General features: G+C 57.3%; 41 protein-coding genes and 1 tRNA gene (1 of these 42 running past the window's edge). 20 read left to right on the plus strand and 22 right to left on the minus strand.

Translation table 11 applies throughout. The features are described 5' to 3' along the window. From EH31_RS11990 to EH31_RS12000, 3 genes are all read left to right on the plus strand, one after another. A protein-coding gene (locus EH31_RS11990) for an efflux RND transporter periplasmic adaptor subunit (RefSeq protein ID WP_034960647.1) crosses the window boundary here: on the plus strand, positions 1–173 show its final stretch. It extends 1,021 nt beyond the left edge of the window; 173 of the gene's 1,194 nt are visible here — the last part of the coding sequence; its start codon lies beyond the left edge, outside the window; it ends in the stop codon at positions 171–173. A gap of 83 nt (positions 174–256) precedes the next feature. Next, positions 257–3,760, plus strand: coding sequence for an efflux RND transporter permease subunit (locus EH31_RS11995; RefSeq protein WP_034960648.1), 3,504 nt, complete (start codon positions 257–259; stop codon positions 3,758–3,760). 77 nt (positions 3,761–3,837) lie between these two features. Next, positions 3,838–5,130 (plus strand): DUF445 domain-containing protein, encoded by a 1,293-nt coding sequence (locus EH31_RS12000; RefSeq protein WP_081853385.1) that lies wholly within the window; start codon positions 3,838–3,840, stop codon positions 5,128–5,130. 19 nt (positions 5,131–5,149) lie between these two features. Here the strand turns inward: EH31_RS12000 and EH31_RS12005 are convergent, their stop codons facing one another. From EH31_RS12005 to EH31_RS12015, 3 genes are all read right to left on the minus strand, one after another. Continuing rightward, positions 5,150–5,311 carry a hypothetical protein gene (locus tag EH31_RS12005; RefSeq protein WP_206742031.1) on the minus strand — a complete coding sequence of 54 codons (162 nt, stop codon included), beginning with the start codon at positions 5,309–5,311 and terminating at the stop codon, positions 5,150–5,152. A gap of 112 nt (positions 5,312–5,423) precedes the next feature. Further along, the gene (locus EH31_RS12010; RefSeq protein ID WP_034960650.1) at positions 5,424–6,353 is read right to left on the minus strand and encodes an electron transfer flavoprotein subunit alpha/FixB family protein; all 930 of its coding nucleotides are present in this window, start codon (positions 6,351–6,353) and stop codon (positions 5,424–5,426) included. Between the two features lie 33 nt (positions 6,354–6,386). Beyond that, positions 6,387–7,133 carry an electron transfer flavoprotein subunit beta/FixA family protein gene (locus EH31_RS12015; protein ID WP_034960651.1) on the minus strand — a complete coding sequence of 249 codons (747 nt, stop codon included), beginning with the start codon at positions 7,131–7,133 and terminating at the stop codon, positions 6,387–6,389. A 201-nt stretch (positions 7,134–7,334) separates the two neighbouring features. Between EH31_RS12015 and EH31_RS12020 the strand changes: the two genes are divergently transcribed. Further along, positions 7,335–7,871, plus strand: a complete 537-nt coding sequence (locus EH31_RS12020; protein WP_034960652.1) for a DUF6265 family protein — start codon at positions 7,335–7,337, stop codon at positions 7,869–7,871. A 364-nt stretch (positions 7,872–8,235) separates the two neighbouring features. Here EH31_RS12020 and sucC read toward each other — a convergent pair whose 3' ends face one another. After that, the gene (gene sucC / locus EH31_RS12030) at positions 8,236–9,450 is read right to left on the minus strand and encodes an ADP-forming succinate--CoA ligase subunit beta (protein WP_034960655.1); all 1,215 of its coding nucleotides are present in this window, start codon (positions 9,448–9,450) and stop codon (positions 8,236–8,238) included. Positions 9,451–9,592: 142 nt separating this feature from the next. Here sucC and EH31_RS12035 point away from each other — a divergent pair, with 142 nt between their 5' ends. Next, positions 9,593–10,378, plus strand: coding sequence for a 3'(2'),5'-bisphosphate nucleotidase CysQ (locus tag EH31_RS12035; RefSeq protein WP_034960656.1), 786 nt, complete (start codon positions 9,593–9,595; stop codon positions 10,376–10,378). A gap of 45 nt (positions 10,379–10,423) precedes the next feature. Here the strand turns inward: EH31_RS12035 and EH31_RS12040 are convergent, their stop codons facing one another. After that, positions 10,424–11,119: a YiaD family glycine zipper/OmpA-like lipoprotein gene (locus tag EH31_RS12040; RefSeq protein WP_034960657.1), complete on the minus strand. Its 696-nt coding sequence runs from the start codon at positions 11,117–11,119 to the stop codon at positions 10,424–10,426. A gap of 216 nt (positions 11,120–11,335) precedes the next feature. Here EH31_RS12040 and EH31_RS12045 point away from each other — a divergent pair, with 216 nt between their 5' ends. Then, the gene (locus EH31_RS12045) at positions 11,336–12,640 is read left to right on the plus strand and encodes a hemolysin family protein (RefSeq protein ID WP_034960658.1); all 1,305 of its coding nucleotides are present in this window, start codon (positions 11,336–11,338) and stop codon (positions 12,638–12,640) included. A 114-nt stretch (positions 12,641–12,754) separates the two neighbouring features. Here EH31_RS12045 and EH31_RS12050 read toward each other — a convergent pair whose 3' ends face one another. The 9 genes from EH31_RS12050 to EH31_RS17730 form a co-directional block, all read right to left on the minus strand. Beyond that, positions 12,755–13,165, minus strand: a complete 411-nt coding sequence (locus tag EH31_RS12050; RefSeq protein WP_034960659.1) for a DUF3035 domain-containing protein — start codon at positions 13,163–13,165, stop codon at positions 12,755–12,757. Further along, positions 13,165–13,695, minus strand: coding sequence for a signal peptidase II (gene lspA, locus EH31_RS12055; protein ID WP_034960660.1), 531 nt, complete (start codon positions 13,693–13,695; stop codon positions 13,165–13,167). The genes EH31_RS12050 and lspA overlap by 1 nt, the downstream gene beginning before the upstream one ends. Next, complete coding sequence (ileS, locus tag EH31_RS12060) at positions 13,692–16,661, minus strand: isoleucine--tRNA ligase (RefSeq protein ID WP_034960662.1); 2,970 nt, start codon at positions 16,659–16,661, stop codon at positions 13,692–13,694. The genes lspA and ileS overlap by 4 nt, the downstream gene beginning before the upstream one ends. Continuing rightward, positions 16,658–17,593 (minus strand): bifunctional riboflavin kinase/FAD synthetase, encoded by a 936-nt coding sequence (locus EH31_RS12065; protein WP_034960663.1) that lies wholly within the window; start codon positions 17,591–17,593, stop codon positions 16,658–16,660. The genes ileS and EH31_RS12065 overlap by 4 nt, the downstream gene beginning before the upstream one ends. Further along, positions 17,593–18,102, minus strand: coding sequence for a dihydrofolate reductase (locus tag EH31_RS12070; protein WP_034960664.1), 510 nt, complete (start codon positions 18,100–18,102; stop codon positions 17,593–17,595). The genes EH31_RS12065 and EH31_RS12070 overlap by 1 nt, the downstream gene beginning before the upstream one ends. A 6-nt stretch (positions 18,103–18,108) precedes the next feature. Further along, complete coding sequence (locus EH31_RS12075; RefSeq protein ID WP_034960665.1) at positions 18,109–19,179, minus strand: 5-(carboxyamino)imidazole ribonucleotide synthase; 1,071 nt, start codon at positions 19,177–19,179, stop codon at positions 18,109–18,111. Between the two features lie 90 nt (positions 19,180–19,269). Further along, a complete protein-coding gene (purE, locus tag EH31_RS12080; RefSeq protein ID WP_034960666.1) occupies positions 19,270–19,749 on the minus strand; it encodes a 5-(carboxyamino)imidazole ribonucleotide mutase in 480 nt (159 codons plus the stop codon). After that, positions 19,749–20,435, minus strand: a complete 687-nt coding sequence (gpmA, locus tag EH31_RS12085; protein WP_034960667.1) for a 2,3-diphosphoglycerate-dependent phosphoglycerate mutase — start codon at positions 20,433–20,435, stop codon at positions 19,749–19,751. Before gpmA ends, purE begins: the two co-directional genes overlap by 1 nt. A gap of 44 nt (positions 20,436–20,479) precedes the next feature. Further along, positions 20,480–20,638 (minus strand): hypothetical protein, encoded by a 159-nt coding sequence (locus tag EH31_RS17730; protein WP_169738772.1) that lies wholly within the window; start codon positions 20,636–20,638, stop codon positions 20,480–20,482. A gap of 118 nt (positions 20,639–20,756) precedes the next feature. Between EH31_RS17730 and EH31_RS12090 the strand changes: the two genes are divergently transcribed. The 4 genes from EH31_RS12090 (at position 20,757) to EH31_RS12105 (ending at position 24,605) form a co-directional block, all read left to right on the plus strand. Then, positions 20,757–20,831, plus strand: a tRNA-Thr gene (locus tag EH31_RS12090). Between the two features lie 206 nt (positions 20,832–21,037). Then, positions 21,038–22,177 carry an acyl-CoA dehydrogenase family protein gene (locus tag EH31_RS12095; protein ID WP_241765915.1) on the plus strand — a complete coding sequence of 380 codons (1,140 nt, stop codon included), beginning with the start codon at positions 21,038–21,040 and terminating at the stop codon, positions 22,175–22,177. Between the two features lie 86 nt (positions 22,178–22,263). Then, positions 22,264–23,067: a PH domain-containing protein gene (locus EH31_RS12100; protein WP_241765916.1), complete on the plus strand. Its 804-nt coding sequence runs from the start codon at positions 22,264–22,266 to the stop codon at positions 23,065–23,067. Then, a complete protein-coding gene (locus EH31_RS12105) occupies positions 23,064–24,605 on the plus strand; it encodes a PH domain-containing protein (protein WP_034960668.1) in 1,542 nt (513 codons plus the stop codon). The genes EH31_RS12100 and EH31_RS12105 overlap by 4 nt, the downstream gene beginning before the upstream one ends. Here the strand turns inward: EH31_RS12105 and EH31_RS12110 are convergent. Further along, positions 24,602–24,919: a GNAT family N-acetyltransferase gene (locus EH31_RS12110; protein ID WP_199797036.1), complete on the minus strand. Its 318-nt coding sequence runs from the start codon at positions 24,917–24,919 to the stop codon at positions 24,602–24,604. The genes EH31_RS12105 and EH31_RS12110 overlap by 4 nt on opposite strands. A gap of 51 nt (positions 24,920–24,970) precedes the next feature. On the opposite strand from EH31_RS12110, the gene EH31_RS12115 reads away from it, so the two are divergent. Together EH31_RS12115 and EH31_RS17370 are read left to right on the plus strand one after the other, a co-directional pair. Beyond that, positions 24,971–25,990: a threonine aldolase family protein gene (locus EH31_RS12115; protein WP_034960669.1), complete on the plus strand. Its 1,020-nt coding sequence runs from the start codon at positions 24,971–24,973 to the stop codon at positions 25,988–25,990. 10 nt (positions 25,991–26,000) lie between these two features. Further along, positions 26,001–26,921 carry a DMT family transporter gene (locus tag EH31_RS17370; RefSeq protein ID WP_034960670.1) on the plus strand — a complete coding sequence of 307 codons (921 nt, stop codon included), beginning with the start codon at positions 26,001–26,003 and terminating at the stop codon, positions 26,919–26,921. Here the strand turns inward: EH31_RS17370 and EH31_RS12125 are convergent. After that, positions 26,898–27,716, minus strand: a complete 819-nt coding sequence (locus tag EH31_RS12125; RefSeq protein ID WP_034960671.1) for a Rossmann-fold NAD(P)-binding domain-containing protein — start codon at positions 27,714–27,716, stop codon at positions 26,898–26,900. The two genes, EH31_RS17370 and EH31_RS12125, sit on opposite strands and share 24 nt — an antisense overlap. A gap of 52 nt (positions 27,717–27,768) precedes the next feature. Between EH31_RS12125 and pepN the strand changes: the two genes are divergently transcribed. The 8 genes from pepN (at position 27,769) to EH31_RS12165 (ending at position 37,377) form a co-directional block, all read left to right on the plus strand. Continuing rightward, positions 27,769–30,423, plus strand: coding sequence for an aminopeptidase N (gene pepN, locus EH31_RS12130; RefSeq protein WP_034960738.1), 2,655 nt, complete (start codon positions 27,769–27,771; stop codon positions 30,421–30,423). Then, the gene (gene pgeF / locus EH31_RS12135; protein ID WP_034960672.1) at positions 30,416–31,204 is read left to right on the plus strand and encodes a peptidoglycan editing factor PgeF; all 789 of its coding nucleotides are present in this window, start codon (positions 30,416–30,418) and stop codon (positions 31,202–31,204) included. The genes pepN and pgeF overlap by 8 nt, the downstream gene beginning before the upstream one ends. Positions 31,205–31,418: 214 nt before the next feature. Continuing rightward, a complete protein-coding gene (gene petA, locus EH31_RS12140; RefSeq protein ID WP_034960673.1) occupies positions 31,419–31,973 on the plus strand; it encodes a ubiquinol-cytochrome c reductase iron-sulfur subunit in 555 nt (184 codons plus the stop codon). Between the two features lie 58 nt (positions 31,974–32,031). Continuing rightward, entirely contained in the window at positions 32,032–33,372 is a 1,341-nt protein-coding gene (locus EH31_RS12145; RefSeq protein ID WP_051699221.1) for a cytochrome b, read from the plus strand. A 51-nt stretch (positions 33,373–33,423) separates the two neighbouring features. Further along, the gene (locus tag EH31_RS12150; protein ID WP_034960674.1) at positions 33,424–34,287 is read left to right on the plus strand and encodes a cytochrome c1; all 864 of its coding nucleotides are present in this window, start codon (positions 33,424–33,426) and stop codon (positions 34,285–34,287) included. A 103-nt stretch (positions 34,288–34,390) separates the two neighbouring features. Next, complete coding sequence (locus EH31_RS12155) at positions 34,391–34,942, plus strand: adenine phosphoribosyltransferase (RefSeq protein ID WP_034960675.1); 552 nt, start codon at positions 34,391–34,393, stop codon at positions 34,940–34,942. Between the two features lie 24 nt (positions 34,943–34,966). After that, the gene (locus EH31_RS12160; RefSeq protein ID WP_034960676.1) at positions 34,967–36,790 is read left to right on the plus strand and encodes a cation:proton antiporter; all 1,824 of its coding nucleotides are present in this window, start codon (positions 34,967–34,969) and stop codon (positions 36,788–36,790) included. After that, positions 36,787–37,377 carry an OmpA family protein gene (locus tag EH31_RS12165; protein ID WP_051699222.1) on the plus strand — a complete coding sequence of 197 codons (591 nt, stop codon included), beginning with the start codon at positions 36,787–36,789 and terminating at the stop codon, positions 37,375–37,377. Before EH31_RS12160 ends, EH31_RS12165 begins: the two co-directional genes overlap by 4 nt. Here the strand turns inward: EH31_RS12165 and EH31_RS12170 are convergent. The 6 genes from EH31_RS12170 to EH31_RS12190 all read right to left on the minus strand — a co-directional run. Then, positions 37,360–38,121, minus strand: a complete 762-nt coding sequence (locus tag EH31_RS12170) for a 3'(2'),5'-bisphosphate nucleotidase CysQ (RefSeq protein ID WP_422110927.1) — start codon at positions 38,119–38,121, stop codon at positions 37,360–37,362. The two genes, EH31_RS12165 and EH31_RS12170, sit on opposite strands and share 18 nt — an antisense overlap. Then, complete coding sequence (gene cysN / locus EH31_RS12175; protein ID WP_034960678.1) at positions 38,118–40,034, minus strand: sulfate adenylyltransferase subunit CysN; 1,917 nt, start codon at positions 40,032–40,034, stop codon at positions 38,118–38,120. The genes EH31_RS12170 and cysN overlap by 4 nt, the downstream gene beginning before the upstream one ends. Beyond that, the gene (cysD, locus tag EH31_RS12180; protein ID WP_034960679.1) at positions 40,034–40,945 is read right to left on the minus strand and encodes a sulfate adenylyltransferase subunit CysD; all 912 of its coding nucleotides are present in this window, start codon (positions 40,943–40,945) and stop codon (positions 40,034–40,036) included. Before cysD ends, cysN begins: the two co-directional genes overlap by 1 nt. 17 nt (positions 40,946–40,962) lie before the next feature. Then, positions 40,963–41,319, minus strand: a complete 357-nt coding sequence (locus EH31_RS12185; RefSeq protein WP_034960680.1) for a hypothetical protein — start codon at positions 41,317–41,319, stop codon at positions 40,963–40,965. Between the two features lie 304 nt (positions 41,320–41,623). Beyond that, positions 41,624–41,827, minus strand: coding sequence for a hypothetical protein (locus EH31_RS17570; protein WP_152553559.1), 204 nt, complete (start codon positions 41,825–41,827; stop codon positions 41,624–41,626). Between the two features lie 110 nt (positions 41,828–41,937). Beyond that, positions 41,938–42,624: recombinase family protein (locus tag EH31_RS12190; protein WP_241765918.1), on the minus strand; the 687-nt coding region annotated here is incomplete at its 5' end.

The following is a 42,624-nucleotide window of genomic DNA, read 5'->3' on the forward strand; positions in this document are numbered from 1 at the left end:
ATGTCGTCAACAAGGAAAACAAAGCAATCCGGACACCGGTCCAAACCGGCATGGTGACGCCTGATGGCATTGCTATCACTGGTGGGATTACCGGGACCGAATCCATCGTTTTGCGCGCAGGCGGCTTCCTCAATCCGGGCGAAACCGTCAGCCCAAGGCGTGAAGAGAATTGAGCGGCATCTGATCCGGCACAAGTTGCGTAATTTGTTCCAAGCGTCAGACTATCGCCGAAAGAGATAAAGGCAGGCAAAACTCCATGAACTTCCGTAATCTCTCAGCCTGGTCGATCCGCAACCCTGTGATCCCGCTCGTCATGTTCACCGCCCTTCTTTTTGCAGGGCTGGTGAGTTTCCGAAATATGGACATCACCAACAACCCGGATATTGAATTTCCGGCGGTGACTGTCGGCATCTCGCAGCCAGGTGCTGCGCCTAGCGAAATTGAAAACCAGATCACTCAGCAGGTCGAAAGCGCGGTGCGCTCGATCAACGGGGTGAAACAGATTTCCTCCACTGCGAGCGAGGGGTTCTCCAATACCTTTGTCGAATTTGAAATCGGTACCGATCCCAATGTGGTGGTATCCGAGGTCAAGAACGCGGTTGACAGGATCCGGGGCAGCCTTCCCGACGGCATCCAGGAACCGCGCGTCAACAAGGTTGAGGCGGCTGGCGGCTTCCTCGGCATTTACGCGGTGCAAGCCGATGATATGACCATCGAGCAATTGAGCTGGTTTATTGATGATACTGTCACGAAACGGCTGTTAGATATCACCGGTATGGCCGAAGTGGGCCGGTTTGGCGGCGTGGACCGCGCAATTGAGGTCGTTCTTGACCCTGCCAAGATGCAGGCCTTTGGCGTGACCGCCGGGCAAATCAACAACGTCCTTCGCCAAACCAATGTGAACGCGGCAGGCGGCCTTGCAGAGGTCGGCGGCACCCGCCAATCCTTGCGCGTCCTTGGCAATAACGAAACCGCATTTGAGCTGTCACAACGCCAGCTTCAATTGGGCGGTGGCCGCACGGTACGCCTCGCCGATGTGGCAACCGTGCGCGATGGCTTTTCCGAACGCACCTCAATCAGCGAAGTTGGCGACCGAGAAGTCGTGAATTTCTACATGAGCCGCGCCAAAGGTGCCTCGGATGTGACGGTGTTCGAGAATGCTCAGGCGATGATCGCCGATCTTCAGGCCGAGAACCCGGATTTGAAGTTCATCCCTCTGTTCAACACTGTCAAATACACCAAAAGCCAATATGCAAGTTCGATGCAGGCCCTGATTGAGGGCGCTGTGCTTGCGGTTGTCGTGGTGTTCCTGTTCCTGCGCGATTGGCGGGCAACCTTCATCAGCGCAGTCGCCATTCCGTTGTCTGCTATCCCGACATTCTTCTTTATGGACCTGCTCGGGTTCAACCTGAACTTCTTGTCCCTGCTCGCCCTTGGCCTTGTGGCCGGTGTCCTGGTCGATGACGCGATCGTGGAGATCGAGAACATAGTCAGACACATGCGGATGGGCAAAACTGCCTACCAGGCAAGTATCGATGCAGCCGATGAAATCGGCCTTCCGGTGGTTGCGACGAGTTTCTGTATCGTTGCGGTCTTCCTGCCGGTCGGTTTGATGCCGGGTATCTCGGGGCAATTCTTCCAGAACTTTGGCCTCACCGTTGTGATCGCTGTGCTGATGTCACTCGCGGTTGCACGGATGATTACGCCTTTGATGGCGGCCTATTTCCTCTCTGCCAAAGGCCACGCCGAGCACGGCGAGGGCAAGTGGATGGACCGCTATTTGCGGGTGCTCCAATGGACCCTTGATAGCAGCACGATGTACAAACTTCGCGAAGGCATCGAAGGACCGCGTTCGCGTTGGCTTTACACACTTGCTTTGCTGGTCGTGTCGGTGCTCTTGCTTGCAGTTCCAGCGGCTGTGGTTTTCTCCTTGTGGGGCCTTGTCGGTGAAGTGAACCTGCATGGCCAAGTCGCCGCGCTATTCACAGACGACCAATATGGCTTTGTTTACAAGAGCATTTCGAAGGTTTTCGAAGTCGCACAGTTGTTGACCGTGACATTTGTCGCAGGCGTTGCGACATGGCTTGCGCTTAAACTGCTTGAGCTGTTTGCTGGTACGGGCTCACGCCTGCGTCAATCTATGCGCTACCTCACCGCGCGCTTCCGCGATCACCGTGTGTGGATGCTGGGGATGGGGTGGATGTCGCTTCTGGTGACTGTTGTGCTCCTCACGACGGTTCCCGGCCAGTTCCAGCCAGACATCGACGATTCCAACAGTGAAATTGCCATCGAAATGGTGCCCGGCACCACACTTGAAGGCACGAAACGCGTGGTTGATCAGGTCACCGATCTCCTCATGCAAGAGCAGGAAGTTGAGCTCACACTTGAACGTATTCGTGTGGGCGAAGCGACCATTTACGTGACCCTCAAAGAAGATCGCGAACGCTCCTCTATCGTCTTCCAGCGTGAAATGGCTCCGATCCTCAACACCGTGGCCGATGCGCGCGTTCGCTTCGTTGCGGAAAGTTTTGGCGGCGCAGGCTCGGGCCGCGATATGACCGTAATGCTCGCAGGCTCTGACCCCGTCCTGTTAAATGACACCGCCACCAAGCTCGTTGAAGAGATGAAGGGTCTCGACAGCCTCGTGGCTCCGCGCATTGGCGCTGACCTTCGTCGGCCTGAGATTATCATCACCCCCAACGAACAATTGGCCGCAGAGCTTGGCGTTTCGACGCTCGCTTTGAGTCAGGCGATCCGCATTGCCACCCTCGGCGAGATCGAACAGAACGCGGCAAAATTCTCACTTTCTGACCGTCAGATCCCGATCAATGTGAAGCTTGGTGAAGATGCCCGCGGGAAGATGACCACCATCGAAAACCTGCCGGTGCAAACATCGGCGGGCGGCACTGTCCCATTGTCACGCGTGGCGACCATCGAATTTGGCTCAGGCCCGACCACGATCCAACGCTACAATCAGAACCGCCGTGTTTTCATCGGCGCTGACCTTGCAAGCGGCGTTTTGAGGGGCAATGCCCAGGCAGAGATCGACGCGCTGCCTACACTGCAAGACCTGCCCCAAGGCGTCATCCGTGACGCCGTAGGCCAAGATGAAATCCAGCAAGAATTGCTTGGCAATTTGAGCATTGCAATCGTCTCAGGCGTGTTGCTTGTGTTTGCCTGCCTCGTGCTTCTCTACAAGCGCTTGATGAGCCCGCTTGTAAATATGACCTCGCTCGCGCTCGCGCCATTGGGCGGAATCATGCTGATCTGGCTGGTGGGTATGCCGCAGTCGATGCCGGTTTATATCGGAATGCTGCTCTTGCTAGGGATTGTCTCCAAGAACTCGATCCTCCTAATCGACTTTGCGATTGAGGAAATGGAGCGGGGCACAGACAAGCTTAGTGCAATCATGGACGCAGGTCACAAGCGCGCACAGCCGATTGTCATGACCACCGTTGCCATGGTTGCAGGCATGGTTCCCGTGTCCCTCTCGCTGACCGGCGATGGGGCCTGGCGTCAGCCGATGGGCATTGTGGTGATTGGCGGTTTGATGTTGTCGACACTGCTCACCTTGCTGATTGTGCCAGCTGGCTTTAGCCTTGCCGACGGGGTTGAGAAGCGGGTTGGGCCATGGCTGCGCAAGAGCTTGCTCACCTATCAGCCCGGCGACGATGGCCAGCCCGTGCTCGAAGCGCCTCTTCCGCCTCGTGCGCAAACAAAGCCACAAATCCCGCCTCCGGGGGCCGAGCCTGCCGAGTAAGCCTTTCTTTTTGCCTCGTGCCGCTTGCGCCTTTGGTCTTTTCAAATGGCGTCAGCTTGGGCACAGAGCGCTCTTGAATGGCTGAAACGCGAAACTCCATCCCTCTGAAGTTCGGCGGAGAACCGCTCACCCCCGACCGTGCCCGGCGTATGCGCTGGACGGCGACAGGCCTATTGCTTGCGATGGGCGTATTGTTCTTCACAACCCATGGGCTGGTGCCGGCACACCCTGCATGGGGCTACGTCAACGCCTTTGCCGAAGCGGCCATGGTTGGCGGTCTTGCCGATTGGTTTGCGGTGACGGCTCTTTTCCGCCACCCGCTCGGGCTCCCGATCCCGCACACGGCGATCATCCCGTCCAATAAAGACCGTATCGCCGATACGATGGCGCAATTCCTTCAGGAAAACTTCCTGACGCCTGCCGTCGTCGCAAGGCGCATGTCGGGCATGAATGTGGCGCGGGCCATTGGCGACTTTTTGGTGGTCAGCCCGGATGATCAGGGGGCGGACAATCGCTCACGCATTACCGGCGGCGCAGCAGAATTGCTTGCCGAAGTGCTGGAATCGCTTGATCCGGACCGGCTCGGCAATCAGGTTCGCGCGGGGCTTGGCAGGCAGCTTGGCAAAATCGATGTGTCGCCCCTTGCGGGCCGTATGCTTGAAAACACGATGGCTGATCAACGCCATTTGCCTCTCATCAACGGATTTGTCCGCTGGGCTGGGCTCACCCTTGAAGACAATGAAGAGACCGTGCGCTCTATCATCCACGAGAGGGTGAACGGGGTCTTGCGCTGGGCGGGGCTTGATAAGACGATTTCGTCTAACGTGCTGGATGGTCTCTATAAATTGCTTGCCGAAGTGCTGGTTGATCCAGAGCATCCCATTCGCGGCAAGATTGAAGAAGGGCTCAAAAAGCTCGCCTTTGATCTGCAAAACGATCCCGAAACACGCGCGCGGGTGGAGGATATGAAGAGCGATCTTCTTGAGAACCCGGCCGTTGCTGAATGGTGGATGGGCGTGTGGGAGCGTATTCGCCAATCGCTGATCCGCCGCGCGCGCGACCCCAATAGCGAATTGGGTAACGATATGCGGGTCGGCCTGTCGGATCTTGGCGAGGCGCTTAAACAGGACCCACGCCTTCAGACCCAGATCAACCGTTTCGCGCGCCGTACAGCGGTTGGCATCGCGACCCGTTATGGCAGCGAAATCGTGACGCTTGTGTCAGAGACGGTGAAACGCTGGGATGCCACCACCATTACAGGCCGCATTGAGAGCGCGGTGGGCCGCGACCTTCAGTTTATCCGTGTGAACGGCACCATTGTCGGCGGCCTTGTGGGCATGACGCTGCACTTTATTGTGAGCTTTCTCTAACGCGCGAGGCCGGTGGCGCTTATCTGCTGCGATAGCTCACGTTCGTGGTCCAGAGCCCGAAGCGCGGCTCCCCCTCAGTGCCAATTTCAACCACGACGAACTCGCCCTGTTTGGCATCCTCAGGGACAGGCGCAAGAACCGTTCGTTCGCGCGCTTCGGCGAGCTGGGCAATGACTGCCAAGCCAATGGCCAAAGACCCTGCAAGAATTACGCGGCACCTGAACATAGAAAACCTCCGCCGCGCAAATTAGCGTGGCGGAGGTCTTTGAAAGTTTGGACTTGTGGACGTTCGTTTAAAGCGCTCCGGTCATTTCCGGAACTGCATTAAACAGGTCGGCAACAAGGCCGATGTCTGCGACTTGGAAGATCGGTGCGTCTTCGTCTTTGTTGATCGCGATGATGACTTTGGAGTCTTTCATGCCTGCCAAGTGTTGGATCGCACCGGAGATACCGATTGCGATGTACACTTCTGGTGCGACGATCTTACCGGTCTGGCCGACTTGATAGTCGTTGGGAACATAGCCTGCGTCAACCGCTGCACGCGATGCGCCGATGGCTGCGCCCAGCTTGTCAGCGAGCGGGTTGATGATGCTCTCGAAGGTCTCACCGTCTTTAAGAGCGCGGCCACCTGAAACGATGACCTTGGCGCTGGTGAGCTCAGGGCGCTCGCTCTTGGCGACTTCGCGGCTGACGAAGCTGGAGATGCCCGCATCGCCTGCACCGCTTGCATCTTCGACAGAAGCCGAACCGCCTTCGGTCGCTGCCTTTTCAAAGGCCGTACCGCGAACTGTGATGACGAGTTTTGCATCCGAGCTTTCGACGGTTGCAATCGCGTTGCCAGCATAGATCGGGCGGGTGAAGGTCTTGGGCCCTTCAACCGAAAGAATGTCCGAGATTTGCATCACGTCGAGCATGGCAGCAACGCGAGGCGCGATGTTCTTACCCGACGTTGTTGCAGGCGCGAGCAGAGCGTCATAGTCAGCCATAATGCCAGCCACGAGTGGCGCGACGTTTTCGGCGAGGCCTTCGCCGTAAGCTGCATCGTCCGCTTTCAAAACTTTTGAAACGCCAGCGATTTTTGCTGCCGCGTCAGCCGCGCCGCCGCAGTTTGAGCCTGCGACAAGAGCGGTAACTTCGCCCAATTTCGCAGCCGCTGTGACCACTGCGAGCGTTGCATCATTGACCGATGCGTTGTCGTGTTCGACCAGAACCAGAGTGTTCATGAGTGTCTGTCCTTTTCCTTTGTGCTGGGCCGCTTAAGCGATCCCCAGCTCCTTGATCTTGGCCACGAGAGCGGCAACGTCCTCAACCTTTTCACCAGCCTGGCGAACGGGTGGTTCGGCCACATTGGTGGTGGTGAGACGGGGCGTAATGTCCACGCCAAAGTCAGCCGGTGTCTTCGCATCCAAAGGCTTCTTCTTTGCCTTCATAATGTTGGGAAGCGACGCATAACGCGGCTCGTTCAAGCGAAGGTCGGTTGTGACGATCGCGGGCATGGTGAGCTTGACCGTTTCAAGGCCGCCGTCGACTTCGCGCTTGACGATAACCGCATCGCCGTCGACTTCGACGGTGTTGGCAAAGGTGCCTTGGGGGCGGTTCATCAGAGCGGCCAGCATTTGGCCGGTTTGGTTTGAATCGTCTGAAATCGATTGCTTGCCAAGGAGCACAAGGCCGGGCTGCTCTTCGTCAGCAATTGCTTTTAGGATTTTGGCAACGGCAAGAGGCTCAACCTCTTCGTCCGTTTCCACGAGGATTGCGCGGTCTGCGCCCATCGCAAGGGCTGTACGCAGCGTTTCTTGCGCCTTTGCAGGACCTACAGAAACCGCGATGATTTCTTCTGCCTTGCCCGCTTCCTTGATTCGGATCGCTTCTTCGACAGCGATTTCATCGAACGGGTTCATGCTCATCTTGACGTTTGCAAGATCAACGCCTGTGCCATCGGCTTTAACCCGTGGCTTGACGTTGTAATCGATCACCCGTTTGACGGGGACGAGGATTTTCATGGCGGTTCCTTTCCCAATGACGCGCGCCTCGGACAAGGCCGGACGCGCGTGAAACTGTGTGGCAGCGCCCTAGCTTGCGTTTACGTAAACGTCAAGTCTGACTTGCCATGACCAAAGCTGCGCGCAGCAGCCCCGATCACTTACCGCCTTGCCAAGTTCGCGTGCCCTCGTCCATCATCTTTCGTGCAAGGGAGGTTTGTTATGTTTCAATTGATCCGGCGTCTCGCATCGGGTGTGTGGGCGGCGGTTTGCCTGTGCCTTTTGCCAAGCTCGCTAAGCGCTCAAGAGACGCGCTTGGCTGAACAAGGTGCTGAGCCTCCCGCAGCAAGTCTTGCCGATATGGATTGGCTAGTGGGGCAATGGGTGGGTGACGGTATTGGCGGAGCGCCTGCGATGGAGAGCTGGCTCCCGCCAACTGGCACCGTCATGGTCGGAACCTTCGTTCAGCAGACTGGCGATGGCGGCATCATGTTTACCGAGCACCTCTATCTAATGGAAGAAGAAGGGACGCTGGTCCTGCGGCTTAAGCACTTCAACGCCGATCTGACCGGATGGGAGGAGAAGGATGACATACTCAACTTCCGCCTTGTGGCGATGGAGGCATGCGCGGCCTATTTCAATGCGCTGACTTTGCGGTGTAGAGACGCTGATAAACCGGGAGAGGGCCTTGTCGCGGCAGTTCGGATGCAATCGGGAGCGGAGCTACTCTTCAATTTCAAGGCAATGCTAAGGAATTAGCCGCAGCCCGAGAAGCTTCGCTCTAATGAACTTACCTTGTGGGGCTCAGCAAAGGTGACGCCAAAATCACGCAAGCGTGCGTCTAAACGCCTCTGTGAGATTCCCTGCTCGACATCGTTGGACCGCAAATCAATTATAAAATAGCTCGCGCCATCCTTGGAGCCCCATGCAATGGTTTCCTTGCATATGATCGCGGTAACCCTTGGCCCCACGAGCATATCGCTGTTTTCGTCGGTTAGTGCCCAGGTCGAGCCATGCAGCTGGATCAGCTTGACATCATCTGAGACGGTAACACTATTGCTCCAACACCCAGCCGGGAGGACGGCGCAAGGAAGAACCAAGAGCGCCGCCCAACCTTTTGACATTAAGCCGCCTTTTTCACCTCAGCGACGATCTTCCTGGCTGCATCGCCAAGATCATCAGCAGGCACAATGGCAAGGCCAGAATTGGCAAGGATTTCCTTGCCCGCCTCAACATTGGTGCCCTCAAGACGCACGACCAGCGGAACCTGAAGGTTCACGTCTTTGGCAGCTTGAACAACGCCATTGGCGATGATGTCGCATTTCATGATGCCGCCAAATATGTTGACGAGAATACCTTCGACCGCAGGGTCTTTGAGAATGATCTTGAACGCCGCAGTCACCTTCTCGGTGGTCGCGCCGCCGCCTACGTCGAGGAAGTTTGCCGGGAATGCGCCGTTCAGCTTGATGATGTCCATCGTCGCCATCGCAAGGCCAGCGCCGTTCACCATGCAGCCGATGTTTCCATCAAGCTTGATGTAGGCAAGGTCATATTCCGACGCTTCGACCTCTGCAGGATCTTCCTCTGTCTCATCGCGCATCGCCTCGATCGCAGGGTGGCGATAAAGGGCGTTGGAATCAAAGCTCATCTTGGTGTCGAGCACCAGCAGCGAGGCGTTCCCGTCTGCGTCTGGCTTAGTCTCAACCAGCGGGTTAATTTCCAGCATGTCGCAATCGCTTGCCGTGAACGCGTCGTAGAGTTGCTTGGCGAGCTTCTGGCACTGCTTGTTCAGGTCACCAGAAAGGCCGAGCGCAAAAGCGACCGAGCGCGCGTGGTGCGGCATAAAGCCTTGAGCAGGGTCAATTGTGATCGTTGTGATCTTCTCAGGCGTTTCATGGGCGACATCTTCGATGTCCATCCCGCCTTCGGTCGATGCCACCATGGCAACGCGGCCTGTCGCACGGTCCACCAGCATGGCGAGGTAGTATTCGCTCTCAATATCGACCCCGTCGGTGACATAGAGGCGGTTGACCTGCTTGCCCGCGTCGCCCGTCTGGATCGTCACGAGAGTGTTGCCGAGCATTTCCTTTGCGTGAGATTCGACTTCATCGAGAGAAAAAGCGAGGCGCACGCCGCCTTTTGCATCTTCGGGAAGCTCTTTGAACTTGCCCTTGCCGCGGCCGCCTGCGTGAATTTGCGCTTTCACAACATAGAGCGGTCCGGGGAGCTTCTTCGCGCCTTCAACCGCTTCTTCGACAGTGAGTGCTGCGTGACCAGCGGGAATCGCAATCCCGTGTTCCTTGAGCAGTTCCTTGGCCTGATATTCATGGACGTTCATGAGAGGATGATCCCTTTGGTGTTGATCCCGTAACAAAAGCTTCTTTGATAAAAGCTGTTTGCCGGTGCCCTAAGCACGGATTGGCCCCCTTGAAAAGTGTCCAAAGGTCGCACACGAGTGATGGGCTAAGGAAATTCGCTCCATGATCGACCAGAACCAGTTTCAAGAGATAGTCCGTGAAGCGGGACGCATGGCCTATGCGCGTTGGCCTGGTGCTGGTCATACGCTTGATTCTTGGGAAAAAACGCCCGGTGATCCGGTGAGCGAAGCCGATCTGGCTGTCGACAAATTCCTTCGCCGCGAGCTTGCCCGACTTTTGCCTGCTGCTGCGTGGCTTTCAGAAGAATCGACCGATGACCATGTGCGTGTGGGACAGGATTTGATCTGGTTGGTCGATCCGATTGATGGAACGCGCGATTTTGTTCGGGGGAGGACCGGTTGGGCGGTGTCGGTTGCGCTGGTGAGCGCGGGCAAGCCGTTGATTGGAATGCTGAGTGCGCCTGCTCGCGATGAAGAGTGGTTTTCGGTCGCTGGACGCGGAGCGACGCTTAATGGGGAAATGCTCACCGCCAGCAGTCGCAAGCAGTTTTCGGGCGCGCGCGTCCCTGTGGATCAGCTGCCATCCGCAGATTCGGATCTGGTGATTGTGGAGAAACCCAATTCGATTGCTCTCAGGATCGCAATGGTCGCCAACGATCAGGCCGATCTTGTTGCGACCCTTCGCTGGGGTTTTGAATGGGACATTGGTGCAGCAACATTGATTGCGCGTGAGGCAGGCGCCCGCGTGACTGATGCGTTTGGAAAGCCGCTCGCCTACAACAAACGCGATCCGCGTGATTTTGGCGTGTTGGTCAGCGCACCTGCCATTCACGCCGATGCAGTCGCACGCATCGCCGAGCGGGCTGAGGCGCTCAAGAAGATAAAATAAGTGCAGGTAGCGAAGGGCCGCGCCTGAACGCGGCCCTTGCCCATATTATTGCGCCCGCGCTTGTTCGACTTGCTCTTGGCTGATCGGAATAATCTTAATTTCGACCCGGCGGTTCAATGGCTCATCCACACCATCGGCAGTTTTCACCCGCAAGAAGTCATAGCTTTCACCATATCCACGGGTTGCAAAGCGGCTGCGGGCAACGCCGCGTGCCGCCAGATAATTGGCAACCGCCTCAGCGCGTTGCTCTGACAGACGTTGGTTTAGCGCATCAGACCCAGTCGTGTCGGTAAAGCCGTACACGTCGATCAAGCTGTTGGGATATTGAACCATGCTGTTCGCAATGGCGTCCAGCGAGCTGTAAAAGCCAGGATTGATATCGGCAGAACCGCGCGCAAAGGTTACGCCGTCTGGAAGACGCACGAGGATCGCATCCTGGTCGCCCACTTCCTCAACGTCGACGCCGGTCCCTTCGAGCTCTTCATCAAGCTCGCGGATTTGATCGTCGAATTGTTTGCCGATTACCGCGCCAGCAGAACCGCCGATCCCAGCGCCAATGATCCGGCCGGTATCGCCGCCGATGACGCCGCCAAGAATAGTCCCAAGAACACCGCCAGCCACAGCGCCAATTCCGGTGCGGGAAGCTTTTTGCTCGCCCGTATTCGGGTCAGTGACACATGCGCTTGTTCCCAACAAGGCAACCGCTGCTGTGCCTGAAAGCATAATCCGAGATAGTTTCATACCGTCCTCCATTTGTGACTGTGCCATTTGCCATACTCCTTGAGTAGCCATGCGCCAATCGGTGTTTCGTGAGTTTACATTGGTGCTTACACGATGGTTCGCCCATGGTTCCAATTCGATTGCAATTGCCTGAACATGAACTGCGCGCCGAAATAGAACCGGCAATAGACGAAGTGACAACTGGCAAATTGCGCGGGATGTGCTAGCGCACTGCGCGTGACACCGTTTCCCTGGACCGAACTCTTCATCATCTTTGGGCTGATTTTGCTCAATGGCGTTTTCGCCATGTCCGAGCTCGCAATCGTCTCTGCCAAGACCAGCCGCCTCAAAACCAAGGCGGAAGGGGGCTCTGCTGGTGCGCGGGTCGCTTTGCGATTGGCTGCGGAGCCTGGCAAATTTCTCTCAACCGTCCAAATCGGCATTACTCTCATTGCGATCATGACCGGTGCTTTTTCCGGAGCGAGCCTGGAAGGACCCGTTGGCGAACGGTTGGCGTTTTTGGGAGTGCCCGCCGACATGTCGGGCGAGGTGGCGTTTGTCACTGTGATTGCTCTCACCACCTATTTCAGCGTGGTCGTGGGCGAGCTGGTGCCCAAACAACTGGCCTTGCGCGCAGCGGTGCCGATGGCGGTTGTTATGGCGCGGCCAATGGCGATTTTGGCAACGATTGCAGCGCCCCTTGTGTGGCTGCTTGACCGGTCATCAGCAGGGCTCATTCGCTTGTTTGGCATCCGATCTGGCGGAGGGTCTTCGGTCACGGCAGAAGAGCTGCAAATGATCTTTGCCGATGCGACCCGTTCAGGCGTTATCGAGCATGACCAGCACCAAATCCTGACAGGTGTTGTGCGTCTCGCAGAGCGTCCGGTACGCGAACTTATGACCCCGCGCACAGAGCTTGATTGGCTAGATGCAGACGCTGACATCTCCGCAATCCGTCAGGGAATAGAGGACAGCCCGCATTCGCTTCTACCGGTGGCTGAGGGTTCGCCTGACAGCATTCTTGGCGTGGTAAAAGTGCGTGAGCTTTTGGCCGCAATGGTCGCTGGCGACCCTGTCAACGTGCGTGATATGATGCACAAGGCCGAGGTTGTGCCCGATCAATTGGACGCGATGGACGCTTTGCGCGTGCTGCAATCCGCGGAAATTGCGATGGCGCTGGTCCATGATGAATATGGGCATTTCGAAGGCGTCGTGACCCCGGTCGATCTGCTGACTGCGATTGCTGGCACATTTGTGAGTGACCAGGACGAAGGTGACACGCCCGAGGTTGTCGAATGCTCAGATGGTTCGCTACTGATTTCTGGAACGCTGTCGGCCAATGGCCTGTCTGATCGATTGGGCCTCACATATGGCGAGGACCGCGAGTTTGGGACGGCGGCAGGTTACGTGCTTTATGTGCTGAAGCGACTTCCGATGGCGGGCGACAAATTCACCGACCAGGGCTGGGAGTTTACGGTCACCGAAATGGACAACCGCCGGATCGACAAGATTTTGGTGCGCAAGCGCGAAAACGTGGAATAATCGCTCAGCCAGCGGCGAATACATCGCCTGCAAGACCGTGCGCCCGTACCCGCCCTTGATCGAAAGCGTAAAAGAACAGCGCCAAGGAGCGCACCCGGAGGGGCGAATGCGGACTTAGGAAGGTATTACCGTGCTTGCGTTTTGGCCGTCGCCTTCAGGCGCTGCGATAATATCGCGGGTAACGCGGCCCTTGGCGACGGTGTTGGTGTCTTCATCGCCAATTTGCGAACGAATGCTGGGAGCGGCTGCTCCTGCACGGTCGAGCGCACTGGTTTCAATTTCGCTGCGCGGGGCAGGTCCGCCAAAAAGTGCATCGAGCGCTTGTTGCTGAGCGGTGCCCTCTGCCTCACGCGGCGCACCGGGGGCTGGCGGTGACAGGGTAAAGTCTGGTGGGATCACGAGCGGCGCCTGACGCTGCACTGCAAATTCATCCGGGCGATCACGGTTGAAAATCCCGCTGCCCCCGCAAGCGGCGAGCATGGCGCTGCCTGACACAAGAAGAATGGCGGTTTTAACGTTACGCATCAGGAATTCTCCGCTGGGACGGCATCACCGTCCGAATTTTCGTCCTTTTCGCGCACAAACAGGCTGCGCGCAAGGATGATCACAACGCCAATGGTGATAGCCGCATCGGCGATATTGAAAATAAGAAAGGGTCGAAAGGTGCCAATATGCAGGTCGGCATAGTCGATCACATAACCGAACACATACCGGTCATAGATATTGCCAATCGCCCCGCCAAGGATGAGGGAAAGCCCCAGAATATCGCCCAAAATCTTCTCGCGCATCATCCAGACCAGCACGACCAGAGCGATAAGCGCTGTCATCCCGACCAAGAGCCACCGCATCTCCATATTGGTCGCCTGAAGCATGCCCAGTGAGATGCCGCGATTCTCGGTGTAGGTGAGATCAAAGAAGGGCAGCAGCTCAATATTGCGCACATTGCGCAAGTTAAGCGGCCCTGTGATATACCACTTCAGCAGCTGATCCATCGCAGCGATGAACACTGCAAAACCAAGGCCGATCAGGCGGTTACGAGTGAAAAGCGTGCTCATGCCGCATCCAGCTCGCTTACTGCATCATCGCAGCGCCCGCACAGATCGCCATCTTCCGAAACATCGGGAAGAAGGCGCCAGCAACGGCCGCATTTGTGGTCGGTGGATTTGGTCACGGTCACATCGTCCGTCTGCCCGCGCGTGACTGTCCCGGTGATGAACAATTCGGCCAGCTGTTCGTCGGTGACGCCTTCGGGCACAGCCGATGCAGGGACGGTGACGGTCGCCTCATTGCTGGAGCGGATCACTTTTTCGCGGCGCAGCGGCTCAATCGCTTCGTTTACACGCTCGCGAAGCGCGCGCAATTGGTCCCATTTGGCGCGGTTGGCTGGCACTTGGGGCACGCTTGGCCATTCGAGGAGGTGAACGCTGCCTTCCTGTTCGCCGTCTTGAGGGTAGCGGGTTTGCCACACTTCCTCAGCCGTAAAGACCAGAACCGGCGCAGCATAGCGCACCAGCGCGTGGAACAAGAGGTCCAGCACCGTGCGATAGGCGTTGCGAGTGGCCGAGCTTGGCCCGTCGCAATAAAGCGTGTCCTTGCGAATATCGAAGAAGAAGGCGGAGAGATCTTCGTTGCAGAAGTCCACCAACAGGCGTGTGTAGGTGTTGAAGTCGTATTCGGTCGCAGCCTTTTTGAGCTTGCCGTCCAGCTCCGAAAGAAGCGAGAGGACATAGAGTTCAAGCTCAGGAATCTCGCCTGCATCGGACATATCGCCGACAAAGCCGTTAAGCGCGCCCAGCAGATAGCGGAAGGTGTTGCGAAGACGCCGGTATTGATCGCCGACGCCTTTGAGGATTTCTTCGCCGATGCGGTGATCTTCGGTGAAATCGACGGAGAGCGCCCACAGGCGGATGATGTCCGCGCCCGTCTGCTCCATCACCTGCAAAGGCGAGACTGTGTTGCCGAGCGACTTCGACATCTTCTTGCCCTTGGCATCCATGGTGAAGCCGTGGGTGAGAACCTGATCGTAAGGCGCGCGGCCCCGCGTGGCGCAGCTTTGCAGAAGCGAGGATTGGAACCAGCCGCGGTGTTGGTCTGACCCTTCGAGATAGAGGTTGGCAGGCCATTGCAGGTCCGGCCAGCGCCCGCTTTCGAGCACGAATGCGTGGGTACAGCCCGAATCGAACCAGACATCGAGGATGTCGGTGACCATCTCGAACTCGTCCGGATTGTGGCTGTTACCAAGGAATTCAGCCTTGCGGCTTTCATCCCAGGCATCGACGCCTTCTTCGGCCACGCTCGCGACAATGCGTGCGTTGACTTCGGGGTCTTGCAGATAGGTACCGTCGGGGCGGACAAAGAGCGTAATCGGAACGCCCCATGCGCGTTGGCGTGAGAGCACCCAATCGGGGCGTCCTTCGACCATAGAGCCGAGGCGGTTTTCGCCTTTGGGCGGGATGAATTCCACCCGGTCAATCTCGGACATGGCTCGGGTTCGCAAAGTATCCCGTTCGCCCTGAGCCTGTCGAAGGGTCCCATCATCGTTCGCTGCCGCCTCGATATCCTCAAGGCTCATTTCATGCAGTGCGGAAGCCTTGGCACCAGGAACAGGCTCCAGTTCCTTGTCCATCGGCACAAACCATTGCGGCGTGCAGCGGTAGATGACCTTGGCTTTGGAGCGCCATGAGTGCGGGTAGGAGTGCTGGTAATCCGCACTCGCGCTGAGCAGCGCACCGACTTCGCGTAGGTCTGAACAGATCGGGCCTTCGGGCGCGTTGAAGGGCTTGTTGATGACCGAGCGGCGGCGTTCTTTGCCGTCCTCGTCCTTGTCATCTGCGCCCAGCCACAACCAATCGTCGCGGTAACGGCCATCGTCCATCACCGCGAAAGCGGGGTTGAGGCCGTTCGCTTTGCAAAGGTCAAAGTCGTCCTCGCCGTGGTCAGGCGACATATGGACGAGGCCGGTGCCTGAATCGGTCGTGACAAAATCACCTTCGAGGAAGGGACGCGGGGTGGCGTAGAACCCGCCGAGATGGTGCATCGGGTGGTGGGCTTTGGTTCCGGCTAAGTCGGAGCCTTTTATAAGTTTGTCGGCCTGCCAAACAAGAAGACCATTGCCATCATCAGGCATTCCCGGTTCGTCGACCAACCTCAAGTTTGTGCGAGTCAGAAACTCACCCACTAGATCGAACGCAACCAAATAACGCTTGCCATCGTTGGTTGTGAGAAGGTCATACTGGACCTCAGCCCCATAGGCCAAAGCCTGATTCACCGGGATCGTCCAAGGCGTCGTCGTCCAGATCACCGCATGAGCGCCTTCAAGCTCAGGCACGTTCGGACACTCGGTGATCTCAAACGCCACGTCGATCTGCGGGCTGTCGGTCAGGTCTTCATACTCAACCTCAGCCTCGGCCAGCGCGGTCTTCTCGACCGGCGACCACATGATCGGCTTTGACCCGCGATAGAGATTGCCGCTTTCCGCAAACTTGCAAAGCTCGGCAACAATCGTCGCCTCTGCCTGAAAATCCATGGTGAGGTAGGGATTGTCCCAATCGCCCAATATGCCAAGCCGCTTCAGCTGCTCGCGCTGGGTATCGACCCATTTTTGAGCATAGGCGCGGCATTCGGCGCGAAATTCCTTGGCCGGAACCTCGTCCTTGTTCTTCTTTTTCTTGCGATATTGCTCTTCGACCTTCCATTCGATCGGAAGGCCGTGGCAATCCCAGCCGGGCACATAGGGCGCGTCTTTGCCCATCAGGTTCTGCGTGCGGCAGACCATGTCCTTGAGGATATGGTTCAGCGCATGGCCGATATGCATATCGCCGTTTGCATAGGGAGGCCCATCATGAAGGATGAACTTCTCGCGTCCAGCGCGAGCCTCGCGGAGCTTGCGGTACAGATCAATCTCGCGCCAACGCGCCTCAATGCCCGGTTCCTTCTGCGGAAGGCCGGCTTTCATCGGGAAGGGCGTCTTCGGCAGGAAGACGGTGTCCTTATAGTCGCGCTTGGTGCTGTCGTCTGTCATTGTGGGAGCGCGCTTAATAGGCGGCGGGCCTCGGCGCAATCCTTCTCCATCTGTACCATCAAATCATCGAGGCTATCGAACTTCGCTTCACCGCGCAGGAAGTGGTGGAAAGCGACCTCGATTTCCTGACCATACAGGTCACCGGAGAAGTCAAAAAAGTACGGCTCAAGCAGCTCTTTAGGCGGCTCAAACTGCGGGCGGATGCCGATATTGGCCGCGCCTTTGAGTGTCTCGCCGGTCGAAAGGATTGTGCCCGTGACCGCATAGACCCCGTATTTGGGGCGCAAGTAAGTGTCGATCGCAAGGTTCGCGGTGGGATAGCCGAGCTTACGGCCGTTTTTGTCGCCATGTTCGACGATCCCCCGGATCGCAAAAGGCCGGGTGAGGAGTGAGGCTGCAAGCTGAGGATCGCCATTACGCAAGGCATCGCGGATGCGGCTGGAGGAGATGACCCCCTCTTCCTCCACGGCTTCAACCACGCGTGATTTGAGTCCGTGCCCCCCGCCAAAACCTTGAAGCAGCTCGACATTGCCGAGCGCTTTTTTGCCGAAGCTGAAATCGCCGCCTGTGACCACGCCGTGCGCGCCAAAGCGTTTGATCAGGATTTCGGTGATGAAGTCTTCTGCGCTTGTCCCGGAAAGCTCTGCGTCAAAGTGGAAGACCAGCATCGCTGTGGCCCCTGCCTCGAGGTAGAGTTCCTGACGCTGTTCCAGAGTGGTGAGCCGGAAGGGCGGCACGTCGGGCTTGAAAAAGCGGACAGGATGCGGGTCGAACGTGGCGATGATCGAGGGGCGGCCCTCTTCGTGCGCCCAGCGAATCGCTTCGCCGGCGACCGCTTGGTGCCCTCTATGAAAGCCGTCAAAATTGCCCAGCGCAATGATCGCACCGCGCAGCGCCTCGGTCACATCCTCGCGGTGATCAAGCCAGCGCATCAGGCCTCACCTTCAGCGCGGGAGTAGGTGACGAAGGAGAAGGCTGGCTTTTCGCCCTCGGCCTCGTGGTCTTCGCGTGTCACCTCGACCCATTCAGGCCCCAATGGCTTCATAAAGACATCGCCCTCAAAATCCGCGTGAATCTCGGTGACTTCGATGCGAGCGGCCAAGGGGCGAAATACATCATAAATTGCCGAGCCACCGACCACCGCGATTTCGCCTGTGTCATTGTCGCTGTGTGCTGCATCAAGCGCTTCGTCAACCGAGTGCACGACCTCTGCGCCCTCGCTTCCCCAATCGTCATGCCGTGTGAGCACAATGTGCCGGCGACCGGGAAGAAGGCCGGGCAAGCTTTCAAAGGTCTTGCGCCCCATCACCATCGGCTTGCCCATGGTCATCGCTTTGAAGCGCTTGAAATCTTTGGGGATGTGCCAAGGCAGGCGGTTCTCAAACCCGATCGTGCCATTGGCCGCGCGAGCGTAAATCAGGAAAATTTCGTGAGATGACATCAGGCTTCAAGCGACCTTGTTCGAGACCCGCGTTACATGGCCCATCTTGCGGCCCTCGCGCGCCTCTTTCTTGCCATAGAGGTGCAAGTGCGGCTCACCCTCTTCGGCAAGGATCTTGTGCGCGGTAAGGGCGTCTTTGCCCACGATATTGCGCATCTCAATAGCTGCAAATCGTGTCTCTGTCCCGCCCAGGGGAAGGCCGCAGACCGCTCGGATGTGGTTTTCAAACTGGCTGGTGGCAGCGCCTTCGATGGTCCAGTGGCCAGAATTGTGCACCCGCGGGGCCATTTCGTTGAAAACGGGCCCCTGATTGGTGGCAAAAAACTCCAGCGTCAAAACGCCAATATAGCCAAGCGCATCGGCGGTTTGTCGGGCAATATCGCGCGCTTTTTGGACCTGAGCTTCGATCAGATCGCCTGCAGGCAAGGCTGAACGCACCAGCATCCCGCCGTCGTGTTTGTTGTCAGTAGAATCCCAGAACCGCACTGTGCCGTTTTTTGCCCGAACGAGGATCACCGAAAACTCGGTTTCAAAATCCACGAGCCCTTCGTAAATACAAGTTCTGCCCGGAAAGCGGATGCCTTCCGCTTCATGCGCCGAGGCTATGCGCCATTGCCCTTTGCCATCATAGCCATCGCGCGCCGTTTTAAGAATGCCGGGTGTGCCCACACGGTCGACGGCTCTTCTTAAGTCGTCCTCGCTATCGACGCGCATGTAGGGGGCACACGTCGCTCCCAATTCCTCGACAAATTGCTTTTCATTAAGGCGATCTTGCGCGACTTCGAGCGCGCGTTTGCCCGGCACGACGCGCTCCGCTGGCAGGGCGTCGAGCACTGACAATGGCACATTCTCAAATTCCCAGGTGATGCGATCGCACTTGGAGGCAAACGCGGCGAGCGCAGCCTTGTCGCCCCAACCATTTTCAAAGTGATCAACGCACACATCAGCCGCGACATTATCACCCGGAGGCGCAAAGCAAATCGCGCGGTATCCCAATTGCGATGCGGCTTGGGCAAGCATACGCCCCAATTGGCCGCCGCCAAGAATGCCGATTGTCGATCCCGGTTTAAGAGCCAAAATTCCCTACCCCAATTGCCTCGGCCCTTCTGGGCAAGAGCTTATTCTTGTGCCGGTGTTCCTTATGGAATGGCCAGCGTTTCCACAAGATCAGTCGACAGGCACTTCACCGACATCGCCTGTGCGAGCCGCGCGCCAATCTTGCAGGCGCTCTGACAGGTCCTCATCGTTCAGCGCAAGGATTGCAGCCGCCATAAGCGCTGCGTTCTTCGCGCCCGCATCGCCAATCGCCAGCGTCCCCACCGGAATGCCGGCCGGCATTTGCACGATGGAAAGAAGGCTATCCATGCCTGACAATGCCTTGGACTGAACTGGTACGCCCAGAACGGGCAGATGGGTCATCGCCGCAATCATGCCGGGCAAGTGGGCAGCGCCCCCGGCCCCTGCAATAATCACATCGAAGCCTTCGCCCTCTGCACCTTTCGCAAATGCGCTCATCCGGTCGGGGGTGCGGTGGGCAGAGACAATGCGCGCCTCATGCTCCACCTCGAGCTCGTCGAGGACTTCGCTCGCCAGCTTCATGGTTGGCCAGTCGGACTGACTGCCCATTACGATTGCGACTTTTCCCATCAGGAATCCTTCAGATAGTACCGCTCGCCGGGCACCATATTGTCGTCAAAATCATAGATGATCGGCTGGCCAGTGGGAATTTCGAGGCCGGTGATGTCCTCATCCGAGATGTTCGACAGGTGCTTGACCAGCGCGCGAAGCGAATTGCCGTGGGCGGAGATGATGACCGTCTCTCCGCTCGCGAGAACGGGGAGAATGTCGCTTTCCCAATACGGCAGCACGCGCTCAATCGTGAGCTTCAGGCTTTCGGTATTCGGTACGTCGATCCCGTCATAGCGCGGATCTGCGCCCGGATCATATTGACTGCCCGGCTCCATCGGCGGGGGCGGCGTATCAAAGCTGCGGCGCCAGATGTGAACCTGCTCGTCCCCATGCTTCTCGCGCGTTTCCTGTTTGTTGAGGCCGGTGAGTCCGCCATAGTGGCGCTCATTCAAGCGCCAGTCTTTGGTCACTGGAAGCCACAAACGGCCTGCCTCTTCCAAAGCGAGGTTCAGCGTTTTGATCGCGCGGGTTTGCAATGAGGTAAAGCAGGCCGTTGGCAAAACGCCCTTTTCCTTCATCAGCCTGCCTGCCGCCTTGGCTTCGGCGACGCCTTTCTCTGTGAGATCAACATCCCACCAACCGGTGAACCGGTTTTCAAGGTTCCATTGGCTTTGGCCATGGCGAACGAGAATGAGTTTTGGCATTTTTGCTCCGGGTGTCGTTGGCCCAAAAAACTGAAGCCCCGGCGTTAGCTATCCGCTTGGCGATTGGGAAGGTCTTCTACCTGCGAATCGCGTGTTTCCTCGCGGATTTCGCGTCCTTGTGCCTTTCTACGGCGCAGGTTTTCGCGCAATTTTGCCGCCAATCGCTCCTCACGGGACGATTTGTCAGATTTGTCTTCACTCATCTCTAACGCTCTGCCCGTAGTGACGCTTTTGCTCAAGAGGGAAGCAGAGGCGTCGCAGAATCCCTGCAAAGCCATCTTGACATTCGCGCAGCCTACGACAATAGGCGCGCCTCGGTTGGCTGCTGTAGCTCAGTGGTAGAGCGCACCCTTGGTAAGGGTGAGGCCGAGAGTTCAATTCTCTCCAGCAGCACCACTTCTTGAAATCTGCCATCCTTGTTTTCTCCGCTTGCAAGCCCATCGGGTCTGCGGCCACTTTGGTGGGTCGACGTCCCTAGGGGCATTCGCGCCGTACCTTCGAAATTGAGGCCTTTGCAGATTGGCTCCTTGCCGATACCAAGCGCTCAATCATTCAGACCAAGAGGTGCCGCTATCAATTTCGAACTCCCTGAAGAGTACCAGATGCTCGAAGACCTTGTGCAAAGGTTCGTGCGTGATGAGTTGATGCCATTGGAAACGGGCGTGTTGGAGCGCGATGCCAAGGGGCAGGGCGGATACATCACGCCCGGCGAAAAAGCGCGTCTTGATACCGTTTCCAAAGACATGGGCCTTTGGGCTCTGGATGCCCCCGAAGATGTGGGCGGTATGGGCTTGCCGCATGTGGCTCTTGTGGGTGTCAATATCGCCATGGGCAGCACGGTTGCGAAATACAATCTGCCGCCTGATAGCCCGAACCTTAAGATGCTTGCTGGCTATTGCGATGAACGACAGCGCGCCGAATATCTGGTGCCCCATATCGAGCAAGGCACGTTGTCGGCGATCGGGATTTCGGAACCGGGCGCGGGCGCTGATCCATCGGGTATGAGCACAAAGGCTGTGCTCAAAGGCGACAAGTGGATCATCAATGGCCGCAAGATCTGGATCACCTCTGCCAAAGAGGCTGATTTCACCATTCTTCTGGCGCGCACCGATCCAGAGGCCAAGGGGTCTTCCGGCATGTCGTGCTTCCTCGTCGATCGCGATGCGCCCGGATTCAATGTGGTGAAGCAAGTGCCCATGCTGGGCGGCGAATACACTTATGAAATCGCTCTGGAAGATTGCGAGGTCGAAGATTGGAAGCTGCTCGGATCGGAAGGCGATGGCTTTGCGCCGATGCAATTGCGCCTTGGCACACGCCGGATGCAGATGGCAGCATGGTGCATTGGCGCTGCTGAACGCGCGCTTTCCATAATGACCGAGCACGCGCCGCAGCGTGTGACTTTTGGGCAGCCTTTGTCATCACGCCAAGCGGTGCAATGGTGGGTGGCCGATGCGAAGATGAAAATCCACGCCGCGCGCCTAATGGCATATGATTGCGCCTGGAAATTGGACGAGGGGCGCGATGTGCGCTCTGAAATTTCCATGATCAAAGTCTATTGCAGCGAAATGGCTCAGGAAGTCATCGACAACGCCATGCAATGCCTTGGCGGGATGGGTGTGACCAAGGAAATGCCGCTCCATATTCTGGCGGGGCGTGTCCGCAATATGCGCATTTATGATGGACCATCGGAGGTCCACCGCATGGTGATTGCGCGCAACTCCATGGATGTGCCGCGGCGGTAAATCGGGCCACAGCGTGGCAAATGGGCAAGTTTATGCTTGCACGGGCGAGCTCCTATTCGCACAAGTCTTCGCATGGGTGACGTTGTATGAGTGACAGGGATCAACAGGACCAATCGGGCGAGAATGACAAGGGGGATACAAAGCCCTCTTCAAGCTCTGGTCCATCGCGCCAATTGTTTGGGCATAGGACCGGTGCAAAGCCTTGGGAGCCGGGGCAGCGTTCGGGCGCGTCGGCGGCATCATCTGATCGACCTGCACAGGCCGCCTCAGCGCCCTATCCGCGCGATGCCCAATATGCGCCCCGTCCACAAGCAGACTTGCAGGCAGCCGCCCCAGCTATGGGTGCGAACCGCCAAGCTTCAGCAGCAAGCCAAGAGCCCGCTCCCTCAATCTTCAGTGAAGTCGATGATGAGGCAGAGCTTACCAAGCTCCACCCCAATTATAAGCTGCTGATGCGCATAGGCGCTGTTATTTTGGGATTTGTGATCCTCGTCGTGGGGTTGGCTGTTGACGGCGCTTTGCAGGCTGAGGAAGTGCCCATGCCCATCCCGTTTGGGGTGATCACAGGGCTTGCGACGCTGCTTGCGCTCTTCATAATCATTCGTATTCCCCTCGCCCGGTACAATGCGCGCGGCTATCAAATCAGCCGCGACCGCTTGCGCGTGGTACGCGGCATTATGTGGCGCTCTGACACGATTGTACCCTTCGGACGCATTCAGCACATCGATGTCGATCAAGGGCCGATAGAGCGGGCGCTTGGGCTTGCTACCTTGACGCTTCACACCGCGGGAAGCCACAATGCTTCGGTCAGCCTGCCGGGTCTGGGTCATGATCTTGCCGTTCAGATGCGCGAGGAAATCCGCGCCCATATCAAGCGCGAGAGCATGTGAGCGAGCCAGCCGACAATAGCCAGGAACCGCGCAATACCGATCCCAAGACGGTGCTCGTGGGATTGCTGGCAAGCGCGCAAAACGCTGTCCTCCCAACGATAGCCATCACCTTTGGTACGGGTGGCACCGGATTGTTGGTCGCTATCCCCGTGGGCGCGGCGATAATCGCGATTGGGACGTTTTTTGCCTATATCAGCTGGAAACGGCTGACGTACACGATCGGGCAGTCCGATATTCGCGTGGAAAGCGGTGTTTTGAGCCGGTCCGCGCGTTCTGTACCCTATGAACGCATTCAGGACGTGAGCCTTGAGCAAAAGCTGTTGCCTCGGCTGTTGGGTCTGGTTGCGGTCAAGTTTGAAACCGGCGCTGGCGGGGGCGAAGATCTGAGCCTGTCTTTTCTCACCGAGGAACGCGGCGAAGAGCTGCGCCAATTGGTGCGCGAACGCCGCGATAATCTGGACGCAAGAGTTTCCGCTGAACCCGGCGGCACGCTTTCGCCGAACGCAAACGAAGAAGAGGCCGAGCCGCTTTTCACCATGGGGCCAAAGCGGCTTTTGACCTTTGGTCTGTTTGAATTCTCGCTAGCCGTTTTCGCGGTGCTGGCCGGTCTGTTGCAATATGTGGACAGCTTCCTCGACTTTGAGGTCTGGGAATTGGATTTCTGGCGGGGGCTAATTGACAACTATGCGCCTGATCTCAGCGCGCTTGACCGCACGGCTCAAGTCATCGGGATTCTCGCAAGCGTTTCGGCGCTGCTTATCGTGGGATCGCTGACTGGCATGGTCCGCGTATTCATGCGCGAATGGGGCTTCCTTTTGGAGCGCACAGCGCGCGGGTTTCGCCGCCGCAGGGGGCTATTCACCAAGACCGATGTGGTAATGCCGATCCACCGGGTCCAAGGGATCAGGATCGGCACGCGTCTCATCCGCTATCGCTTTGGTTGGCATTCCTTGAGCTTTGTCAGCCTGGCCCAGGATATGGGCGCATCAAGCCATGTGGTCGCACCGTTTGCCAAACTTGACGAGATTGCGCCCATCGCTGAGGCGGCTGGCTTTTCTTTGCCCGGTGAAGGTACGGATTGGCGGCGGGCTTCTGAGAATTTCCTGTTTGACAGCGCGGTTCGCGATGCGCTGTTCTTTCTGGTGCCAGCGGCGGTGGCCGGGATCGCATCGAGCATCTACTCGCCTGAGTGGACCGGTGTGGTTGTGGGCGTTTTGGCGGTGCTTGCCGGCATTTCTGCAATCCTCAACGTGCTTGCCTGGCGCTATCAACGCCACGCCTTGGACGCAGCGCAAATTGTGTCAGCACGTGGGGTTCTTTCCCCGCGCAGCCAGATTGCGACCCGGCTGAAACTGCATTCGGTCGAAATTGCGCAAGGGCCGATTTCCAGATGGCGCGGCTATGCGACGGTGCATTTGGGCCAAGCAGGCGGGGTCTTTGCGATCCCCGGCGTGCCATTGGAGCGCGCGCGCGAAGTGCGGCGCAAGGTGATGGAAACAATAGCTGCAACCGACTTTTCGCAATTGGAAACCGGTTAAGCGCGCAAATCCGCCCATTCCGGGTTCTCATCGAATTTCTTCGCAACATACCAGCATTGCGGGACGACCTTGAACCCGTGTGCGCGCGCGTCGGCGATCAAAGCTTTAACCAGATGCGCTGCGACCCCGCGCCCGCCGATTTCCTTTGGCACGATGGTATGCGTCGCAACCCGGACGCCTTCGTTTTGTGGTTCCCACTCGAGGTAGCCCGTGGCGCTTTCGCCTGCGACCTCAGCGATATATTTGCCGCCCTGCCTGCTGTTCTGTCCGCCGGGCTGTTGGGTGATCGTGATCTCGTCCACTTTATCACTCATAAAGCAGCTCCTTCTTGCCAATACGGCCAAGCGCATTAGAGGCTTGGCGCTATGCCTGAACTCAAGCCCTTCCTCTCTGACAACGCAGCGCCCGTCCACCCTAAAGTGTGGAAAGCGATGCGCGCCGCTGATAGCGCGGATAATCCTTACGATGGCGATGCGCTCTCAGCGCAATTGGATGAACGGTTCAGCGATCTGTTCGGGCGCGAATGTGCTGCTCTTTGGACTGCGACTGGAACGTCTGCCAATTGTCTTGCCCTTGCCACTATGGTTCAGCCGCATGGCGGTGTTGTGTGCCATGAAGAGGCGCATATCGAAGTGGACGAAGGCGGCGCGCCGGGATTTTACCTTCACGGGGCAAAGCTGATGCTGTGCCCCGATGGATTTGGGGGTGAGAGCGCCAAGTTAACGCCTGAAGGCATTGCAGCGATGATCGACCCGATCCGAGATGATGTGCACCAGGTCCAACCCCACGCCATCGCCATCACACAGGCTAGCGAATACGGGTGTTCCTATTCACGCGAAGACCTCGCCGCGTTAAGCACATTTGCGAAGAATCGCGGCCTTGGCCTCCACATGGATGGCGCGCGCTTTGCCAATGCAGCAGCGTTCTTGGGCGGCTCAGCAGCCGATGCCGCTCACGGTGTCGATAGCCTCGCCTTCGGATTTATCAAAAACGGCGCGATGAGCGCAGAGGCCGTCGTGCTGTTCGATCCAGCACAGGCCGATATAGTCAAATATCGCCGCAAGCGCGCAGGGCATCTGCAGTGCAAGGGTCGGTATTTAGCCGCGCAAATCCTCGCGATGCTCGATGGTGACCTATGGCTTGAGAATGCGCGCCATGCCAATGCAGCGGCAGGGGCGATCGCAGGTGGCTGCGGCGGACGTTTGATGCATCCGGTAGAGGCGAATGAGCTGTTCGTGCGCCTTTCTGCAGATGAGCGCGAGGCTTTGCGGGCGCAGGGTTTTGCCTTCTATGATTGGGGCGCGGATGCGGCGCGCTTTGTAACCGCATGGGACACGCGCGAAGATCACGCAGCTGCCCTTGGCAGAGCTATCTCAGGGTTATGAGTGCTCTTGCATGAGCTCTGAAGCCCCATCCATGCTGAGCCCTAGGGTGATTATTCCTTTCGTGCTCACCGGCACGATCTGGGGTTCGACGTGGTTCGTTATCACTGGGCAAATCGACGGTGTGCCTGCCGCGTGGTCGGTGTTCTACCGTTTTGCATTGGCGACACCGGCGCTGTTTCTGGTGGCAATCTTGATGAAGCGGCGTCTTCGCCTGACCCGGCCAGAGCATAGGCTCGCCATACTCGTCGGACTGTTCCAGTTCAGCGGTAATTTCCTCTTCGTTTATCACGCAGAGCTGTATGTGACCTCTGGCATTGTCGCTTTGATGTTTGGCCTGATGATGGTGCCTAACTCCTTGTTCGCAGGGGCTTTCCTGGGAGAGCGCGTCCCAAGGGGCTTTATGGTTGGCAGCGCTGTTGCGATTGTCGGGGTGTCTTTCCTGCTCTTCCATGAATGGGATGCGAACCCCAACGCAGGCGTGATTGGCGGTAATGTCGGGCTTGGGATTGCGCTTGCTTTGCTGGGCATTCTTTCCGCCTCGGTCGCGAATGTGATCCAAGCCAACCCCACAGGCCGCGCCGTGCCGATGGTGAGCCTGCTTGCATGGGCGATGCTTTATGGGACCGTGTTTGATCTGGGCTTTGCCTTTGTGACCGCCGGACCCCCGCCCGTGCCCACCAGCGGAACCTATTGGGCGGGCATCGTCTATCTCGCGCTTATAGGATCGGTCATCACCTTCCCGCTGCACTATAATCTTGTGCGAGAAATTGGCGCAGGCAAGACCGCTTATAATGCGATCCTAACGATCTCGGTTGCGATGGTGGTGTCGACTCTCTTCGAAGGCTATCTTTGGACCGGGATAACCATTGCAGGGATGGTTCTGGCCGTGGTCGGGATGGTGATTGCCTTAAGGGCAAAGCAGGTTCGCTAAACCTTCGACATAGGTCGGATATTGCGGCTTCCATCCCAGCACTCGCTTGGCCTTGCCATTGGCGACCCGGCGGTTTTCGGCATAAAAGCCGCGCGCCATTTCGGACAGGTTTGCCTCTTCAAGCGTTTCAAGCTTTGGCGGTTCCAGCCCTAAGAGTGCGAAGGCATGTTCGGTCACATCATTGCCGCTGGCGGGTAGGTCATCGCCAAGGTTATAGGCACCGGGCGGCGAATTTTGTGTGAGAGCTGCAACAACTCCGCTCGAGATATCATCGACATGGACGCGGCTGAACACTTGGCCGGGCAAATCAATCCGGCGCGCTTTGCCTTGTTTCACCCGGTCCAGCGCGCTGCGGCCTGGGCCATAAATACCGGGTAAGCGAAACACCCGCGCACCAAGCTCCATCCATTTGGCATCGGCTTCAGCCCGCGCGTTGCGTCGGCCAGCGCCAGTCTCAGCCACTGTCGGAGTACTTTCATCGACCCAAGCGCCTTGTTGGTCGCCGTAAACACCGGTGGAGGAGAGATAACCGATCCATTTGCCCGCATCGCTCGCTGCCTGGATCGTCGCGCCATAGGTCATCAGCACATCGTCGCCCCCCGTCACTCTTTCGGGCGGGACGGACGAGAGGATGTGGGTCGAATAATCGATGGTCGCGCGCACCCGTTCGAAGTCATCGTCGAAATCGAGATTGCCTGCGCTACCCGTCCCGTCGACGCGCCACCCGCGCGCCTCCATCGCTGCCTTGATACGTTTCGCGGTGTAGCCAAGGCCAAAGATCAATAAATGCGACATTGGAGCCTTCAATCGGTTGGACGTGAGCCAGAATCAATCTAAATCGCTCGGCATGGATATAGCGACCACCCCAACGAACCCCGAAGGCAACCCCGAACTCGCCGATGCGGCGCCCAACCCTGTGGACCCGCCCGTAATCCGGCGCGAGGATTATCAGCCCTTTGCGTGGAAGGTTCCGGAGACGCAGCTGCATTTTGACTTGGCAGTGGACCGCGCGCGGATCACTGCGGCGCTCTCGGTAGAGCGTAACCCGGACGGTGACGGATCGGACGAGCTCTATCTTGATGGGGATAGCCTCACCGCTTTGAGCGTGAGCGTCGATGGCGAAGAGCGCAGCGATTGGCGAATGGAAGGCCGTGATCTAGTGCTGCGGCTTTCAGGCGACAAGCACACGGTTGAGATTGTCACTGAGATCGACCCCAGCACTAACACGACGCTGATGGGGCTTTATGCCTCGAACGGCATGCTGTGCACCCAGTGCGAGGCAGAGGGCTTTCGCCGGATCACCTTCTTCCCCGACCGCCCCGATGTGCTCTCCACTTACCGCGTGCGCATGGAGGCCGACAAGAAGGCATTTCCGATCCTTTTATGCAACGGCAACAAGGAAGCCACGGGCGATCTCGAGGGTGGCCGTCACTTTGCCGAGTGGTTCGACCCTTGGCCAAAGCCCTCCTATCTCTTCGCTCTCGTCGCTGGCGATCTGGTGGCGAAAAGCGGGCCGTTCACAACGATGTCTGGCCGTGAGGTGGAGTGCAATATCTGGGTCCGTGCAGAAGACCTGGACCGCACGACCCATGCGCTCGAATCGCTCCACCGCTCGATGAAATGGGACGAGGAGGTGTTCGGGCGCGAATATGACCTTGACCTTTATAACATCGTTGCCGTGTCCGATTTCAACATGGGCGCGATGGAGAATAAAGGCCTCAACGTCTTCAACACGAAATATGTGCTGGCCGATAGTGACACCGCTACCGATGCCGACTTTGACGGCGTCGAAGGAGTGATTGCGCACGAATATTTCCACAATTGGTCCGGCAACCGCATTACCTGCCGCGATTGGTTCCAGCTGTCCTTGAAAGAGGGCTTCACCGTCCTTCGCGACCAGATGTTCAGTCAGGATATGCGCGGAGAGGCGGTAAAGCGGATTGAGGATGTGCGCATCCTGCGCGCGGCACAATTCCCCGAGGATGCAGGGCCTTTAGCGCACCCGATCCGCCCGGACAGCTACCGCGAGATCAGCAATTTCTACACCGCTACCGTTTACAACAAAGGCGCAGAAGTCATCCGCATGATGCGCTCAATGGCAGGGGCAGAGCGGTTTAGAGCAGGCACTGACCTGTATTTCGACCGCCACGATGGTGAAGCGGCAACGTGTGAGGATTTCGTCCGCGCGATTGAGGACGGCGCAGGGCTCGACCTCGAACAATTCCGCCTGTGGTATTCGCAAGCAGGCACTCCGCGTGTCGAAGCAAGCGAGAGGATTGAGGGTGAGGAATTGGTCTTGACGCTCAAGCAAGTGCTGCCTGCGACACCGGGTCAGGGCGACAAAAGCCCGATGCCCATTCCCTTGCGCGTCGCCGTGCATGACCGCGAGACAGAGGCGCTAGGAGCAGAGCAGACCATCGTGTTGACTAAAGAGCAGGATGAATTTCGCCTGCCTTTGGCCGGGCCAAGCCCCGTGGTTTCGATCAATCGCGGTTACACAGCGCCAGTCGTGATCGACCGCACTCTCGACCGTGATGCTCTTTTGTTTCTTGCCGCGCGCGATGACGATCCCTTCGCCCGATATGAGGCGATGCAGGAACTTGCTGTGGGCTCGCTGATCGCAGAGGCGACCGGCCAAGGCGATGCAGCAGGGCGTGACGCTGTCGTTCAAGCGATGGGCGCGATCATAACTGATGCAGGCCTTGACGATTCCATGCGCGGCGAACTGATGATGCTGCCAAGCGAAAGTTACCTGTTCGAGGTGATGGCAACAGGGACACGCAAGGCCGACCCCGGTGCCATTCACGAGGCGCGCGAGGCATTGAAGGCGGCGATCGGCGCGAGCCGGTCGGCTGAGCTGCTCTCTGCTTATGAGCGCTGCCAGCAGGTGCCTTTCGCCGATCCTGCCGGTGTGGGCGCGCGCAAGGTTAAAACTCTGGTGCTGGGCTATATCGCGGCAAGTGATGCCGAAAAGGCAGCCGGGCTTGCCGCGAAGCAATTCGATACGGCTGAGAATATGACCGATCGCCAAGGTGCCTTGATGGTGTTGACGGGCCTTGAAACGCCTGCGCGCGAAGAACGGCTTGCCTCTTTCTATCAGCGCTATTCCGGCAATGATCTGGTGATCGACAAATGGTTTACGCTTCAGGCATTGTCGCTGCACCCCAATGTGCTTGCCCATGTCGAGGCGCTGGCAAAGCACCCCGATTTTACCATGAACAACCCCAACCGGGTTCGCTCTCTCTACATGGCTCTGGCAGGCAACCCTGCTGCGTTTCATGCCAGTGATGGCACAGGATACCGGATGATTGCGGACTGTATCATCGCACTTGACCCGATTAACCCGCAGACAGCCGCGCGCTTTGTGCCAGCTTTGGGCCGGTGGCGGCGGATTGAGCCTGGGAGAGCGGCGCTGATGAAAGCGCAGCTTGAGCGGATCGCTGCGCAGGACAAACTGTCGCGGGATACCTTCGAACAGGTCAGTCGAAGCCTTGATGGCTGAAACGCCCTTCTCGATTGAGCGCGCGCCCGCTTTGGAAGGCGTGCCGCATGGCTTCTTTGGCTCTGCAAACGGCGCGCACCAATTTGGTTTTGGTGGGCCGGGCGATCCGGAGGAAATCCGTGCGCTAAGGAACGATGCTGCAGGCGCGATCCTACCGGGCGCTCCGCTCCAAACCCCACATCAAGTGCATTCGCCCGAAGTCATCACTCTTGGTCAAACCGTGGGAAAGGTATGGCCCGATCATGCCACGGACCGTCCTGTTGCCGATGCAATTGTGACAGACCGCACCGATGTCGTGATCGGGATTGTGACGGCTGATTGCGGACCAGTGCTTTTTGCCGATCGCAAAGCGGGCGTTGTAGGCGCGGCCCATGCAGGGTGGCGCGGCGCACATAGCGGCGTGCTTGAGAACACTGTGGCAGCGATGGAGGCACTTGGCGCAGTTAAGGCCAGCATTACCGCTGTTCTAGGCCCCACTATCGGTCAGCCAAGCTATGAGGTCGATGCAAGGTTTCGCACTAACTTTGACGCGGCTGATGAGGTCCATTTTAGTCCTGCTGTGAGGCGTGATGGTGCGAATCGCTGGCATTTCGATTTGCCCGGCTACATTGCTGCGCGCCTTAAATCGGCGGGTTTGAGCCAGTTTTCTGATACTGGCCGTGACACCTACGCCAACCGGCGGACCTACTATTCCTATCGCCGCGCCATGCATGAGGAACTGCCCAATTACGGTCGTCAGCTAAGTGCTATTGCAGTCGGCTCGCTTCATCAAAACTCTTGAGATTGCAACCGATAGAACCAATCGTGCTGAAAACACCATTGGCATTATCTGGAATACGATTATAGGGGCGCCATCCGTGGAACCGATTTTGGCGTCTGACGTTGTGGATTCACGGAGCTGGGATAATCTGTGCAATTTGCGCGCCCGGTAAAATCATTTTGATCGCCGCGATGGGCTTTGCGCTACTGCGGCTATAAGAGCAGGGTATCGAGTAATGGCTACGACTGCAGACAATGTGAACGCCGAAGAAGGTGTTCGGCGTCGCGATTGGATCCACATCGCCGCTGTCAGCACCGCTGGTGTTGGCGGTGCGTCCATTTTGTTTCCACTGGTCAGTCAGATGGCGCCGACCGCAGATGTTCTCGCGGCATCGACGACGGATGTGGACGTGTCCTCGCTTGAGCCCGGTCAATCGATCAAAGGCGTGTTCCGCGATCAGCCTCTCTTCGTCAAGCGCATGACCGCCGAAGAACTGGCCGAAATGAAGGCGGTTGATGCTTCTGGTCTTCGCGACGCACAAACATTGGAAGAGCGTCTTGGTGAAGGCAACGAAGACATTCTCGTGCAGCTTGGCGTTTGTACGCACCTTGGCTGTGTGCCGCTTGGCGCTGGCGAGGGTGAGGACAAGGGCGAGTTCAACGGATATTTCTGTCCGTGTCACGGTTCGCACTATGATGCCGCTGGCCGTATCCGCAAAGGTCCTGCGCCAACCAATCTGGCTGTGCCAGACTTTGTGTTTACCAATGAAACCGTCATCCGCGTTGGGTAATTGATCGTAACTTCGATCGGTAATCCGTTTCACAGCTAAGAATGAGCAAGAGAGCATTATGAGCTTCGCCTGGGCAAACTCTTACGAGCCGAAGACCGACCTTACCAAGTGGCTGGATGAAAAACTTCCTGTCCCACGTTTGGTCTACAACGCGATTGGTGCCGGTTATCCGGTTCCGCGTAACCTCAACTACATGTGGAATTTCGGCGTTCTTGCCGGGTTTTTCCTCATGTTCCAGATCATCACCGGCATCATCCTTGCGATGCACTATGCGGCGAACACCGATGTGGCCTTTGGTCAGATCGAGCACATCATGCGCAATGTGAACTACGGTTGGCTGATGAAATATGCTCACGCCAACGGCGCGAGCTTCTTCTTCATGGTGATTTACCTCCACATTTTCCGCGGCTTCTATTACTCATCGTATAAAGCGCCGCGCGAGATGATCTGGCTCTTGGGCGTCGTCATCTTCCTTCTCATGATGGCAACCGCCTTCATGGGTTACGTGCTTCCATGGGGCCAGATGAGCTTTTGGGGCGCAAAAGTGATCACTGGTCTGTTTGGCGCAATTCCGTTTATCGGTGAGCCGCTGCAGGTCTGGCTGGTTGGTGGCTATGCGCCGAACAACTCAACCCTTAACCGCTTCTTCTCCCTGCACTTCTTGATGCCATTTGTGATCCTTGGCGCGGTTATTCTGCACATTTGGGCGCTGCACATTCCGGGTTCTTCGAACCCGACCGGCGTTGAAGTAAAAAAAGAAAGCGACACCGTACCGTTCCACCCCTACTACACCGCCAAAGATGGCTGGTTCTTGGGCCTGGTTCTCTCGCTTTTCGCATTTGTCGTATTCTTTGCGCCAAACGCGTTGGGCCATGCTGAAAACTGGATCGAGGCAAACCCGCTTTCGACACCGGCACTCATCGTTCCTGAGTGGTATTTCTATCCCTTCTACGCGATCCTGCGTGCCTTCACCGGCGATCTGACCATTCCATTCACCGGCATTGTTTTGATCGAAGCGAAGCTGCTTGGCGTTATCGCGATGTTCGGATCGATCCTTCTTTGGTTCTTCCTTCCATGGCTGGATAAGAGCCCGGTGCGCTCCGGTTCCTATCGTCCGCTGTTCCGGATATTCTTCTGGATCTTCGTCGTCGACATGGCTGCCCTGTTCTATCTTGGCGGTGCAAAGGCGGAAGAGCCGTTCATCGTGATGAGCCAAATCGCAACCGCCTGGTACTTCCTGCACTTCCTGGTGATCCTGCCGATCATTAGTCAGATCGAAGTTCCAAAAGCCCTGCCCTTCTCGATTACTGAGGCTGTCCTCGGGAAAGACGAAGGTTCGTCGAAGTCAGCTACGCCATCTGCTCCGCCAGCCGGTGCAATGCCGGAGCCAGCAGAGTAACCGCACGGCTACAACCGTTCTACTGACCCGATAACGAGAAAGAGTTAGGTCATGACCATTCGTCTTGGAGGCATCCTTTTCGGTTTAGCTATCACAGGGGTTTTGCTCCTGTGGTCGCTGCTGCCCGGAGCCCTCAACTTCGCGTTTCCAACGAAGCCCGACTATTACGCCTTCCAGGAAAAGAACATCGCCCCAGAGGGTGGGTTCTCCTTCGACGGGCCGTTGGGTAAGTGGGATACCCAGCAGCTGCAACGCGGTTATCAGGTTTACAAAGAGGTCTGTTCGGCCTGTCATAGCCTGAAGTTCGTCGCGTTCCGCAACCTGCAGGAAATCGGTTTCACCGAACCAGAAGTGCGCGCCGAAGCGGCAAGCTGGGAAGTACCGGGCATCGACCCTAAAGATGGTTCCGCGATCAAGCGTCCCGGTATTCCAACCGACCAGTTCCCGTCACCTTACGCAAACGAAGTTGAAGCGCGGGCGTTTAACAACAATGCTCTTCCGCCTGATCTCACACTCATCACCAAGGCGCGTAAAGACGGTGTGCACTATGTGTACTCTCTGATGCAGGGTTATAATGAGCCCGACCCAGAGGATGTTGCCAAGTCGCCTGATTTTGAAACGCCTCCGGGACTCTATTTCAACGAGTATTTCTACAACATCAACATCGCCATGCCGCCGCAGCTTCTCGATGGTATCGTCACCTATTCCGACGGCACCGAAGCAACGACCGAGCAGATGGCGCAAGACATCACTGCGTTCCTGACCTGGGCCGGTGAACCTTCGTTGATTAAGCGAAAGCAAACCGGCTGGTTCGTGATTGGCTTCCTGCTTTTCGCAACCTTCCTTGGCTTTATGTCTTACAAGACAGTGTGGGCCACCAAGAAGCCGAAGAAAGGCTCACCAGACCTCGTCTGATAGCTTTTAAGGAATTTGAAAACGCCCTGTCATCCCTGTGCGGATGGCGGGGCGTCTTCGTATCGCCTTCCCATCTTGGACCACAGATTGATAGGAGCGCGCGATGATCCCATCTCCGCTTTCACTGACTGAGTTAAAGGCTCTTGTGCGCACAGTGCCCGATTTCCCAAAACCCGGCATCCAATTCCGCGACATCACAACCTTGATCGGCGACGGTGCAGGGCTTTCTTCAAGCATCCATCACTTGGCCAAGATCGCCCGCGCGAAAGGCGCGCAGAAAATTGCCGGGATGGAAGCACGCGGCTTTATATTTGGAGCGGCGGTCGCGGTCCAATTGGGCATTGGCTTCGTCCCCGTTCGCAAGCCCGGAAAGCTCCCGATTAAAACAATCGGCATCGATTATACGCTCGAATACGGCACGGACCGGCTTGAGATTGACCCGGACGCGATTGCCGATGGAGAACGTGTCGTGATTGTCGATGACCTTATCGCCACAGGCGGTACTGCTATCGCGAGTGCAAAGCTGCTACGTATGGCAGGGGCTCTTGTTGAAGATGCCGTCTTCGTGATCGACTTGCCAGATCTTGGAGGTACGGATCGTTTGCACGAAGAGGGCGTTACGGTTAGCACGCTGATTGATTTCGAAGGCCAATAACCTTCCCCTGAAAGGTTCTTAGACATCTCTCTCGAAACCCAAGCTATCACCATCGCAGCAGTCGGCGCCCTTGGCATTGGCGCGCAGTGGGCCGCTTGGCGCACGGGCTGGCCTGCGATTGTGCTCATGCTGGCCGCTGGATTTATCGCAGGGCCAATCACCGGATTGATCGACCCTGAGGCGGCCTTTGGTGATCTGCTTGATCCTATGATCAGTATAGGGGTTGCGCTCATTCTGTTTGAAGGGGGGCTCAGCCTTGATCTTCGCGAACTGAGGCATTCGGGCAAAGCGGTCTGGCGCCTTGCGACGATTGGCGTTCTTGTGGGTTGGACCCTTGGCGCGCTGTCGGGTTACTACATTGCGGGGCTGGTGTGGCCGGTGGCTGTCCTGTTTGGCGGCATTTTGATTGTTACCGGGCCAACGGTTGTTATCCCGCTCCTCCGCCAGGCGAACATCCAGACCCGGCCCAATTCGATCCTCAAGTGGGAAGGCATCGTCAACGATCCCACAGGTGCGTTGTGTGCGGTGATCGCGTATGAATACTTCCGCCGTTTGAATGAGTTTCCAAATGCCAGTGTGTTCGATGTTGCGCCCCCGCTCTTGATTGCAGCGGTGCTCGCAGGGCTGATTGGATATGCATCTGCCCGGCTTATCGCATGGCTATTTCCTCGCGGCGCCATACCTGAGTATCTCAAAGTGCCGGTGCTTTTCATTGCGGTGATTGGTGTTTTTGTACTTACCAATCAGATCGAGCATGAAGCAGGCCTCGTGGCTGTCACCGTTATGGGCGTGACACTTGCCAACCGCGAGGTCTCCAGCATGCGGTCAATCCACCCGTTCAAGGAAAACATTGCGGTTATTCTTGTGTCAGGCATTTTCATACTGCTTGCTGCATCGCTCAAATGGGATGAGCTAACCTATCTCCAAACCAGCTGGAGACCGCTCGCGTTTCTGATGGCGCTCCTGTTCCTTGTCCGTCCAGCCACCGTCCTGATAAGCCTCTTGGGCACCGATATCCCATGGAATGAGCGTTTGTTTGTCGCTTGGATTGCACCGCGCGGGATTGTGCTGGTGGCGATTTCGGGCCTCTTTGCCCTTAGGCTCGGCGAACTTGGTATAGCAGGTGGCCAGATATTGACCGGGCTTAGTTTTGCCGTCGTCGTGGTGACTGTGATCGCCCATGGTTTCAGCGTCGATTTCGTCGCGCGGCTCCTGAAGGTAAAAGGCGATACACGGCCGGGCGTTTTGCTCGTAGGCTCCACCCCTTGGACGGTTGCCCTTGCCAAAGAGATGCGGGCGGTGGGAACACCGGTCCTCATCGTAGATCAAAGCTGGCAGCGATTGGGCCGCGCCCGGCTTGAAGGTTTGCCGCTCTATCACGGCGAAATCCTGAATGAGGCGACCGAGCACAACCTTGATCTTTCCCCCTATCAGGTGCTTGTCGCTGCGACTGAGAATGAAGCGTACAACGCGCTGGTCTGTAACGAATTCGCGCACGAGATTGGCCGCGATATGGTCTATCAGCTGGGCGAGAATGAGGGCTCTGAAAGCCGCACTTCGCTGCCTGAAAGCATCCGGGGCAGAGCCTTGTTCGAAGATGGATTTGACGCAGGCGCCGTAAACCAGCGCATTGCAGATGGCTGGATTTTCAAGAAGACCAAGCTTTCCGAAGAGTTTGACTTTGCCGACGCGCAGGAGAAGCTGGCCGAGGATGCGAGCCTTTTGCTGTTGTTGCGCGAAAGCGGCACCTTGCGGTTCTTCACCCACGCAGTGCGACCAAAGCCGCGCGCAGGGGATACAGTCATATCCTTTGTTCCACCCAAAAGTGCTCAAAAGGCCAGCTTATGACGGTAAAGCCAGCTCCGATCTTTCCTATTCTCGCAGTTTTGATGCTTGCCGGATGCAATCCTCCTACAGATGGGCAGGACGCCTCTGTTGAGCCGACAGCCGCCGCTGAGGAGCCGGTTGATGAAGCTGTGTCGATCCTACGCCCTGATATCTCGTCGCCCATCGCGATCGAAGAGCCTCAACCAGACGAAAGCTATACCGCCACAATCGGCTTTCCTGAAGGCGGCAGCGACCTTAATGCCGATGCGATTGCCGCGCTTGAGCAGGTTCGCGCCTCCGAACAATTTGCAGGCCCCGGCGCGATTATCCTTCGCACGCACAGCGATAGTGGGGGCAATGATGCGGCTAACGCTCGCGCATCTGAAAAACGCGGACTTGCGGTCGCTGAGTGGCTGATTGCAGCAGGGGCTGATGCGCGCCGGATTGATGTGATTGTCTTCGGTGAGCAAAACCCGGCAGAGCCGAACGCTTTGCCTGATGGTTCACCCAATGAAGCGGGCCGTGCGGCTAACCGCCGGGTCGAGGTGGAAATCCTGAGCGTGCCAGGCAACGCACCCAAGGACGGCGCCTCAAAGGCCAGCGACTAGGGCTAAAACTTCTGCAGCATATTCAGTTCGGCAGATCAGCAGATCGGGCAAATAGGTATCCGCCTGATTATAGCGGATGGGAGACCCGTCAATGCGCGAACAATGCAAGCCATGCGCCTGTGCTACAGCAACTGGCGCGCAGCTGTCCCATTCATATTGTCCGCCTGAATGCAGGTAAATCTCCGCTTCGCCGCGCAGGACCGCCATGGCTTTCGCGCCGGCGCTGCCCATACCGACAAGCTCTCCGTCCATCGCCTTGGAGACCGCGACCGCCTCCTTGGCAGGCCGTGTGCGGCTGACGAGGAAGCGGGGTTTGGATGCGGCGGCAGGGAGCGGCTTCACCTCGTCTGTGGCGACAACGATCCCGCCATTCAGATCCGGCAACGCCACCGCGCCAGTTGTCGCAACGCCATCGATGGCGAGGCCGACATGCACGGCCCAGTCGCTTCGCTCCTCAGCGTATTCGCGGGTGCCATCGACTGGATCAACGATCCACACGCGCGATTTTTCGAGGCGCGCGGGATTGTCCTTTTCCTCTTCAGACAAAAGCCCATCATCGGGCCGGTTGCTGCGAATTGCGCTGCACAGGAATTCATTTGCTGTGGCGTCCCCCGCATCCCCGAGTGACCTGCCAGCAAGAAGACCGCTTGCGCGCACGTTGAGGGCGATACGCCCTGCCACTTCGGCAAGCTGCGCGGCAAGCTGTGCGTCGGTGAGGTCAGGCTGGTTCATTGAGCTTGTCATTTGAGCGGCAGTATCTGAGCGATGATGTATTCGGCAGCCTCAAGCGGGGTCATATCCACTGTGTTGACGCGGATTTCCGGCTCCTCGGGTGCCTCATAGGGACTGTCGATCCCGGTGAAGTTTTTCAGCTCTCCCGATCGCGCCTTCTTATAGAGGCCTTTGACGTCGCGTTTTTCCGCAACCTCCAGAGGTGTATCGACGAAAATCTCGATAAACTCGCCTTCAGGCAGCATCTCGCGCACCATCTGACGTTCCGCCCGGAAAGGGCTGATAAAGGCGGTGAGCACGATCAGGCCAGCATCGGCCATAAGCTTTGCGACCTCACCAATGCGGCGGATGTTTTCGATCCGGTCGGTCTCGGTAAAGCCGAGGTCTTTGTTCAGGCCGTGGCGCACATTGTCCCCATCGAGGAGGAAGGTGTGCCGGTTCATGAGGGCAAGCTGCTTTTCGACCTCGTTGGCGATTGTCGATTTGCCAGAGCCCGAAAGCCCGGTGAACCACAGCACGCGCGGCTTCTGGTTCTTGAGGCTGGCGTGATCGTCTCGGGTGATGGTGGTCGCCTGCCAATGCACATTTTGCGCACGGCGCAGGCTGAATTCGATCATGCCAGCGCCAACGGTTGCATTGGTGAACTTGTCAATCAGAATGAAGCCGCCAAGCCCTCGGTTTTGGGCATAGGGTTCGAATACGATCGGTTTGTCGGTCGCGAACTCGGCGACGCCAATAGCGTTCAATTCCAGGGTCTTGGCCGCCAGATGATCGAGGCTGTTGACGTCGATCTCATACTTTGGCGGCTGCACGGTCGCGGTCACTGTCTGGCTGCCGATTTTGAGCCAGTACCCCCGGCCCGGCTTCAATGCAGTCTCGTCCATCCACACAAGGGTGGAGCAAAACTGGTCGGAGGCCTCTGGCGGGTTGTCAGCGACGGCAATGACATCGCCCCGGCTGCAATCGACCTCGTCCGCGAGGGTGATCGTGATAGATTGGCCAGCCACGGCCTCTTCAAGGTTGCCATCGAAGGTCGCGATGGATTTGATCGTGCTGGTCTTTCCAGATGGGACCACGCGAACGGTGTCACCCGGCTTTACCGTGCCGCTTGTGATCTGGCCTGCGAACCCGCGGAAATCGAGGTTCGGGCGGTTCACCCATTGCACTGGCATTCTGAATGAGGCTTCCTGTGCAGCGGTGCTCGAAAGCTCGACGCTTTCCAGATGGTCGATCAGCGAGAGGCCTTGGTACCAAGCCGTGTTGGCAGATGGCGACGAAGTGATGTTGTCGCCTTTGAAGCCTGAGATTGGAATAGCGGTGAAAGTTTCGATTCCGACTTCGTGCGCAAAACCTGCGTAATCCTCGACAATCGCATCAAACGTCTCTTGCGAGTAATCGACCAGATCCATCTTGTTGACCGCGAGCACCACGTGCTTGATGCCGAGCAGATGCACGAGGAAGGAGTGCCGCCGCGTTTGTTGGAGCACGCCCTTGCGCGCATCGACGAGGATCACCGCAAGATCAGCGGTGGACGCGCCCGTCACCATATTGCGGGTGTATTGTTCATGCCCCGGCGTATCGGCGACGATGAACTTGCGCTTTTCGGTCGTGAAAAAGCGATAGGCCACGTCGATTGTGATGCCCTGCTCGCGTTCTGCGGCGAGGCCGTCGACGAGGAGCGCAAAATCAATCTCTTGCCCTTGCGTCCCGTGGCGCGCGCTGTCCGCTTCAAGGCTCGCCAGCTGATCCTCAAAGATCATCTTGGCATCGTAGAGCAGCCGCCCGATTAGGGTCGATTTGCCATCGTCCACGCTGCCGCAGGTGATGAAGCGCAGCAGGCTCTTGTGCTGATGCGTGTCGAGATAGGCGTCGATGTCTTCAGCGATCAACGCATCGGTTTCGTAAGCGGGGTGCGACTTATCCATTAGAAATACCCCTCCTGTTTCTTCTTCTCCATGCCAGCACCGCCTGCATCCTTGTCGATCACACGGCCTTGGCGCTCGCTGGTGGAGGTAAGAAGGGTTTCTTGCACCACTTCGGAAAGGGTCGAGGCCGTGCTTTCAACCGCGCCTGTCAGCGGGAAACAGCCAAGCGTACGAAAGCGCACCGACTTCATCGTGATTTCAGGTTTCTTGCCCATGACGCGTTCGAGCCGGTCAATATCATCTGCCATGAACAGACCGCCTTCCCATTCGAAAGTTGGGCGTTCCGCCGCAAAATAGAGCGGCACAATCTCGATGTTCTCGCTCATGATGTATTGCCAGATATCAAGCTCGGTCCAATTGGACAGCGGGAAGACACGGATGCTCTCCCCCTTGTTTTTCTTGGCGTTGTAAAGGTTCCAAAGCTCCGGTCGCTGATCCTTGGGATTCCATGAATGGCTCGCGGTGCGGAATGAAAAGACACGCTCTTTTGCGCGGCTTTTCTCCTCATCGCGGCGCGCGCCGCCAAAGGCTGCGTCAAAGCCATAATGGTCAAGCGCCTGCTTCAGCCCTTGCGTCTTCCACATATCGGTGTGAAGTGGGCCATGATCGAACGGGTTAATGCCTTGGCTTTTGGCCTCTTCGTTCTGCCACACAAGCAGCTTCATGCCCGTTTTTTCAGACACTGCATCTCGCAGCGCGTACATGTCTTGAAACTTCCAGGTCGTATCGACGTGGAGCAGCGGGAACGGCGGGGGAGCGGGGTAGAATGCCTTGCGCGCCAGATGCAGCATCACTGCGCTATCCTTGCCGACCGAATACATCATGACCGGGTTTTCAGCCTCAGCCACGACTTCGCGCAGGATGTGAATGCTTTCGGCTTCAAGCCGCTGGAGATGCGTAAGGGTAGTCATGGATGCGCAGCTAAGCCTTAGCGCGCCCCAAGCAAAACTAGAAAAGCTACTGCCAAGGAAATTTTTGGAGCGGGTAAGGGGATATTGCTCGGTGATTTGGGGTTGTGTGATGGTGGGGCCGTCTTCCAGAGCCTGGAGCGGGTAAGGGGATATTGCTCGGTGATTTGGGGTTGTGTGATGGTGGGGCCGTCTTCCAGAGCCTTGATCAACGCTTGTTGTGCTTCGCGTGAGCGTCCTTTGAGGCTGGCAAGGACGGTCTCCAACCAACGTTGATCATCGTCTTGCAGAGCATTCATAGGAACGCCTGTAGCGTCGTTGGTGATGCTGGTATTGACGATTGTATTGGCGTTGTCGCTGACGGTTCTTCTGGTCATCGGTCGATGGTGGCAGAGATCGTCGGTAGGTCAACGATATCAGGAGCCATGAGTGATGACCGTGATCGACCGTGTTTTGCCCCGTCCTGTTTGCTCGCGGTGGATTGGTCCTGTGCCGATCTCGTTACGATTACGGGCATTGGCTTTGCGTGTGCTGGCTCGGTTGATCTAAAGGTTGACGTCAGTCTTTGTAGGAACGACCCGCTCGCATAGATGATCGATAACGCTCTGTGTGATTGGTGCGGACGGCTGACCAACATTGAAGTTCAACCGTCCGTCTCGGCTATGCGATGCCTATGGGTATTTAGTGGGGAAGTCTGCTTCGAGCTTTAACTCCATGGAGTGGAAGATCGCGACCATAACCGCGCATCTTTACTTTCTCGAAGGAGAGAACGCTTGGTTGATACGGCGGGTCAGGAAGCTTGGGTGTTCGACGCATGGTGACGACGGCAGCTATCGCACAGATGGCGGCGGCAGTGGTGCCGATGATGGTAAGCAGTGTCAGCATGGATATTCCTTATGATGGCTGTTGATTGAACGCCATCATACAGCACGGGATTCGAGCACTTAAGGTTTATCGGTATGCACCGCGTATCACCACGCTTTGCCAGTAGCTCGTTATGCTGTCTTAGTCGCCCGATAGACGGCGCTTCGGCTGACCTGATACTCTGCTGCCAGAGTGCCCAGAGAAGCTCCCTGAGAGCGTTTATGGACTATTTCCGTCACCTGCTGCTTCGACAGCGCAGGAGGGCGTCCGAGACGTTTATGCTTACGTGCTCGGCGCAAGCCTGATTGGACTCTTTCAACTAGTAAGTCCCGTTCAAATTCGGCGACAGCAGCGATAACACCCATAGTCATCTTACCTGCTGATGAGGTTAGATCGACTCCACCAAGTTGTAGGCAAACTGTCCGAACATCTGCATCAGCCAATGCCTCAACAGTCGCACGAACATCCATGGCATTGCGCCCTAAGCGATCCAGCTTGGTAACGACCAGCACATCGCCACGTTCGAGCTTATCGACCAGCTTGGCGAACTGCGGTCTTGCCATCGCTGATGTTGATCCAGAGATCGTCTCCACCACGATCCTGTCATCGCGAATGTCATACCCAGCAGCTTGAAGCTCAGCGATCTGGTTCTCGGTATGCTGGTCGGTCGTGCTCACACGGCAATAGGCAAAGGTTCGCGCCAAGGTGCTGCTCCTGTTTCGAAAAGGGTATCTCGAAACGCTACCCTGTTTTTCTATTCTGTCAGCCATATTCTGGAACACTCTCAGCCCATGTTCCGAAAACGGTCGATTGTGGAA

This window comes from Erythrobacter longus (assembly GCF_000715015.1).
In the GTDB taxonomy this organism is placed as follows: Bacteria; Pseudomonadota; Alphaproteobacteria; order Sphingomonadales; family Sphingomonadaceae; genus Erythrobacter; species Erythrobacter longus.

Coding starts and splice junctions, on each gene's coding strand:
- EH31_RS11995 (WP_034960648.1), top strand. CDS start 257: ATGAACTTCCGTAATCTCTCAGCCTGGTCGATCCGCAACCCTGTGATC.
- EH31_RS12000 (WP_081853385.1), top strand. CDS start 3,838: ATGGCTGAAACGCGAAACTCCATCCCTCTGAAGTTCGGCGGAGAACCG.
- EH31_RS12010 (WP_034960650.1), bottom strand. CDS start 6,353: ATGAACACTCTGGTTCTGGTCGAACACGACAACGCATCGGTCAATGAT.
- EH31_RS12015 (WP_034960651.1), bottom strand. CDS start 7,133: ATGAAAATCCTCGTCCCCGTCAAACGGGTGATCGATTACAACGTCAAG.
- EH31_RS12020 (WP_034960652.1), top strand. CDS start 7,335: ATGTTTCAATTGATCCGGCGTCTCGCATCGGGTGTGTGGGCGGCGGTT.
- sucC (WP_034960655.1), bottom strand. CDS start 9,450: ATGAACGTCCATGAATATCAGGCCAAGGAACTGCTCAAGGAACACGGG.
- EH31_RS12035 (WP_034960656.1), top strand. CDS start 9,593: ATGATCGACCAGAACCAGTTTCAAGAGATAGTCCGTGAAGCGGGACGC.
- EH31_RS12040 (WP_034960657.1), bottom strand. CDS start 11,119: ATGAAACTATCTCGGATTATGCTTTCAGGCACAGCAGCGGTTGCCTTG.
- EH31_RS12050 (WP_034960659.1), bottom strand. CDS start 13,165: ATGCGTAACGTTAAAACCGCCATTCTTCTTGTGTCAGGCAGCGCCATG.
- lspA (WP_034960660.1), bottom strand. CDS start 13,695: ATGAGCACGCTTTTCACTCGTAACCGCCTGATCGGCCTTGGTTTTGCA.
- ileS (WP_034960662.1), bottom strand. CDS start 16,661: ATGACAGACGACAGCACCAAGCGCGACTATAAGGACACCGTCTTCCTG.
- EH31_RS12065 (WP_034960663.1), bottom strand. CDS start 17,593: ATGCGCTGGCTTGATCACCGCGAGGATGTGACCGAGGCGCTGCGCGGT.
- EH31_RS12070 (WP_034960664.1), bottom strand. CDS start 18,102: ATGTCATCTCACGAAATTTTCCTGATTTACGCTCGCGCGGCCAATGGC.
- purE (WP_034960666.1), bottom strand. CDS start 19,749: ATGGGAAAAGTCGCAATCGTAATGGGCAGTCAGTCCGACTGGCCAACC.
- gpmA (WP_034960667.1), bottom strand. CDS start 20,435: ATGCCAAAACTCATTCTCGTTCGCCATGGCCAAAGCCAATGGAACCTT.
- EH31_RS17730 (WP_169738772.1), bottom strand. CDS start 20,638: ATGAGTGAAGACAAATCTGACAAATCGTCCCGTGAGGAGCGATTGGCG.
- EH31_RS12095 (WP_241765915.1), top strand. CDS start 21,038: ATGCTCGAAGACCTTGTGCAAAGGTTCGTGCGTGATGAGTTGATGCCA.
- EH31_RS12100 (WP_241765916.1), top strand. CDS start 22,264: ATGAGTGACAGGGATCAACAGGACCAATCGGGCGAGAATGACAAGGGG.
- EH31_RS12110 (WP_199797036.1), bottom strand. CDS start 24,919: ATGAGTGATAAAGTGGACGAGATCACGATCACCCAACAGCCCGGCGGA.
- EH31_RS12115 (WP_034960669.1), top strand. CDS start 24,971: ATGCCTGAACTCAAGCCCTTCCTCTCTGACAACGCAGCGCCCGTCCAC.
- EH31_RS17370 (WP_034960670.1), top strand. CDS start 26,001: ATGAGCTCTGAAGCCCCATCCATGCTGAGCCCTAGGGTGATTATTCCT.
- EH31_RS12125 (WP_034960671.1), bottom strand. CDS start 27,716: ATGTCGCATTTATTGATCTTTGGCCTTGGCTACACCGCGAAACGTATC.
- pepN (WP_034960738.1), top strand. CDS start 27,769: ATGGATATAGCGACCACCCCAACGAACCCCGAAGGCAACCCCGAACTC.
- pgeF (WP_034960672.1), top strand. CDS start 30,416: ATGGCTGAAACGCCCTTCTCGATTGAGCGCGCGCCCGCTTTGGAAGGC.
- petA (WP_034960673.1), top strand. CDS start 31,419: ATGGCTACGACTGCAGACAATGTGAACGCCGAAGAAGGTGTTCGGCGT.
- EH31_RS12145 (WP_051699221.1), top strand. CDS start 32,032: ATGAGCTTCGCCTGGGCAAACTCTTACGAGCCGAAGACCGACCTTACC.
- EH31_RS12150 (WP_034960674.1), top strand. CDS start 33,424: ATGACCATTCGTCTTGGAGGCATCCTTTTCGGTTTAGCTATCACAGGG.
- EH31_RS12155 (WP_034960675.1), top strand. CDS start 34,391: ATGATCCCATCTCCGCTTTCACTGACTGAGTTAAAGGCTCTTGTGCGC.
- EH31_RS12165 (WP_051699222.1), top strand. CDS start 36,787: ATGACGGTAAAGCCAGCTCCGATCTTTCCTATTCTCGCAGTTTTGATG.
- EH31_RS12170 (WP_422110927.1), bottom strand. CDS start 38,121: ATGACAAGCTCAATGAACCAGCCTGACCTCACCGACGCACAGCTTGCC.
- cysN (WP_034960678.1), bottom strand. CDS start 40,034: ATGGATAAGTCGCACCCCGCTTACGAAACCGATGCGTTGATCGCTGAA.
- cysD (WP_034960679.1), bottom strand. CDS start 40,945: ATGACTACCCTTACGCATCTCCAGCGGCTTGAAGCCGAAAGCATTCAC.
- EH31_RS12185 (WP_034960680.1), bottom strand. CDS start 41,319: ATGACCAGAAGAACCGTCAGCGACAACGCCAATACAATCGTCAATACC.
- EH31_RS17570 (WP_152553559.1), bottom strand. CDS start 41,827: ATGCTGACACTGCTTACCATCATCGGCACCACTGCCGCCGCCATCTGT.